This is a genomic window from Candidatus Delongbacteria bacterium (assembly GCA_041675285.1).
Taxonomy (GTDB): Bacteria; CAIWAD01; CAIWAD01; order CAIWAD01; family CAIWAD01; genus CAIWAD01.
The window spans coordinates 1-55,881 of the sequence record JBAYTZ010000010.1 but is presented as its reverse complement, the minus strand read 5'-3'; the positions used below and the strand labels follow the sequence as shown (position 1 = coordinate 55,881).

Below are 55,881 nucleotides of genomic sequence, written 5' to 3'. Positions count from 1 at the left end.
TCATGGCCGTGGAGAACGAGCAGCGCGTGGTGACCGAGCTGCCCGTGGTGCTCATCGGCAACCCCATCGGCGTCAAGCAGGGCGGCCAGGTCCGCCGGCTGATCAACAAGGTGCGGGTCTCCTGCAAGGTCTCGGACATCCCGGCCTTCTTCGAGATCGACATCACCAACCTCGAAGCCGGCGGCAACGTGTTGGTGCGGGATCTGGGCACGCCCACCCTGAAGCTGCTCAACCCCGACCACGTGGCTGTGGTGCAGATCACCAAGATGCGCACCAAGTAACGCAGGACATGCACGTCATTCTGGGTCTCGGGAATCCCGGGTTGCGCTACCGAAACACGTGGCACAACCTGGGATTCATGCTTGTCGAGCGGTTGGCCGGCGCCGCGGGATTCCGCAGCGGGCGCGGCTCCTATCTGGAGTGCCGCCTGCAGCTGGAGGGCCACGACGTGCTGCTGGTCAAGCCCACGACCTTCATGAACCTCTCGGGCCAGGCGGCGGCGGAGGTCAGCGCCTTCTACAAGGTAGACGTGGCGGATCTGCTGGTGGTCTTCGACGACATGGACCTGCCGCTGGGCGAGCTGCGCTTCCGCGAGAGCGGCAGCGGCGGCAACCACAACGGGATGAGCCACGTGGTCCAGCACCTGGGACCCCGGGTGGCCCGCCTGCGGCTGGGCTTCCGGCCCCCGCGCACGGTGGAATCCGCCCAGTGGAAGTCCTTCGTGCTGGCGCCCATCCCCGAGTCCGTCCGCGGCGCGGTGACGGACATGCTGGAAGAGGCCGAGAGCGGCGTGCGCATCCTGCTGCGCAGCGGAATCCGCGAGGCCATGAATCGCTGCAACCGCTCGGCCCGGGAACGCCTGGGCGGCGACCCCGCCGCCGACTGAAGGGCGTGGCCAGTGTCACGAACATGAGAAAGCCCGTCCGGTCGGACGGGCTTTGCGTCGCTGTCACACAGGCTGGTCAGCGCGTGGTCTTGCGGGAGGTGGCGCCCAGGATGATGCCCAGCACGACGCTCCAGAGCGCCGCCAGGCCGATCTGGTAGTCCTTGGGCAGCCAGAAGGTGATCGTGTGGGCGGGGATCCAGAACCAGATCAACGTCCACCAAGCCTTGTCCAGCCCCGTCCAGTGGCGCTGGCGCAGGATGACGTTGTCGCAGAGCCGGTGGAAGAACATCATCTGCGGACCGAAGAACAGGTTGAGCAGCACCGAGACGAGCAGGGCGTGGCCCAGCCCTTGGACGAAACCCGCCGGCAGCAGCCCGTGCGCCAGGACGGCGTCCGCCGCCCCGTTCATCAGCAGGAAGCCGAACTTGATCAGCAAACCCAGCAGGGCCCAGCCGATCACTTTTCCCACCAGCTGGGTGCGCGTGCAGGGCAGCAGGCGGATGCGTTTCAGCCACCAGGGCAGCAGCTCGCCCAGCGTTCCCAGCACGGCGAATTGCATGGCCGCGCTGCCAAAGGGGTAAGTCCGCACCCAGGCGGCGTAACTCTCCATGATCGACTCCAACATTGGGGCTGGAAGCTACCATTCAAGCAGCGTTCCCGCGGCGAGTCCCTATTTTCAGGCGTCCGGTCGCCCAGTCCGACGATGCCTTGGGGCAAGAGCTAGAGGTCGCCATGTTCACCTTGATCCGCCAGACTCCGGTGCCGGCCTTCGGCCTGCAGGTCTTCGAGTACCGCCACCAGGCCAGCGGGGCGCGCCACATCCACCTGCAGCTGCCCGGGGAGTTGCACGCCTTCGATCTGAGCTTCCGCACGCTGCCCTCCGACGAGGGCGGCGTGGCCCATATCCTGGAGCACTGCGTGCTGGAGGGCAGCCGGCGCTTCCCCGTGCCGGGCATGTTCCACAAGCGCAGCTCCAGCTCCTTCTCGGCCTTTTCCAACGCCCAGACGGGCCGGGACCAGACCAGCTACCTGTTCCACACGCCCCTGCGCAAGGACTTCGACCAGCTGCTGGAGATGTACCTGGACGCCTGCTTCTTTCCGCTGCTGGCGCCGGAGACCTTCGCCCAGGAGGGACACCGGTTGGAGCCCATCGACCCCGCGGATCCGGCCTCGCCCCTCCAGCTCACCGGCGTGGTCTTCAACGAAATGAAGGCCAACTACGCCAATCCCGTCAGCCGCGTGGTGCGCGGGCTGCTGGCCGCGCTGCATCCCGGCACGCCCTATGCGCTGGACTCCGGCGGCAATCCGGCGGCGATCCCCGGACTGGGCTATGAGGATTTCCTGGCCTTCCACCGCCGCTACTACTGCCCGGCCAACGCCCGCTTCCACTACTGCGGTCCGCTGGCGCCCGGCGAGCTGCAGGAGCGACTGGAAGAGCTGGTGCTGGGGCCGCTCTCCCGAACGCCCGGCACGCCGGCCCCGCTGCCCGGCTGGAGCGAGTGGGCGCCCAAGCCGCTGGAGGTGGAGCTGCCCTTCCCATACAGCGGGCAAGGCGCGGAGCGGATGGGCCTGGGCGTGCTGGCCTGGCGGTTGGGGCGCAACGCCGGGCTGGAGGACGAGCTGATCTGCCAGGTGCTGATGAACTGGCTGGGCGGATCCAGCGAGGCGCCGCTGGTGCGTCTGATTCTTGAGTCGGGCATGGGCGGACCGCTGACCACGCTGCTCCATGTGGGCCTGGAACCCCTGCTGCTGCTGGGAGCCCAGGGCATGGAGTGTGCCGCCATGGACGCCAACCTCGACCGTCTGCAGGCCGAGCTGGAGCGGTTGGCGGACGCGCCGCTGGACCCGGCCCTGCTGCGCGCGCTGACCGACCAGCTTTTGCTGGAGCAGCGCAGCACCGAGGACGAGGACGCCGGCCCGGGCGCCTTCCCCATGCTGCTGATCGACCGCGTGCGCGAAGCCGGCCGCTTGGAGCAGGATCCCCTGGAGCGGTTGAACCCGGCCCTGGTGCTGGAGCGGCTGCGCGGGCGCCTCTGCGATCCGGACTTCATGCGGGCCGAGTTGCGGGCCCGGGTGCTGGAGCCCAGCGGACTGGTGCGCCTGCGGGCGCGGCCCGACGAGGGCCTGGGACTGCGCGAGGCGGAGGCCGAGCGGGCCCTGCTGGCCGCACGGGAGGCGGAGCTGGATACCGCCGCGCGCGCCGGACTGGCCCAGGCGGCCCGGCGCCTGCAGTTGCACCGCGACGACCACAGCCGCGACGGGATGATTCCGCTGCTGCATCTGGAAGACGTGGATCGCGGGCTGGTGCGGGATCCCCTGGAGTCCTTCGCCGCGCCGGGCCTGCTGCTGCGGGCCCAGTCCACGGCCGCCAACGGGCTCTGCCACCTGGATCTCGAGGTGGAGCTGCCGCCCTGTTCGGCCGAGGCGGCCCGGGCCGCCCATTGGCTCGGCTATCTGCCGGAATTCGGCTACGGCAACCTGTCCCACGAGCAGGCGGACCTGCGCCGCCGCAGCCTGGGCGCGCCCCTGGAGGCTGACTATCAGCTCTTCAGCGACGCCCGCGACGCGGACCGCCTGCAGGGCAGCCTGCGCCTGCGCGGGCACTGCGCGGCGGAGCTGGCCCCCGACTACGCTGGGATGATGCGCCTGACCCTCGAGGCGCCGCGCCTGGACGACGACGCGCGCTGGCAGCAGTTCCTGCGCAGCCGGGCCACCGACTGGCGGCGGAGCGCCGCGGGTCCGCAGGTCCACAGCCACCTGTGGCAGGCCCTGGGGGCGGCCCAGAGTCGCCAAGGCTGGCTGCAAAACCAGGTGCATGGCTTTCCCGGCCTGCGCTGCCTGTGGGCCGCGCTGGAGCAGGAGGAGACGCCGGCCCTGCTGGAGCAGATCCGCACCCGCGGGCACGAGGCCGCCCGGGCGCCGCGCCAGGCCCTGCTGGCCGCCGATCCCGACGTGCTGGACGGGATGCGCGCCCGGCTCGAAGCGGACTGGAGCCGCGAGGCCGCGCCCGTGGACGCAGCGCTGCCGGAGTGGGTGGAGGAGCGGGCCCCCCGGGCCTGGTTGACGGATTCCACCGTCAGCTACGCGGGCATCTCCTGGCGCGGCCTGCCCCGGGCCCATCCGGACTGGCCCCTGCTGCGGGTGGCGGCCGGACTGTTGGAATCCCAGTACCTGCACGCGCGCATCCGCGAGCAGGGCGGGGCCTACGGCGCCTTCGCCCAGAGCGCCAACGGCTGTTTCCACTGCAGCACCTACCGGGATCCCCGGCTGCGCGAGTCGCTGGAGGACTTGCGGGGCGTCTGGGACTGGCTACAGAGCGCGGAGATCCCCGCCCGCAAGGTGGAGGAGGCCGCGCTGGCCAGCCTGAAGGGCCTGCTGCTGGCCCAGTCCCCCGTGGCCCGTGTGCGCCTGCGGCTGGAGCGCGAGCGCCAGGGGTTGGATCAGGAACTGCTGGAGCAGAACATCCGCCGCCTGCGCGCCGTGGATCTGGACGAGCTGCGGGCCGTGGCCCGCGAGGTCATCGATCCGGCCAGCGAATCCGTGGTGGTGGTCTGCGCGCGGGAGAAGCTGCGCCAGGACGGCCTGCAGGGCTTCCTCGAGGAGGAGATCTGACGCGCGCCGGTCTCCCCGGCAGCCGTTTCCGTTGAGTTGGTGCGAAAGGAGGAACACCGGGGTCGTGGACCTCATGCTCACCTTGCGTCGTGTGTGAAATTTGTCGATACTATCGACGAATTTCACAACAGGATGATTGACATGTACATCCAACGCCAAATGACACAAGTTGCCGCGGAACTGGCCGGCAACTTCCCCATCCTGACCCTCACCGGTCCGCGCCAGTCGGGCAAGACCACCCTGGCCCGCCAGGCCTTCCCCCAGTTGGCCCATGTCAATCTTGAGGAGCCACAGGTTCGAGCCCAGGCCTTGGCCGATCCCCGTGGCTTCCTCGGACGCTTCCCGGAGGGCGTGCTGCTGGACGAAATCCAGCGGGCCCCGGAGCTGCTCAGCACCGTGCAAGTGCTGGTGGATGCCGACGAGCGGCCTGGGCGCTTCGTGCTCACCGGCAGCGAGCAACTGGGGCTGCGCCAGGCCGTGTCCCAATCGCTGGCGGGCCGCACGGCCCTGTTGCACCTGCTGCCCCTCAGCATGGCCGAACTGTCCGCGGCCGGTTTGCTGCCAGAGTTCCCGGAGCTGCTCTTCAGCGGGTTCTACCCGCGCATCCATGCCGCCAAGCTGCCGCCCTACGCCGCGCATTCCGCGTACATCCAAACCTACCTGGAGCGGGATGTACGCCTGCAAGGGGAGATCCGCCTGCTGTCCCACTTCCAGCGCTTCCTGACCCTCTGTGCCGGACGGGTGGGGCAATTGCTCAATCTGAACTCCCTGGCCGGCGAGGTGGGCGTGGCGGCATCCACCCTGCGCCAGTGGTTGAGCGTGCTGGAGGCGGCCTACATCGTGTTCCTGCTGCCGCCCTGGCATGCCAACATCGGCAAGCGCCTGGTGAAGATGCCCAAGCTCTATTTCCACGATGTGGGGCTGGCGGCCTTTCTGCTGGGGGTGGAAGAGGCGCGGCAATTGGCCAACCATCCCCTGGCCGGCGCGCTGTTCGAGAACCTGGTGGTGGGCGAGTTCGTCAAGGCGCGCTTCAACTCGGGGTTGCGCAGCAACCTCAGCTTCTACCGCGACCATGGAGGCCACGAGGTGGATCTGGTGGCGGACTCCGCTGAAGGTCCCCTGCTGGTGGAGATCAAGTCCGCCCAGACCCTCCACGAAGAGTTCACCCGGGGATTCACAGCCTTCGAGAAGGCCACGGGCCGCCCTGCCCGCAACCGCTGGATCGTGTACGCCGGGGAAAGCGTGGACGCCGCCTTCGGTGCCCGGGCCATCCAGGTGCGGCAGGTGGGTCACGTGTTGGCGGATTCGCCTCGCGCTTGATGAGAGGGGGAAGCCTGCGGCCTCAGACCACCCGGTCGAGGATCAGCGCCAGCATCACGAAGAGCGCGTAACTGTTGATCGCCATGAAGCAGCGGATGAAGACGCGGCCGCCGGTCTCCCCGGCGGCCGGTTCCGTTGGGACCTTGCGGAAGCCCGCGGCCAGCCAGCGCGCCGCCAACCCGATCAGCAGCGCGGCGGAGAGGGCGATCAGCCAGCCCGTCAGGTCGTGGCGCACGGCGCGAAAGAGCGGCATCAGCAGCCCGGCGATGGCCGTGGCCGCCGTCCAGCTGAAGGTCAGCCGGAGGATCTGGCGCCGTTCGAAGCGGTCGAACAGACTGGGCAGGCCGTTTTCGCGGTAGGCGTTCTCGTGGAAGAGCAGGAGCAGCCAGAAGTGCGGCACCTGCCAGATGAAGAAGAAGAAGGCCACCTGGTGGATGGTGAGGTCCTGGGGGAAGCCCCCGCCGGCCAGCCAGCCCGCCAGCGGCGGCAGGGCGCCGATCAGGCTGCCGGGCAGTACGGCGAAGGGCGTGATGCGCTTGAGCGGCGTGTAGACGCCATTGTAGAGGACGGCGGTGGCCAGCCCGACGGCCACGGGCCACCCGCCGGAGCCCGCCCAGAGGATGGCGCTGCCCAGCGCCAGCAGGCCGGCGGCCAGACCCAGCGCGCCGCCGCGCGTGACCCGGCCGGACGGAATGGGCCGGCGGGCCGTGCGCGGCACCAGGCCGTCGATGTCCGCCTCCTGGACGTGGTTGAGTGCCGCCGCGCCGCCGGCTTGGAGGAAGAGACCCAGCAGCGGCAGCAGGATGCCCGCGTCGAAGCGCCCGCGGGCCAGCACGTAGCCCACGGCGGTGGTGAAGGTCACCGCGATGGTGATCTTCACCTTCATCAGCTCCAGCAGCGTCTTCATGGCGGCATTCCCCTGCTCGTTCGAATTGGCCGTGGTCTTGCCCTAGCGAAGGCCGGTGGTGTCGAGCATCCTGGCCAATCTGGCGTCATCCTCCAGCAATCCGACGTCATCCCCCGGCTTGACCGGGGGATCCCAAACGAATGGGTGACACACCATCACAGCCCCAGCAAGGTGCGGACGATCTCGTCCAGTTCGTCGTCCGTCAACTGGCTGCGCTGCTCGGGCATCACCGGGTCGTAGCCCTTCACCAGATCGGCCTTGGGCTCCAGGATGGAGCGCCGCACGTAGGCCTCGTCCACGCTGATCTCCTTGTCCACGCCGCCCGAGGTGACGGTCTCCCGGCGTCCCGCCAGGGCCTTGAAGGAGGGACCCACCAGGCGGCTGCCGTCCAGGCTGTGACACGAGGTGCAGCCCTTGGCGGCCAGCAGGTCCGGTCCCGTCAGCAAGGCGGGCGGGTTGGCCTGCCAGACGGCGTACTCGGCCGCCGGCAGCACGCGCACCTTGCTGAGCATGCGCGAGTGCTGGTCGCCGCAGTACTCGGCGCAAAACAGGTCGTACTCGCCGGGCTTGTCGGACTGGAACCAGGCGTGGTTCACCCGGCCCGGCATGGCGTCCTCCTTGACCCGGAAGGCCGGCACGAAGAAGGAGTGGATCACGTCCTGGCTCTCCAGCAGCACCTTCACCGGGCGCCCCGCGGGCACCACCAGTTCGGGGGACTTGCGGCCGTCGGGATACTCGAAGGACCAGCTCCACATGCGGGCCGTGACCTTGATGGGCAGGGCGTCCGCCGGGACGGTGCGCATCACGCGGAATCCCGTCCAACCGTACCAGAACATGGTCAGCACCAAGAGGGTCGGGATCACCGTCCAGAGCGTCTCCAGCAGCACGCTGCCGTGGATCTGCGAGGGGTTCGGGTTGCGCTTGCGGCTGTAGCGCACGGCGAAGCCGATCATCACCGCCGTGATGCCGACCAAGAGCAGGGCCGAGACGCCGAGGATGTACCAGAAGGCCTGATCGACCAGACCCGCGTAGCTTGAGGCTCCTTGCATGCTCGGCTCCTAGCGGTAGAGATAATCGAAGAAGGTGAGGCCCATGAAAACGGCCATGATGCCCACCGCCGACAGGAACATCCAGCGGAAGCCCACGGGCTCCCACTTCAGGTGCATGAAGACCAGCAGCACCAACGTGGCCTTGAGCGGCGTGACCGCCATGGCCACGGCCGTGCCCACGGTGCCGGGCCAGTAGATCGAGGCGCCCACCGTGACACAGGTGAGGGCCATTAGGGCCACCCAGGTCAGGATGAAGACCGAGTAGGGCTGCGGGGCGTGCGCCGCGTCGGCGTGTGCCGCGTCGGCATGTGTGACGCCGGTGTGCGCGTTCGCCACGGATGTAGGCTCGTGCATGACTCCCTCCCTCAGTTCGTCAGGTAGAACAACGGCAGCAGGAAAATCCAGACCAGGTCCACCAGGTGCCAGTAGAGGCCGGCGTTCTCCAGCAGGACGAAGTCGCCCTGGTGGACGCGGCCGCTGCGCACCCGGAGCGCCACCACGCTGAGCAGGATCATGCCCACCACGACGTGGAAACCGTGCAGGCCGGTCATCACGAAGTAGAGGCCGTAGAACAGGCCCTCGCCGGCGGGCAGCTCGCGCAGGTGCTCGGAACCGGGATAGAGGCCATGGGAGAACTTGGCCCCCCACTCGAAGGCCTTGATCACGAGGAAGGTCCCGGCCAGGAAGAGGGTCCAGAAGAGCGTGTTCAGCGTGCTCCGGCGGTCCCCGCGCTGGATGGCGGTCACGGCCAGCACCATGGTCAGGCTGCTGGTGAGCAGGACGAAGGTGTTGGTCACGCCCAGCACGCGGTTCAGGTGGGCGGCGGCCAGGTGGAATTCGTGCGTGTAGAGCAGACGGTAGACGGAGTAGACCAGGAAGAGCCCGCCGAAGAGCAGCAGCTCGGTGAACAGGAAGATCCACATCCCGGTCTTGGCGCCCTCGTAGTCCTTGTGCGGCGCGTGGCCGGCCGCGTGCGCAGTCCCGCTCTCCGCGGCCAGGACCTCGGCCGAGCGTCGTGGTTCGCCAGCGGCGGGCGTGCCGAACAGGCGCTGGAAGAAGCGGCTCATGCGGCGCCTCCGTGGTCGTAGGGATCCCGGGTCACGGTGATGGGTCGGTCGAAGTTCAGCGTGGGCGGCGGGCTGGTGGTTTGCCATTCCAGCGTGGTGCCGCCCCAGGGATTGTCGCCGGCGGGCTCGCCGTGGCGCGCGCTGCGCCAGAGGTTCCAGATCATCAGCAGGATGCCCGTGGCGATGATCCACGAACCCACCGTGGAGAGCGCGTGCAGGGGTTGGAACTCCGGCAGGTAGTCGTGGTAGCGGCGCGGCATGCCCTGGATCCCCAGGATGAGCATGGGGAAGTAGAGCGTGTTGAAACCCACCATGACCAGCGCGAAGGCCCACTTGGCCGGCTTCTCGAAGAGGCGGCGGCCAAAGATCTTGGGCAGCCAGTAGTGCAGGCCGGCGAAGAAGGCGATGCCCGCGCCGCCGAACATCGTGTAGTGGAAGTGGCCCACCACGAAGGCCGTGTCGTGGACGTGGATGTCCGTGGAGAGCGCGCCGTTCACCAGGCCCGTCAGGCCGCCGATGCTGAAGAGGAAGATGAAGCCCATCGCCCAGAGCATGGGGCTGTCCAGGGCGATGCTGCCCTTGTAGAGCGTGGCCACCCAGTTGAAGATCTTGATGCCGGTGGGAATGGCCACCAGGAAGGTCAGCAGGCTGAAGATCACGCGGCTCTCGTCGCTCATGCCCGCCGTGAACATGTGGTGGCCCCAGACCAGGTAGCCCACCGCGGCGATGGCCATGGAGCTGAGCGCGATGGCCTTGTAGCCGAAGATCGTACGCCGCGCGAAGGTGGGCAGGATCTCGCTGATGATGCCCATCCCGGGCAGGATCATCACGTACACGGCCGGGTGGCTGTAGATCCAGAACAGGTGCTGGTAGAGGATGGGATCGCCGCCGCGCGCCGGATCGAAGAAGCCGATTCCCAGCATGCGCTCCAGCACCACGAGCACCAGCGTGATGCCCACCACGGGGGTGGCGATCACCTGGATCCAGCTGGTGGCGTAGAGGCCCCAGACGAAGAGCGGCATGCGAAAGAAGCCCATCCCGGGCGCGCGCATGCGGTGGATGGTGGTGATGAAGTTCAGGCCCGTCAGGATGCTCGAGAAGCCCAGCACGAAGGCCGCCAGCACGGCGAAGCTTACGTTGGAGCCCGTGCGGATGCTGTAGGGCGCGTAGAAGGTCCAGCCCGTGTCCATCACGCCGCCGCCGAACAGGCTGAGCAGCGCCAGGCTGGCGCCCGCCATGTAGACCCACCACGAGAGCAGGTTGAGGCGCGGGAAGGCCACGTCCTCGGCGCCCAGCTGGAGGGGCAGCATGAAGTTTCCCAGCACGCCCGGAATGGCCGGGATGATGAAGAGGAAAATCATGATCACCCCGTGCAGGGTGAACAGCGAGTTGTAGACCCGCGCGCTCACCAGCTGCTCGCCCGGCATGAGCAGTTCGGCGCGCATGGTCAGCCCCAGCAGCATGGCCGCCAGGAAGAAGAAGCTGATGGCCATCAGGTAGAGCAGGCCCACGCGTTTGTGGTCCGTGGAGAAGATCCAGGACTTCAGGCCGCTCCCGCCCTCGGTCCCCAGGTAGCCGCGCGGGATCGCCGCCGCCCGTGTCGTGTCGCTCATGCCGCCTCCTGTCGTATGTCCGCGTCTGGTGCTAGTCGTGTCTCCGTCATGCCGGCCGCCGGGCCGCGCGCCCCAGCCCGCTGCGACCCCGCCGGGCCGTGAGCAGCAGGTAGAGGCCGAAGCAGCCCACCACGCTCAGCATGGCCCCGCCCACCACCTTGAGGAGGTTGAAGACGTAGGTCCGGCCCTGGGGGTCGTAGCTGAAGCAGATGGTCAGCAGGCGCGCTGTGGTGGGCAGCACTGTGCCCTTGGCCGCCTCCAGCACGCCCATCTTGAAGTCGAAGGGCAGGAATTCCGTGCCGTAGAGGTAGCGCACGATCTTGCGCTCGGGCGAGAGCAGGATCAGGCCACCGGGGTGGATGTACTCGAAGCCCGCCTTTTTGTAGCTGAAGCCCGCCGCGGCGGTGAGGCGGCGCAGCTCCTCCGCGTCGCCGGTCAGGAAGCGCCAGGTCTCGGGCGGCAGGGGCCGGCTGAGCAGGGCCAGGTAGTTGGCGCGCTTCTCCGCCGCCACCTGGGGCGTGTCCCGGGGCTCGAAACTGACGGTGAGGATCTGGAAGGGCTCGCGGCGCGGGTCCAGATCGGACTTGCCCAGCACGTCGGCCACTTCGTTCAGCAGCGGCGTGCAGACGCCCGGGCAGTCGAAGTAGACGAAGTTGAGGATGGTGGGGCGGTCAACCAGCTGGGCCAGCTGGACGGGGTTGCCGGCCTCGTCGCGCAGGACGATCTCGCCGGGGAGGATCTCGCCCAGGTGCTCGTCGAAGGCCACGCCCTGGGAGCTCTCCGGTTGGGCCAGGGCCGGCCCGGCCACCAGAACCGGCAGCAGCAGCAGAAGTCCAGCCAAGCGCTGAAGGGTCCGCCCGGCGGGGCCCGTCCGCCGAGCACTGGCGGCGGCGCGATGCCCGGGTTTCCGGGGGAGGATCCGGTTCGTGGTCATGGGCTTCACCTGTTATTTATGCAACAAACTTAGTCTTACCGAACTTGAACTCGCTGAAAAAGGCCGCTCGCGGGAGCGGCCGATTCCACTTAGGGTTGGACGGGTTCGAGAGCCGCCCGACAGGCCTGGATCAGGCGCTGCCAGTCGGCGCCACCCAGGGCCGCCACGCCGCCGGAGAAGCCGTTGGCCGGGGCTCCGGCGCTCAGCGCGCGCGCCAGTTGGGGCAGCGCCAAGTCTGCCTGGGCCGCCAGACTCTGGCCCGCCTTGCCGGCATCCTGAACCAGGGCCCGCAGATCCGCCGGCAGGGCGTCCCGGTTCAGGCGGCGGGCCACGGCGACCTCGGCCAGACGGGCCGCCGCCACGCGCACCGGCACGCGCCCCGCCTCGCGGATCCCTGCGCTCAGGCTGTGCTCCTGATCCATGGCCGCGATCTCCGCCGCCGAGGCGGCCGGCACCGGGAAGGCCATGAAGCTCTGCACCACGTGGGCCAGCGCCATCCGCTGGGCGGGCGTGTAGGTGTCGTAGGCCGGCATCTTGGGCGGCAGGCCACGGCTCAGCGTCTGATAGATCTGGGTGATTTTCGGTCCGTTCTTCCAAGCCGCGCTCTTGGTGAAATCCCGCGCCTGCAGGGCCAGCCCGGCCGGGCCGTCGCCCTTGCCCGTGGCGCCGTGGCAGGCGATGCAGATCTTGCCGTACTCCTCCTTGGCCCAGGCGAGCTGGGCGGGATCTCCCACCAGCGCCTGCTTGAGGTTCAGGCCCGGGGCGGTCTTGCCCTTCTGGGCGGGGAACTCCGTCAGGTCCCGGGGCGGCTGGTTCGGCGCGTAGCCGTGAGTGGTGGTCACGCCCTTGTGTCGCAGGGCCGGGCCCACCAGCAGCCCGAAGAAGACGACCATGAGCAGCAGCACCACCAGGCCCCAGGCCAGGGTGGAGATAAGAGAGGGCCGTTGCGCGTTCGTCATGTCCGGGTCCTACAAGTGATAGTGAAGGCTGGCGTCCAGATTCGGGTCGCCCACGGGCAGGTCCTTGCCCACCTGCATGCGCCGCTGCACCAGCCACAATCCCAACCCGACGAAGAAGAGGGCGAAGGCCAGTTCCGGCCAGCCCAGCAGCGGTCCGCGACCCAGCTCGGGGAAGATGATCCAGTAGAGGTCCAGCACCTCGCCGAACAGGATCAGCCCCGCCACCCAGGCCAGTCGCCCGGCGTCCATTTTCACTTCGCGCGAGAGCAGGGCCACGAAGGGCACGAAGAAGCGCGCCAGGGTGAGCAGGATGGTCACCGGATACCAGCCGTCCGTCAGGCGCGCTTGGAACCAGAAGGTCTCCTCGGGGAGGTTGGCGTACCAGATCAGCAGGAACTGGCTGAAGGCCGCGTAGGCCCAGAAGACGGAGAAGGCGAACTGGAAGCCGCCCAGGCTGTAGAGATGGTCGGGCTTGACCTCCTGGAGGCGGCCCTGCTTCTTCAGGAACAGGATGCCCAGGGTGGTTGCCGCCAGGCCGCTCAGGAAGATGCCCGAGAAGACGTAGACGCCGAAGATCGTGCTGAACCAGCGCGGCGACATGCCCATCAGCCAATCCACGGCCAGCACGCTGACGCTGATGGCAAAGATCCACATGAAGGGCGCGCTGAAGCGCTTGGCGAACAGGCTGAAGCGCGGGTCGCGGCTCTCGTCCTGCTTGAGCGAGCCGCCGGCCAGGAGCTTCCAGGACAGCAGCCAGAGGCCGAAGATCACCACCAGGCGCGCCAGGAAGAAGGGCGTGGAATACCAGATGGATTTGCCGTGCAGGTGCGGCTCCGCGGCCAGGGCGGCGCGGAACTCCGGCGTGGCCCAGCCGAACACCCCGCCCAGGAGACCCACGGCGGCGCCCACGGCGAAAAGCACGGCCAGCCAGGGCAGCAGGCCGGCCAGGCGCTCGGGCACGCGGCGCAGCACGATGCTCCAGTGGGCGCGGGTCAGATGCTCCAGGGCCACCAGGAAGAGCGCCCCCAGGGCCACGGCCAGCAGCAGCAGGCTCCAGACGAACCAGTTGGCGCCGAAGCGCTGGAGGTCCGTGAAGCCGCAGGCCGCCACGCCCAGGCCGCCCAGGGCCAGCATGCCCAGGATCGCGGGCTGAAGCCCAAGCTTCTCCTTGCTCATCAGTGCTGCCCTCCCTCGGCCGGATGGCCGGCGGCGTAGTCCACATCCGCGTCCGTGGCGTCCAGCGCGCGCTGCAGCACGCGCACGTAGTGCACGATGGCCCAGCGGTCCTGGGACGGGATGTCCTTGCCGTAGCCCTTCATGGTGTTCTTGCCCACCCGGATCACCTGATAGAGGTGCCCGTCGGGCACGCTCTTGAGCAGGACCGTGTGGAAGTTGGCCGGCACGCCCGTGTACTTGTCGGAGAGCAGCTTCTTGCCGTCACCCAGCTGGCCGTGACACACCAGGCAGTGGGTCTCGTAGAGCCGCTGGCCGCGCGCCAGCACGGCGGGGGTGGGGGCCAGCGGGTTGGCCAGCAGCAGGCCGGCCTCCTCGGGCGTGGCTTCCGCCAGGGGCTGGCTGCCGCGGGCCACCGTACCCATCACGGGCTGGCGCATGGACTGGCCGTCGGCGAAGTGTCCCAGATCGCGGAAGGGCACGACCTTGGTCTGCTCGTCCATGATGGCGATGAGCGGAATCTTGTTCCAGAGCCGCTGCAGGTGCCAGGTGCCCAGGCCGGCCAGCACGCAGAGCACGACCGTGGCCAGCACGGGCTTGAGCGGCAGCAGCGGTCCGCTGCCCAACTCGTCCGTGCCGCGGACCTCCTCGAGTTCCTGCGCCCCGGAGCTCCGCAGCGCGGCGCTGGCGGCGGCGGCTTCCTCCGCCGAGTCCACGCTCACGGCCAGGGCGAAGCGGTCGCGCGTGATCTTGGGCATGGACTTGCTGGCGAGGATGGGATGCGAGTAGTGCGGCAGCTTGTTCACCAGCGCCAGCATGCCGAAGACGGCCCCCACGATGCAGGCCAGCAGGACCGTCACCTCGAACACGATGGGGATGAAGCTGGCCCAGGAGAAGTAGGGCTTGCCGCCGAACTGGATCTGGTAGTCGGTGGTGAAGACCCAGGACTGGAAGCCCAGCGCCAGGGTCAGGCCGCTCAGGCCCATGGCCAGGACGATCTTCCCCACGTGCGACTTGGGCAGGCCCAGGGCCTTTTCGATGCCGTGAACGGGGTAGGGCGTGTAGGCTTCCAGCTTCTCCCCGTAAGTGGGACGAAGCTTGTGGATGGCGTCCACCAGCTGCTGGGCGTCCCCGTAGAGGCCGAGGACCAGGAAGTGGCGATCAGTCATGGTGGCCTCCGGAGCGCGGCTGGGCGCCGGGCAGGACGGCCTTCAGTTCGGCCGTGGCGATCACCGGCAGGGTGCGGGAGAACAGCAGGACCATGGTGAAGAACAGGCCGAAGGTGCCGGCGAAGATGCCCATGTCCACCAGCGTGGGCCGGAAGTAGCCCCACGAGCTGGGCAGGTAGTCGCGGTGCAGGCTGGTGGCGATGATCACGAAGCGCTCGAACCACATCCCGATGTTCACGAGAATCGAGACCACGAACATGAAGGGAATGGAGCGGCGCAGTTTCCGGATCCAGAAGAACTGGGGCACGATGACGTTGCAGCTGACCATGGTCCAGTAGGCCCAGGCGTAGGGGCCGGTGGCCCGGTTCATGAACACGTAGTGCTCGGCGGGCACGCCGCCGTACCAGGCGATGAAGAACTCCATCCCGTAAGCGTAGCCCACGATGGAGCCCGTGGTGAGGATCACCTTGTTCATCACCTCCATGTGGTCCAGGGTAATGAGGTGGTCCAGGCGCATGATCCGCCGCACGAAGACCAGCACGGTGACCACCATGGCGAAGCCGCTGAACACGGCGCCGGCCACGAAGTAGGGCGGGAAGATGGTGGTGTGCCAGCCGGGGATGACGCTGGTGGCGAAGTCGAAGGACACGATGCTGTGCACGGAGAGCACCAGCGGCGTGGCCAGGCCCGCCAAGATCATGTAGGCCTTCTCGTAGTGGTTCCAGTGCCGGGCGGCGCCGCGCCAACCGAGGCTGAGGGCGCTGAACACGGCCTTCTGGATCTTGTTGGTGGCGCGGTCCCGGGCACTGGCCAGATCGGGGATCAGGCCCACGTACCAGAAGAAGAGCGAGACCGTGAAGTAGGTGCTGACGGCGAAGACGTCCCAGGCCAGCGGGCTGTTGAAGTTGATCCACATGCCGCGCTGGTTGGGGTAGGGGAAGAGCCAGAAGGCCAGCCAGGGCCGGCCCACGTGGATGGCCGGGTAGATGGCCGCGCACATCACGGCGAAAATGGTCATGGCCTCCGCCAGGCGGGCGATGGCGTTGCGCCAGCGCTGCCGGAACAGGAAGAGCACGGCGGAGATCAGCGTGCCGGCGTGGCCGATGCCCACCCAGAAGACGAAGTTGGTGATGTCCCAACCCCAGAAGACCGGGTCGTTGTTGCCCCAGACGCCGATGCCCTTGTAGAAGGTCCAGCCGATCAGGGCGAAGCCCATCAGCATCAGCAGGGACGTGCAGCTCACCGCCACCCACCAGAGCAGCGGGGGCTTGGTCTCCATGGGACGGTAGACGGCGTCGTCCACGGCTCCCAGGCTCACCTCGCCCACCACCAGCGGTCGCGGGCGGACTTCGCTGAGAATGGCGTCAGGACTCATGGGCGCCTCCTGCGGCGACGGGGTTGCGGACTTCGGCCAGGTAGGTCACCGCGGGCCGGACGCCCAACTCTTCCAGGACCTTGTAGCGGCGATCCAGATTGGACAGACGGGCCACCTCGCTCTCGGCGTTGAGGTCGCCGAACACGATGGCGCCGGCGGCGCAGGCCACGGCGCAGGCGGGCTTCACGTCGCCGTCCTGCAGGACGCGCTCCTCGCTCTTGGCGCGGTTCTTGGCCTCGTTGATGCGCTGCACGCAGAACGTGCACTTTTCCATCACGCCGCGCGGGCGGATGGAGACCTCGGGGTTGGCGGCCATCTGCAGGATGGCGGACAGCTCCGAGGTGTAGTCGAAGTAATTGAAGTGGCGCACCTTGTAGGGGCAGTTGTTGGCGCAGTAGCGCGTGCCCACGCAGCGGTTGTAGGTCATCTGGTTGAGGCCTTCCTCGTTGTGGGTCGTGGCCGCAACGGGGCAGACGTTCTCGCAGGGCGCGTTGTCGCAGTGCTGGCAGAGCATGGGCTGGAAGACCAGGTCCGGATTCTCCAGGTCACCTTCGTAATAGCGGTCGATGCGCATCCACTGCATCTCGCGGCCTTCGTCGATGCGCTCCGGCCCCACCACGGGGATGTTGTTCTCGGCCTGGCAGGCCAGCACGCAGCCCGCGCAGCCCACGCAGGCGCTCAGGTCGATGCTCATGCCCCACTTGTGACCCTTGTACTGGTGGTCGGGGTAGAGACTGAGCGGCTGCTCGGCGGCGGGCTTGAGTCCGTGGTCGTGGCCGGTGGGCACGGCCTGTTCGCCCGCTTCGTGGGCGCCGTGGGAGGGCGCGCCGGTGGCGCCGGCGGCGTAGGCCGAGGCGCTCAGGCTGCGCACCAGGTCGCGGCCTTCCATCAGGTGGTGTTCCTGGGTGGTGTGGACGGGCAGCTTGGCGCCCACCCGGCTGAGCTGGACGCCGGTGAGCAGGGAGCGACCGTCCGCCAGCAGGGGGAAGGCGTTCACGCCGACGCCCTCGGCCACGGCCAGGCCGCTGCGGCCGTAGCCCAGCGCCAGGGACAGGCTGCCGGTCCTCTGGCCGGGCTGCACCAGGGCGCTCAGCAGCAGGCTCTGCCCGGCGGCCTCCAGCTTGACCTGGTCCCCGTCCTCGATGCCCAGGCGGGCGGCGTCGGCGGGGGAGACCGTCAGGGGATTGCCCCACGTGCACTTGGTGACGGGATCCGGCAGCTCCTGCAGCCAGCCGATGTTGCCGCCGCGGCCGTCCAGCAGCCGGCGGTCGGCGTGCAGAGCCAGTTCGAAGCCCTCGCCCGCGGCGGGGGAAGCCAGGCCGGCTAGTGCGCCGCCGTTCAGCGCCGGCGCGGCCGCCGGGGCGGTCAGCCCGCGCACGTAGCCGTCGTGCAGGGCGCCGTGCCAGAACAGGTCGAAGGTCAGCGGGCTGCCTAGACGCGCGTGCACGGCTGTCCACTGCAGTTTGAGCCAGTCTTCCATGCCGGCCGGGACATCCTGTCCCAGGCCGCGCAGCACGCCCAGCAGCAGATCCTCCGGCTGGCGCGTGTTGAAAAGCGGGGCCACCACGGGCTGCTGCAGCAGTCCGCCCACCTGATCGCCCCAGCTCTCCAGCCAGTGGTGCGCGGCGAGGTTCCATTCGCAGACCGCCGCCGTCTCGTCGGGCAGCCGGCCGATGCGGATGCGCGTCTTGCAGGCAGCTAGGGCGGCCTTCCAGTCCAGGCCGGCGGGGCCGTCGTAGACCGGATTGGCGTCCCAGAGGACGACGGTGTCGATCTTGCCCTGGCTCAGCTCCTGGCCCAGGGCCAGCATCTCCGCCGGGGTGGTCAGGGCGGCCAGGGCCGCAGGGCGGTACTCCAGCGTGCTGCCTTCGGCGCCCAACTGGCGGTTGAGCAGCAGGGCCGCCGCGTGCGCGTCCGGCGGAGCGCCGGAACCCGCCACCACCAGGGCCGCGGCACCGGCGCGGTCCAGATCCTTCACCAATTGGTTCAGCAGGGCGGGATCGAGACCCTCCGCCTGGGCGAAGGCGGCCAGATCCCCGTCCGGCAGGGCTCCGGCGGGCAGCGGCCGGCCGGATTGCTGCAGGGCCTTGGCCAGGGCGAATCCCAGCGCACCCAGGCGCGAGCCGCGCACGGGCAGGCGGACGTCGGATTTGCCACCAGTCAGAGTCATGCGGGATTCGGCCGACCAGAGGCGACTCAGCTGGTCCGGCATGACCTCGCCGGAGGCGTTGGGGCGGCGGCCCGCGGCGAAGCCGCGGATCTGGCGCACCACGTCGCCATCCCCGGCGAACAGGTCGGCTTCAAGGGTCAGGATGACCCGGGCCTTGTCCAAGTACAGGCGCGGCAGCAGCTGCGCGCCCTGGATCTGCCGGGAGGCCTCCAGCGCGCCGTGGGGCGCGGCGGCTTCCCAGCTGGCGGTGCGCAGCCCGGGCAGGGCCTGGCGCAGGCGCTCCAGCAGCGCCTGGCGGGCCGGGGAGAGGACGGCCTGGGTGATCAGCAGGGCGGAACCGGACTTCAGCCCGGCCAGCAGGGCCGCCTCGGCAGTGGCCCAGTCCACCTCGGCGTCGCCCTGACGCGGCCCCTGCAGGCGCTCGGGATCGTAGAGCCCCAGCAGTTCGGCCTGCTGGCGCACGGGCAGGGCGCCCTGGGTGTCCTCGTGTTCGTCGTTGCCCTCGATGAGCACCGGGCGCGCCTCGCGCGTCTTCACCAGCACAGGGAAGGCGTGGCAGCCCTCGGAGGTGCTGGAGGCGTACCAGACGGCGCGGCCGGGCAACCCGTCCTCCGGGCGCCGCGTGTAAGGCACGATGCTGCCGCGGTCGATGTTGCGGCTGCAGCCCGTCGAGACGGCCAGGGCCGCCGAAGCGCCCAGCAATCCCAGAAAGCGGCGCCGGGAGAGGGTGGAGTCCGGGGCGGCCGGGGGCGTGTCGGCGCCGCCGACGAACTCGCCGCGTGTGCGGATCCGGGTGGCCTCGGCATCCGCACGCTCTGCCGGGGAGCGCCAGAATCGGGGTGTCTTGTTCATATCAGCCATGACGTTTCACCGCGTGCTGGGGAGGCCTTGCCACCAGCGTGGCCGGGCGGGTCGGGGGCGGGATCGCGGGGGGATCCGGCTTGCGGACCACCGCGAGGACGACGCCGGGAACCAGGGTCAGCGCCAGGCCGGCCAACAGGCCGCCCAGCCGTCCCAGCATTTCCCGGCGCGTGGAAGGCTCCATCTGCATGGTTCCTCCTGCAGGTGCGTGCGTGATCATCGATGACAAGCGTTGCAACTGGTGGGACCTGTGGGGTGCCCCGAGGCCACCTGCACCATGTCGGGCCGGGCCGCGGGAACGGGCGTGGACCACTCGCGCTCCCCGCGGTGGCAGCTCAGGCAGGCGCCCATGCGCATGTTGAGGACCTGCTCCACCACTTCCATGGTCTCCACCGGGCCGTGGCATTCCTGGCAGGCGATGCCCAGAACCACGTGGGGCCGATGGTCGAAATAGACGTGGTCGGGGAGGTCGTGCACGCGCTTCCAGGGGAAGGACTGGCCCGCGTCGTAGGCCGTCTTGAGCTGCTGGATGTAGGGGCTGTCCGTCCGTGCCAGTTCGTGGCACTTGAAACAGGCCTCTACGGCCGGCACCATGGCGTAACGGCCCTGACGCGCCCCTGTGTGGCAGTACTCGCAAGGGATTTGGTTGTCCCCGGCGTGCAGCTTGTGTGAATAGGGGATCGGCTGCTGGGGAGCAAAGCCGATCTGGTAGCGGTCAGGTTGGGTGTTCCAGCCCACCAGGATGACGGTTATCAGAACACTGAATACCGTCAACGGCAGACCAACGCGTAGGAAGCGATCAACTGCCTGCATGGTCTCTTGTCTGCCTTCGGTTTTCGGCCGTCCGGTGGAGCCGGAGGGCGGCTGAGTCCTTGTGACATCAAAAGGGAAAGGCAGATGATAATGGTTGGACGCTGATTCTTCCATGACTTTGGTCAAGGCTGATGGTCTGGAAGGGGCGGTGAAGCCGGAGGGCGGGAGCGGAACGGGCGGGGGAGTCATCCGGGTCCGCCCAGCGGCGGACCCGGATGAAGACTGGACTTAGATGCCGGCCTTCTTGTCGGCGGCCTTGGAGGCGGCCTTCTTGTCGCCGCAGGCAGGCTTGTCGCCGCAGGCGGACTTGGGGCCCTGGCAGGCGGCGTTGGCGCCGGCCATCGTGCAGGAACCGTCGGCGTTCACCGTGCAGGTGACGGTCTTGCCGTCCACCACGCAGGTCTTCGTCGTGGCGCCTGCGGCATTCTGCACCGTGCCGGCGGGCATCGTGCAGGAACCGTCGGCATTCACCGTGCAGGTGACGGTCTTGCCGTCCACCACACAGGTCTTGGTCATGGCCTGATCCGTGCTGGCACAAGCCTTGGGGCTGCAGGAGGCCTTCTCGGCCTTCTCAACCTTGGCGCCCTTGGGACAGCAACCCGCACCGGCCTGGGCCGTGCCGGCCGCAACCAGGGACAGGGTCAGCAGACAGCAGCTCAGGAGGATGATGGTCTTCTTCATGGGTGTTCCTTTCGGTGTCAGACGAATGATTGGTCAGGTAGTCTTCGGACGGCAAAAGAAACTTCTTCAATCGAATCTTCAGCCGAAGAGTGGCGCACATACTCGCACATGGGATGCACAGTTCCACGACCGACCATGGTTTTTCTCCTAACAGGCCGGTTGGCGGATGGCTCGAGTTCAGCGTCCACTTGCTATCATTTCGGCCAAGTAGTTGAGGAGAGACTGATGAGCAACCGGGACATCGACTTCAAGACCGTCGAAGACGTCTTCAAGTACGCCATTCTGGTGGAAAGCCGCGGCTATGAATTCTACCGCGCCACCGCCGACAAGACCGCCAACGAGACCGCGCGCAAGTTCTTCGAGGAATTCGCCGAGGACGAACTGGACCACAAGCGGATCCTGGCCGACCTCTACAAGACCTGGCGCGATGAGTCCACCTGGGACGAGAGCATCCTGAAGAGCGGGCGCGAGCACGGCTTCGACATCCACGATCCCATCCTGAGCGAGGCCTTCAAGAAGAGCCTCAGCACCAGCACCTTCGACACCACCGCCCTGGACATCGCCATCGTCCTGGAGAAGGAGGCGCGCGACTTCTACGCCAAGGCGGCGCAGAAGGTGGAGGACGCGGAGCTGAAGAAGATCCTGATCTGGCTGTCGCAGTTCGAGGACGAGCACTACGACACCATGGTGAAGCTCCATGAAAGCCTGCGCGAGGAGTACTGGCACGACAACAGCTTCTGGCCTTTCTAGGTGCTCGAGCGAATTGTCTTCCCCAGGGGCCGGTCACGGCCCCTTTTTCATGCCCGGCGTGACGGCGGCGCCGGCCCGGCTTGTGAAAAAATTACGAGCTGAATGACTGTTCGCTATCAAAATGGTTCGAAGATGATGACTGATAGGGATCTGCCCTTTATGAATGTTGACAATTGAATATCAATTAGCTGCAAAAATGATCACGGTTTGATTGACATGCACGTGACAAAGGCGCGACATTTACCCCGTTCGCTGAGCAAGGCTACCTGTTTCATTTGGAGGTGTAGACATGAAGAAATTCCTTCAGCCCCTGCCCTTCCTCGTGCTCGCCGGCGTGTTGCTGGTCGGTTGCGCGGGTGAGGATGGGGAGGCTGGTCCCCAGGGGCCGGCCGGCACGAACGGAACGAATGGCTCGAACGGTGCCGACGGTGCCCAGGGACCCCAGGGTCCCGCGGGTCCCCAGGGTCCTGCCGGCCAGGATGGCCAGGACGGCCAGAACTATCAGGCGTGGGCCTGGGTGGGTTCCAACAACACGGCGTGCGCCACGTGTCACGGCGAGACCGTGGGCGAGTGGCTGGGCTCGGGTCACCCCAACGCCTTCGAGACGTTGGTGAACGCCGGCTCCAGCAACAACCCCTACTGTCTGCAGTGCCACACCCTGGGCTGGGATGCGCCGGTTGCCTATGGCGACACGACCATCACGGACCACGGTCTGGACCATGGCGGTTATGACGATTTCTGGGGCTCCACCGACACGGACGACATCGCCCGTGCGCACGCCCTGGAAGGCGTCCAGTGCGAGTCCTGCCACGGCTCCATGGGCCCCAGCATGTACAACCACGATCCGGAAGTCTCGCTGGCGACCCGCTTCGAGGGTGGCGAGTCCTTGGCCCCCTGCGCCTCCTGCCACGGCGAGCAGATGGAGCAGTGGCATGAGGGTGCCCACGGTTCCTGGTACGAGCGCACCGGTGAGACGGTGGAAGACTACTCGGCCGAGTGGAACCGCACGGCGTGCTGGAAGTGCCACGGCGCCGAAGGCTTCATCGCCAACTACGATCCGGACTATGCCGGCATGCTGCCGGGCGCGACCCTTGACCTCGTGGGCTGCGTGGCCTGCCACGACCCGCACAACGCCGCCAACCCGGCCCAGGTGCGGACGCTGGCCGACGCCACGGTGCTCTACGCCGTCAATCAGCCGGCCACCTTCACGGGTCAGGGCACCAGCCAGCTGTGTGCCCAGTGCCATCAGGCCCGTCGCGACGCGGCCAACGTGGAGTCCCAGGTGCACGGCAACGGCACCACCTTCGGCACCCTGCGTGGACCGCACGAGAGCCCCCAGATGGACATGTTCCTGGGCACCGGCTCCTTCGAGATCCCGGGCTTCACGTACAACCGCGGCATGGACGGCTTTGCCCACAAGGCCATCGGCAGCGCGTGCGTGACCTGCCACATGGAAGCTTCGGCCCCGCACGGCTACCCGCTGCATGACCACACCTTCGAGGCCACCCTGACGGCTTGCACCGGTTGCCACGGCGCCGGCGTGACGAGCTTCGACATCGATGCCTTCGACGGGAACGGCACGGGCGGCCAGACGGAGATCATGAACCTCATGACCTCCATCGAAAACTTCTTCGGCGTCCCCGGTGACTCGCTGTCCTCGACCACGTACACGGCGACCATCACCAACCCGGCCCATCGTGAAGCCATCTACGGCTACCTGTTCGTCAAGAACGACGGCAGCCACGGCGTTCACAACCCGGCCTATGCGACCTCCCTGCTGACCAGCGCGCTGCAGCACCTGCAGAACAACTAGTCGCAGTCCTTCGCACCCATGACAAGGGGCCGGCATCGCCGGCCCCTTGTTTGTTTTCAGCGGACGGGCTGCCGCTCACTCGCAGAACACGCGCACCGTGTCGCCGTCCTTGTCCACGTTGACGCTGGTCTCCGCCAGGGCCTGGACGATCTCTTCCAGCGCCTTTCCATCCAGCTCGTCCAAGTTGAACTTCAGGCCCTTCTCTTTCATGGCCACGTCCACCTGGGCGTGGGCCTGGGCCGGCAGCAGGCCCTTGAGCTTGAGGCCCGCCCGCAGCAGCGCCAGCGGCACGCGGACGTTGACCACCTCGCCCGAGGTCTTGGTCACCAGCACGCGAAGCAGCCGGGGCTTGCCGCGAGCACCGTCCGCGGCGGGCGGCTCCGTCTCTGGCCCGGGCGGCATGGCCGCCGGCGCGCGCTCCTCGGCCTTGACGGCCTCCAGCAGGCGCTCGGCCTCGTCCACGTTGATGCGGCCTTCCGCCAGCAATTCCAGGATTCGAGTCCGCTCCGTCATCTCACTGCTCCTCGTCTTGGGCTTGGGTGCGCGCCGGATCCGTGCCCGGACGCCCCAACCGGTCCAACACTTCCTTCACCGACAACTCGCCGGACTCCAGTCCGTCCAGCAGTTTCCCCACCCCGGCAGCCGCCCGTTCCGCCGCCGGGGCTGCCACCTGCTGGACCTGGATGTCCAGGAAGGTGAGTTCCTCCGACAGGCGCCGCAGGCGATTCTTGATGGTCGGGTAGCTGATTCCGAAGGATTCCTCCATCTGCTTCAGCGACCCGTGGGCCCGGATGAAGGCCGCCACGAAAACCTGGTCGTCGGCTTTCAGGCGCGCCAGGGGCGGCAGCTCGAAGCGGCCTTCAATGGCCACGTCCTCCTCGTCCAGCCGCACGCGCTCCACATGACAGGCCCGGCCCTGGGTCCAGTGCGTCAAACGCTCCCATGAGTCCATATCGCCTCCTTTCTCAAGAAATCAACATGATTCGTAAGAAATAGTCAAGAAAATTGATGTTGGAATCAAAATAATTGAGGCGATCAAGTTGCCGATACTCATTGAACAGACAGCGAGGAACGAAAAATAGTCGGAAATCGAACATCTGACAAGAATTGTGTTGAAACTCGCATGTATGAATGCGATTCTTGTCGTCAAGTTGGCTGACGGGAAGATTGAGTTCGATTGACTGCCGACTTAGCTGAGAAATGAAAAATCTTTCACGGGAGGGTTCATGCCGAACCAGCACGACAAGGCACAGGTGGAACGCGTCGCGGAATTGATCAAGAAGGCGGGCATCCGCTTCATCAACCTGCAGTTCACGGACATCAGCGGCATCGTCAAGAGCGTGGGTGTGCCGGTGACCATGTGGCAGGACATCCTGGCGCACGGCCAGTGGTTTGACGGCAGCTCGATCCAGGGCTTCGCACGCATCGCCGAGAGCGACATGCTGCTGGTGCCGGATCTGGACACCTTCCTGCAGATTCCCTGGGACGAGGATGTGCCCACGGCGCGCGTGATCTGCGACGTCTTCCACCCGGACGGCTCGCCCTTCGAGGGGGATCCGCGCCGCGTGCTGCGCCGCACCCTGCTGGAGGCCGAGGCCCAGGGCATCACCTACTACACGGGCACGGAGCTGGAGTTCTTCCTGTTCCGGCCGCACCCGGACGGCAGCCTGCTCCCGCTGGTGCCTCAGGACCAGGCGGGCTACTTCGACGTCTCGACGGACCTGGCCCACACGGTGCGCCGGCACATGGTGGACAACCTGGTCAAGATGGGGCTGGAGATCGAGGCCCTGCACCACGAGGTGGCCATCGGCCAGCACGAGATCAACTTCAAGTACGACAAGGCGCTGGCCACCGCGGACAACGCCATCACCCTGCGCCTGACCGTCAAGGCCGTAGCCCAGAAGCACGGACTCTACGCCACGTTCATGCCCAAGCCCATCTACGGCGAGAACGGCTCGGGCATGCACACCAACCAGAGCCTGTGGAAGGACGGCAAGAACGACTTCATCGACCGCAAGGACCCCCACGGCCTGAGCGGCCTGGCCAAGCACTTCATCGCCGGCCAACTGACCCACGCCCGCTCCATGAGCGCCGTGATCGCCCCGCTGGTGAACAGCTACAAGCGGCTGGTGCCGGGCTACGAGGCGCCGGTCTACGTGAGCTGGGCCAGCCAGAACCGCTCGGCGTTGATCCGCGTGCCGCGCATCAGCCCGGGCCGGGAGAACGGCACGCGCATCGAACTACGCTGCCCGGATCCGTCCTCCAATCCCTACCTGGCCTTCGCCGTCATGCTGGCGGCGGGCATGGACGGGGTGAAGAAGAAGCTGCCCGCGCCCAAGGCGGCGGAGGAGGATCTCTTCCACGTCTCCGAGGCCAAGCGCCAGCGCATGACCTCCATGCCCGGCTCGCTGGGCGAGGCCATCCGCGAGTACAAGAAGAGCCGGCTGATCCGGCAGGTCTTCGGCGACGACTTGTTCCAGTCCTACCTGACGGCCAAGAACAAGGAATGGGACGCCTACCGCGTGCAGGTCTCGCGCTGGGAGCTGGACCGCTACCTGGCCATCTACTAGGACAGGGGTCAAGACAATCTCCGGGGGACGCGAGCGGTCGCGTCCCCTTTTCTTTGGGGTGCAGGCGCAGGTGCTGGATTGGGAGAAAAGTTCAGACCGCCCGCGTCAGCGCCCGGGGCAGGCCCAACGTGAAGACGGCGCCGCGGCCCAGGCCCTCCGAGGCGCCCTCCAAGGTGCCGCCGTGCAGTTCGGCCAGGCGGCGGCTGATGCAGAGCCCCAAGCCGCTGCCTTCGCCCCAGCTGCTGTGGGGCCGGTGGTAGCGGTCGAAGAGCTGGGCCAGGTCCGCCGGCCGGATTCCCGGCCCGTTGTCCAGCACACGCAGTTCGACCCGCTCGCCGAAGTTCTCCAGCGTCACGAGCAGGGTGGGGCCCTCCAGCTGGGGGTTGTCCAACTGGCGCACCGAGTTGCGCAGCAGATTGCGCAGGATCTGGGCCAGCCGGGCTTCGTCCCCGAGCACGCGGACCGGCTCCGCCGGCCGCTGCCAGTCCAGCTGGATGCCGCGATCCAGACAGGCCAGCTCGATGGCCGCCACCTCCTGGTCCACCGTGTCACGCAGATCCAGCTCCACGTGCCGCAGGCGCAGCCCGGCGTCATCCAGGCGCGCCAGGTCCAGCAGGTCCGAGACCAGGTGGTCCAGGCGTTTGGCCTGGCTGGAGCAGAGGCGCAGGGTGGCGCGCGGCTCCGGGGCCAGGGAACCCTCGCGCTGGAGCAGATCCAGGTAGCCGATGAGATTGGTGAGCGGCGCGCCCAGCTCGTGGCTGACTTCGCTGAGCAGCTGGCGGCGCTCCCGGTCGCTGCGGGCCAGATCCGCAGTCAACCGCTCCACCTGGGCGGCCATCTGGTCGAACTCGCGGGCCAGCTGCCCCAGCTCGTCCGGGTGCGGATCCGCCAGCCGATGCGAGAAGCCACCCTCCCCCAGGGTGGAGAAGGCCCGGCTGAGGGCGCGGAAACGCCGCAGTAGGGGACGGGCCAGCCACCAGCCCGCCAGTCCGGCGATGCCGGCGGATCCGGCCAACACGGCCACCAGCAGGCCGCGACCGCCCTTCGTCCACAGGTGGGCGGCGGAGTCCCCGGCCAGGATCAGCCAACCGCCAGGAGCGGCGCGGGCCACCAGCGCCAGGTCCAGGCGACTGGCGCCGGACTCCAACTCGCGCTGGGAGAGGCCCGCCTGGATCATGCGCTTCAGTTCCGGCAGCCGCGGATCCAGTTCCAGGAAGCCCACCGCGGCCATGTTGCCCGCCTGATCCACCCAGACCAGACTCATGGCCTGGGGCCGGCCCAGGCTGCGGCGCATCTGGTGGCGCAGGCTGGATTGGCGCGTGAGCGCCGGGCCGGAGCCCGACCAGCGCGACAGGCTGTCCGCCAGGGCCGGCAGGATCAGCCCCGCCTGTTCGCCCAGTTCCACCTTGTGCAGGGCCAGATCCCGGGCGCGGATCCAGGAGAAGACCGCCACGCCGGTCAGTCCGGCCTGCAGGGCCAGCAGCAGCAGCAGGAGCAGACCGAAGCGGCCCGCCAGATTGTGGAAGAAGCGGGGCCTGGGAATCACGCGTCCTCTTCCAGACTGAGGGAGTAGCCCTGGCCCCGCACGGTGCGGACCTGGGGCATGCCCGGCCCGGTCAGCTTGCGACGCAGACGCACCACCAGCGTGTCCACGGCCCGGTCGTAGCCCTCGTACTCCACGCCCCAGGCCAGGCCGATCAGCTCGTCGCGGCGCAACACGCGCTCCTGATTCAGCAGGAGGGTCTTCAGCACCCGGACCTCCAGCGGGCTCAGGTCCAGCGGCTGCTCGCCGCGGAAGGCCTGCCGGCCCTCGGAGTCCAGCGAGAGGGCGCCCAGCCGCAGGCTGACGCCCGCGGGAATCCGGCTGCGCCGCAGCAGGGCGTTGACCCGCGCGCTCAGTTCACGCAGGGAGAAGGGCTTGCCCAGATAGTCGTCGGCCCCGGCCTCCAGCCCCTCGACCTTGTGGTCCTCGCTGCGCAGGCTGGTCAGCAGCAGCACGGGCAGGTTGCTCACCTCCCGCACCTTCTGCAGGATGCGCAGGCCGTCCCCGCCAGGCAGCACGCGATCCAGGATCAGCAGGTCGGGCAACCCCAGATGCAGTCGCTGCAGGGCGGACTTCAGGTCCGCGCAGGTCTCGCACTGGCGGGATCCGTCCTCTAGGGCGCGGCAGATCAACTCCCGGATGTGGGGATCATCCTCGACGATCAGGATCCGCGGGAGGGTCGACATGCAATAAAACCTGGCTGACTGGGTTTGGATGGAGGCGGCTGTCACAGGTTTGCCACACTGGCGCCGGGACAAGATGACAGATTCTCATCACCGGTGGAATGGAGTGGGCCTGTGCTGTTGTTGCTGATCGTGCTGTTGACCCGCTGCGCCGGGGCCGAAGGCCTGGAGGCCCGCTGGCAGTCGCTGGGCGCCGGAGCCGAGTGGACGCGCTATGCGGACCAGGATCCCGCGCTGTTCCAGGACGCGGAAGGTTGGACGCGCTCGCTGTTCGGCAGCGCCGGAGCCGGCTCGCGCTGGCTGGCGGCCGCGGGGTTCAGCGATCAGCGCATCCGGCAGGCGAGTTGGAGCTTCCGGTCCCTCAAGCGCAGCCTGTGGCTGAGTCGGGCCCTCACCCCGAACTGGGGCGTGGAGGCGCTGGGGGCCTCCCTTTCCACCAGCATGGAGTGGCCCGTGCTGGGAGGCCGGCGCGTGGGCACGGAGGAGGGCTGGAATCTGGGCGGCGGCCTGACCTGGTGTCCGCGGCCGACGGACGCTCCGCTGACCCTGAACGTGCGCCTGCAGAAGATGGAGCAGGCCTACCCCAGCGTTCCGGCCAGGGCGACGGCGGCGGAGCTGAACCTGGCGCGCCAGACGGGGTCCGGCCGGCAGCGCCTGGGTCTGCTGGCCAGCCGCGCGGGCGGCGACCTCAAACTGGCGGGACTGGCCCGCGCCGCGGCCAGTCGCGGACGGCTGGATCTGCAGGCCAGCGCGCTCGTAGGACACCAGACCAACTGGTTCGACGTGGAGCGGCTGGTGCTTCACGACGGAGTGATGGAATTGAAGACCTCGTTGTCCGCCGGTCTGGGCTGGCGGGCGTGGCGGGGTTTGAGTCTGGAGGCGTCGGCGGGCTGGGAGAAGGTAACCGGCTCTGAGAGCCGCTGGCTCTTCCTGGGTGCCCGCTGGACGCGCCGGAGCTGGGCCACGGCTCCGTGATCAGTGACGGAATTGAGGAGGCGAGGATGAAGCACTTCGTGGTGGGCCTGCTGCTGGTGCTGGCCCAGGTGGCCGGCGCCCAGGAATTGAACCTGGGTCTCAAGCTCGACGCCAAGGGCAAGCGCCCTGAAAAGGTGATGGTGCAGGGCCGGGTGGACCGCACGGCCTGGCTGGGCGTCTCTTTCTATCCCTACGGCACGAAGAACGTGCTGCTCGAGGGCACGCACCAGGTGATCCAAGTGCCGGCCGGCCGCTTCGAGCACGGCTTCCAGGTGGCGGACCGCCTGCTGGGCGGCGGCGTGGAGGTGGCCCTCTGGGAGAAGAAGGTGCCCGCCGCGCAGTGCTCGGGCCCTTGCGAGTGGTGCCAGAAGAACGGCTACCACCTGGAGAACCAAATCCTCTACATCTACGGCAGCCTGGCCCAGTCCGCCGGGCGCGCCGGCAAGTAGGAGCCCGCATGGCAACCCTGAACCACCTGCATCTGAGTCCCCAGGGCTTTCTGTTCGACCACCACAGCGGGCTGAGCTTCAGCACCAACAGCACCGGCGCCTGGATCCTGGACCGGATGATCAAGGGCGCGGCCCAGCAGGAGATCCTCAACGGGCTGGTGGAGGACTTCGACGTGAGTCCGGACCAGGCCGCGCTGGACCTGGAGGAGTTCCTGACGGTCCTGCGCCAGCACCGCGTGCTGCCCCGCGAGCGCAAGGTCGAGCTGTCATGACGGCGCCCATCCCGCTGGGAGACTGGCGCGACGCCGGCATCGCCGTGAGCGGCCTGAACGCCGCCGACAACCCGGCCCCGGGCGTGGCCGTGGCCCGCAGCCTGCGCGAGGCCGGGCACCGCGGACGGCTGGTGGGGCTGGCCTACGACGCCATGGACGCCGGGATCTACAACCGCCAGCTCTTCGACGAAGTCTATCTGATCCCCTTTCCCTCCCGCGGCAGCGACGCCCTGCTGCACCACCTGCGGCTGGTCCGGCAGCAGGGGCGGCTGGACCTGGTCATCCCCACCCTGGACAGCGAGCTGGAGCTCTACCTGACCCTGCAACCCGAACTCGAGGAGGCGGGCATCCACAGCTTCCTGCCCGACGAGGGCGGCCTGGCCATGCGGGCCAAGTCGCGCCTGGCCGAGTTCTGCCACAAGCACGATTTCCAGGTGCCGCCCACGGAGGTGGTCCACTCCCTGGAGGGGTTGCGCGATGTCTGGGAGGACATCTGCGATCCCGATGGCCGGGAGCCGGTCTACGTGAAGGGGATCTTCTACGACGCCCGCAAGGCCTGGACCGTGGAGCAGGCCATGAACTCCTTCGTGGAGATCAGCGCGCGCTGGGGTCTGCCCATCATTCTGCAGCGCGGCCTGGCCGGCTTCGAGTACAACATCTGCTGCCTGGGTGACGGGGAGGGCGGCCTGGTGGGCGCCGTTCCCATGCGCAAACTGGGCGTGACGGAGAAGGGCAAGGCCTGGTCCGGCGTGACGGTGGGCGATCCGCGCCTGCTGGAGCTGGCCCGGGAGATGATCGCCGCCCTCAAGTGGCGCGGACCCTGTGAGCTGGAGATCCTCTGCGAGGAGGAGACGGAGCGCCTGCACCTGATCGAGATCAACCCGCGCTTTCCGGCCTGGTGCTACCTGTGCGCCGGCGCGGGCCAGAACCTGCCGGCGGCCCTGGCCCGGCGGGCCCTGGGGGGGGCGCCGGAAGTCCTGCCGCCGGCCCGCAGCGGCGTGATCTACAGCCGGGCGGCCGTGGACATCATCTGTGACCTGGGAGTGCTGGAGGACCTGAGCGTGTCCGGCCGAGCCGTCCATCCATCCTCCGGGGAGGCCCCGCGTGAGTGCTGAGAGCCGTCGGATCTATGAGAAGCCCGTGCTGCTGCGGCATCAGGCCGGGCTGCAGAACAAGTTTGGCAAGCTGCCCGGGCTGCGCCTGATGGAGGACCTGGACGGCGTGCCCCTCAAGGAGCTGGCCGCCCAGTTCGGCAGCCCGCTCTACCTGCTCTCGGAGAGCACGCTGCGCCGCAAGGTGCAGCAGTTTCGCCGCGCCTTCGAGTCGCGCTATCCCCGCGTCCGGCTGGGCTGGTCCTACAAGACCAACTACCTGAGCGCCGTCTGCCGGATCATGCACCAGGAGGGCTCCTGGGCCGAGGTGGTCTCCGGGCACGAGTTTCGGCTGGCCCGCGACCTGGGCGTGCCCGCCGCACGGATCATCTTCAACGGCCCGCACAAAGACGACGCCAGCCTGCGGGAGGCCATCCGCGGCGGCACGCGCATCCACCTGGACCACCTGGAGGAGATCCCCCGGCTGGAGGCCCTGGTGCGCGAGACGGGCCTGCCCGAGGGCCAGTCGCGCCTGCCCGTGGCATTGCGCATCAACATGCAGCTGGACGCCAACCACTGGGACCGCTTCGGCTTCAATCTGGAATCGGGCCGCGCCCACGAGGCTGCCCGGCGCCTGTCCGAGAGCGCGGAGCTGGAACTGGCCGGCCTGCACACGCACATCGGCACCTACGTGGACAACGTGGACAACTACCGGCGGGCCGCCGGCCGACTGGTGGAGCTGGCCGTCTGGGTGCGCCGCTTCACGGGGGCGCGGATCCGCTGGTGGGACATGGGCGGCGGCTTCGCCACCCGCAACACGCTGCACTGGGCCTACCAGAGCGGCGAGGTGACCTGTCCCTCCCTGCAGCAGTACGCCGAGGCCATCTGCCCCGTGCTGGCCACGCTGCCGCTGGAACCGGGGGAGGAGCTGCCCGAGCTCTTCTTCGAGACCGGCCGCGCCCTGGTGGACGAGTCCATGCACCTGCTCTTGAGCGTGGTCTCGGAGCGCCGGCTGAACGACGGCAGCCGGGCGCTGGTGGTGGACGGCGGCGTGAACCTGCTCTCCAGCACGGCCTGGTACCGCTACGACATCCTGCCCGTGCAAAACCCGGGCACCCAGATCCTTGAGGACACCACCTTGCTGGGCAACCTGTGCATGCAGATCGACGTGCTGCGCAAGGGCGTGCCCCTGCCCTCGCTGCGTCCCGGCGACCTGCTGGTGGTGCGGCACATCGGCGCCTACAACCTCAGCCAAAGCACGCAGTTCATCCACGGCCGGCCGGCCGTGGCGTTGGTGGACGCCCAGGGCGGGCGCCACCTGGTGCGCGAGGCCGAGACGCCGGCCTACTGGCGCGAGCTGGACCGCCTGCCCGACCACCTGCAGGACGCGGGTCCGCGCGGATGAGTGAGGCGGTGGAGGTCCGGGAATCCAGCGGCCTGGGGAGCCGATGGGCCAGCGAGGCGCTCACCGCGCTGGGCGGCGTGCTGTTCACGTCCCGCCGGCGCAGCGGACTGTTCTTCCTGCTGGCCCTGCTGAGCAGCCCGCGCCACGCCTGGTTCGGACTGGCCGGCCTGGTCTTCGCCCGGCTGGCGGGCCGCCTGCTCAGTCCCAACGGGCTCTGCGTGCGGCTGGGGCTGGCCCAGGGCGCCGGCCTGCTCACCGGCGCGGCGCTGGCGACTTACCTGCCGCCGGGCTGGACGGCCCTCTTCCTGCTCCCCGCCGGCGCTGCCCTGGCCGCCCTGCTGGTGGCCGTGCTGCAGCCCCAGTTCGCCGCGCGCGGACTGCCCGTGCTGGCCCTGCCCTTCGTGCTGGCTACGCTGATCACGCTGTCCTCGGCGGCCATTCTGTTCCACGGTCCGCTGCCCCTGCCCGAACTGCTGCCCCTGCTGCCCGGGCTGGACGGGCTGGAGATCCGGCTGGGACGCGGCCTGCCGCTGCTGGCCCAGGAGTACCTGCGCAGTTTCGGCTCCCTGCTCTTCCTGCCCTCGCTGACCGGCGGCCTGCTGGTGCTGGCCGGCCTGCTGCTGGGTTCGCGGATCACGGCACTGGCCATGGTGCTGGGCGGAGCCCTGGGGACGGGCCTGCTCAGCCTGTTGACCGGCGGCGCCTTTCAGCACGAGGCCTTCGGCCTGGTGGCCTTCAACTCCATCCTCACCGCCGCCGCGCTCAGCGGGATCTTTTTGGCCCTGAGCGCCCGCAGCCTGCTTTACGCCACGCTGGCGGTGGCCACCAGCATGTTGATGGCCACGGCCCTGGTGCCCGTGCTGCAGGTGCTGGGCCTGCCCGTGCTGGCCCTGCCCTTCACGCTGACGGTCTGGCTCTTCCTGCTGCCCATCCGCCTGGGCACGCTGGATTCCGAGCGGCTGGGAATCTGGGCCCCGCCCCTGGAGCTGGTGGGTCGCGCGGAGGACAACCTGCGCGCGTTCGAACGCTGGCAACGGGGCCGGCTGGTGCCGGCGCCCATCCTGAGCCTGCCGCTGCGCGGCCCCTGGACCGTGACCCAGGGTCCGGGCGGACTGCTGACCCACAACACGGAGCTGGGCGGCGAAGCCTGGGATTTCATGCTGCTGGACGAGGACGGCCGCGGAGCGGAGTGGCCCGGCGACGAACTGGAGCAGTTCCACGGCTGGGCCTGTCCCGTGCAGGCTCCGGCCGATGGCCTGGTGGTCGCCGTGGAGGGTTCAGTGCAGGACAACCCCGTCCACGCGGCGGACACGCGCAATCCGTGGGGCAATTGGGTTTTATTGGCCCACGAGGGCGGCGCCTGCAGCCTGCTGGCCCACCTGCGCGCCGGCAGCCTGGGCGTGCTGCCCGGCCAACACGTGGCCCGCGGCCAGGTGGTGGCCCAGGTGGGCAACAGCGGGCGCAGCCCCGAGCCGCATCTGCACATCCAGCTCAATGCCGGCCCCTGGCTGGCCGCGCGTAGTCTGCCCGCCCGTTTCGGATCCTGGGTGGAACTGCCCGCCGGCGGTCCGCCCGTCCTGCACACCCTGGGCCGGCCGGAGACCGGCATGCGCGTCTGCGGCCTGACGGAGCTGGACTGGCCGGACTGGAGCGCCTTTTTTCCCTACGCCGTGCCCGGCCGCGAGTGGCGGGGCAGCTGCCGGAAGGAGGGCCGCGAGTCGCCGTTCACGCTGACCCTGCGCGCCGGTCTGGCTGGCCGGTTGATCCTGGACGACGGGCTGAGCAGCGCCCAGGTGCAGTGGTGGCCGGGCTGGGTGCAGCTGCTGCCCCTGGCCGAGGGCGATCCCGACCGCCGGCGTCTGACGGGAACGGACAGTCTGGTGGACTGGCTGCTGCTGCTGGGCTGCGTGCTGCCCTGCCGGGGCCTCAGCGGGCTGGAGAGCCGGGCCGAGCTGCGCTCCTTCGGCCTGGCCCGCGGCTGGCGCCGGCTGCTGACCCTGGAGGGCGACGGCCGCCTGAGCACGGTTTGCGAGGCGCTCGAGGATCCCCTCCCCGTCCTGCGGGGCCGCTCCGTGCTGCAGGTGGCCGGCAAGCCGCTGTGGCAGGGCGAGTTCCGCGCCGAGGCCCACCGGGGCCTGACCCGCCTGCTGGTCCGAGACGCCCGGGACAGGGTGCTGGCGGATTTTCAATTGACAACCCCTGAAGCGAGGACCTGACATGCGCAACACGCTCTGCCTGCTGGCCTTGTCCCTGATCGGTTTGGCCGGCGCGCCCCGGGCCCAGCTGTCCGAACTCTGGTCGGTGTCGGAAAGCGAACTGGTGGTGAGCTGGCTCTGGCCCGACCTGAACGGCGACGGCGTCCAGGAGCTGATCATGGAGGACGGCGTGGGCAGCTGGTTCTTCGACGGCACCAGCGAGTACGAGCAGGTCTGGTACGTGGCGGACCCCAACAGTTCGGCCAACACCATTTTCGGCCTCTGGCTGCAACAGGACGGCTGGTGCGTCTTCCGGCAGCAGAACAGCACGGACCAGCAGGCCCGCCTGCACGTCTACGCGGCGGGCGCGGCCACGGAATCCTGGAACACGGGCCTCCTGCCGGGCAACGTCACCGAGGGCGGGATCGGGGATTTCGACGGCGACGGCCAATTGGAATTGGCCTGGTCCTGGCATTCCTGGGACGGCAGCGCCTGGACCAGTCAGTGGACCGTGCGCAACCTGGCCACGGGGGCAGTGGAGCTGGCCGTCCAGACGGGCGCGGGCTACCTGTCCGGCCCCTGGACGGGCAACGTGGAGGGTGACGCCAGCGAAGAGCTGCTGCTGAACTGGTACTGGAATACTGGCCTTTCCCAGGTGTTCTGTTGGGGCCGCGTCGACACGGCCCTGGCGCCCCAGTCCCCGACCTCGCCGGGCCTGCGGACCTGGCCCAATCCCTTCAATCCGCTCTGCCACATCGACGTGGCCGCGGAAGCGGGCGTGGGCAGCGTGGGGATCTTCAACCTGGCAGGAGAGGAGGTCCGCCGCCTGCCCCTGACCACGCCGGGACGCGCGAACCTGATCTGGGACGGGCTGGACCAGCGGGGCCGCCCGGCGGCCAGCGGCACCTACCTGGTGCGCGCGGGGGACCGCACCCGGCCGATCACCCTGCTGCGCTAGCGGGCAAGCCGGCCGGGCGGCCGGTCAGCAGGCGGGCGGCGGCCGCAGGCGATGGCGCCGCTCCACGGCCTGCAGGAAGTGCGTGCGCCGCGCCGGATCAAGCAGCTCCTCGTCGTTGATCAGCGGAAAGGTCGGCTCGCAGGCCTTCAACGCCCGCACCCAGAAGCCGTCCCCCTGGGAATGGGCCGCCCGGCCCGGCGCGCCGGGCCAGGCCAGCGCGGCGCGCTGCCCGAAGACCTCCACGTCGCCGACCCCGCAGCTGGGGGAGCGCGCCTTCAGCACGGCTCCGGCCGCGCCGTCCTTCAGCAGGATGCGCGCGAAGTCGCGGCACCAACTCTCCATCTCATGGGTCCAGTCCCGGCCGCTGACCCGGTCCACCAGACGCAGGCGCTCCTCCTGCAGCAGGGCGATGGGCGGCCGCGGCACGCCCATGCCCACGTCCTCCTCGGGACAAACGTCCAGCAGGATCCAGCCGGCGGGCAACAGGCCAAGCCCTGGACAGGGTCGGCTGGCGCCGTCGTAGCGGCAAGCCACGCCCCGCAGGCAGCGGCTGACCAACAGGGTGGGGGGAGACAGGCTGGGCATGGGCCATCCTTTGATTCCAGGGGCGGAAACAAAGAACGCCGGCGGGGGCCGGCGTTCTTCTTGAAGTCCTGCGGCAGGGCCAGGGTCAGCCGGCGGCCTTCTCAAGCCGGACCAGGTAGACGTCGAACTCGTCGCGGGTCATGTCCTGGGCGGCGCCCAAGGCGAAGGCCACAGCGTCGAAGCTCTGGATCTTGTGACACAGGCGCTGGATGCGCAGGATGTCATCCTGGGTGAGCTTGAAATTCAGCCGGTTGTTGGCCAGCCAGGTGTTGACCTCGTCCTCGTACTCCAGCCCGCGGACCAGGGTCCAGACCCCGTTCAGCTTGAAGTACTTGGACAGCCGGTCCAGCACACGCAGGCTGGGGCTGTGGTCCGGGTCGTTGAGGATGGATTGGACGCTGCCCACGCCGATGCCGGCCTGCTTGGCGAGGCGGATGATGCCGATCCCCTTGCCGTCGCTGTTGTCGTTCATCAGCTTGCGCAGCGTTTTCCCGACCTGGGTGTGGATCACCCGGGCTTGTGGATCAATTCGCTTTCGTTGCATAGTCGTCCCCATTACTTATTCCAGGTGCGATAAGGCGAACCCGCCAGCACGTGCCCGCTAGCCAGCGCTGACAGCAGTCATGGATGCATCAAAACCTGTCGATGTGCCCGTTTCAGGTGTCCTGATAAGGCTCCGGAATATACGGATGCAATCAAGGAGTAGCGAGGGTTCCCGGTGAGGTTTTTCTACCTTCTCCGCGCGGAAAAACCCTCTTGGCATGCGGCCCGGAGGGGAAGATTCGCCCCGGACGGCCGGTTCCGCCCAGACTGGGCGTGCACGGCGGGCTTCCGGTGCCGGGTCGGGCCGGGCGGTCCGGCCGCACAGCCATCCAGCTCCAAGGAGAGACCAGCATGTTCGAGCAGATCCTGTCCCAGCTTGGCCCGGAAGCGTCCTGGCTGCTGGAGCACAAGTGCGCCACCGTGGATCGCAGCCGCCTGATCCTGCCGGGTCCCGAGCACGTGGACCGGGTCTTCTCCCAGAGCAACCGCAGCAACCGCGTCCTGCGCCAATTGCAGTGGCTGCACTCCACGGGCCGGTTGGGCGGCACGGGCTACCTATCCATCCTGCCGGTGGACCAGGGCATCGAGCACAGCGCGGGCGCCAGTTTCTCCCGCAACCCCGACTACTTCGACCCCGAGAACATCGTCCACCTGGCCATCGAGGCCGGCTGCAACGGCGTCACCTCGACGCTGGGCGTGCTGGGCATCGTCAGCCGCAAGTACGCGCACCGCATCCCGTTCGTGGTCAAGCTGAACCACAACCAGCTGCTGACCTACCCCAACACCTTCGACCAGATCATGTTCGCCCAGGTGGACCAGGCCGTGGACATGGGCGCCGTGGGCGTGGGCGCCACGGTCTACTTCGGCAGCGAGGAGAGCAACCGCCAGATCCTGGAAGTGGCCGAGGCCTTCGCCTACGCCCACCAGCGCGGGCTGTTCACCATCCTCTGGTGCTACATGCGCAATCCGGCCTTCGTCCAGCCGGACAAGGACCTGCACGTGGCGGCGGACCTGACGGGCCAGGCCAACCACCTGGGCGTCACCATCGAGGCCGACATCATCAAGCAGAAGCAGCCCGAGTGCAACGGCGGTTTCCCGGCCCTCAAGTTCGGCAAGAGCGATCCGCGCATGTACGGCGAGTTGATCACCGACCACCCGGTGGACATGGTCCGCTGGCAGGTGGTGAACTGCTACATGGGCCGGGCAGGAATGATCAACTCCGGCGGCGCCTCGGGCCAGAACGACCAGGCCCAGGCCGTGCGCACGGCCGTGATCAACAAGCGCGGCGGCGGAATGGGCCTGATCCTCGGCCGCAAGGCCTTCCAGAAGCCGCTGAAGGAGGGCGTGGAGATCATCCACGCCGTTCAGGACGTCTACCTCTGTCCGGAGATCAGCGTGGCCTGAGGGCCGCCTCACATCGACCCCACCCACTCCCCCGGTCTCCCGCCGGGGGAGTTCTTTTTTCCTGCCCCCTAAATCCGCGCCGCGGCTTTGTCGATAGCCAGTTTCACGGATTCCCAGCTTGACGTCGCCGGGATCCGACCCCCTCACGTTGACCAGATCGCGAGACGTACATGACCCTGAACCCCATGTATGACCCCGGACCGGCCACCAGCCAGTTTCTGGTGCAGAACCAGGCGCGCCTGCTGACCCTGCTGGAACATCTGTCCACCGGCGTCCTCACCGCGGATGCCAACGGACTGATCCGGATGGTCAACGGGGCCTTCCGCCAGATCCTGGGCTGCTGGAGCGGTGGACCGGGCCAGCCGCTGCGGCAGTGCGCGCCGCTGGTGATGGGCGGCGTGGGCCACGAGCTGGATGAACTGGTGCGGCTGGGCAAGGAATTCGACCGGGAGCTGGTCCTCCACCAGCCCGGCGGCGTGCGCCGCACGCGCCTGCAGGGGCGGCTGGTGCCCAACATCGCCAACCAGGTGACCGAGTACCTGCTGCTGCTGGAGCCGCCCACCGTGGAGCGGCTGGACGACCTGGAGCGCGCGCGCCTGGAGCGCCTGCTGCGGCGCAGCCAGCGGATGGAGAGTTTCGGCCTGCTGGCCGCGGGCATCGTGCACGACCTGAACAACGTGCTGGCCTGCATCCTGGGGGCCTCGGAGCTGCTGGATTCGCTGGTGGACCCGCACGCGGCCGAGGCGCCGCTGGTGCGCCAGATCGGCGAGGCCACCCAGCGCGGCGCCCTGATGACGCGCAAGGTGCTCTCGCTGGCCCGGCTGGAGGAGGGCGGGCGCGAGGCCATCAACTTCAACCACGTGATCCACGACGTTATGGTCCTGCTCAGGCGCAGCGTGGACCCGCGCATCGAGATCCGCATGAACCTCCACCCGGCGGCCATGACGGTCCACTCCGACACCACCACGCTGCATCAATTGCTGATGAATCTCTGCGTCAACGCCCGGGACGCCATGCCCGACGGCGGCGAGCTGCACGTGTCCTCCGGCTGGTCCACCCTGCGCGAGCTGCGCGAGGAGGCCAGCGAGCCCGGGGAGTGCGGACTGAGCCTGGGCTCCACCTCCCTGCTGGACGGCCGGGCGGACAAGGTTCTGGTGCGCGTGGAAGTGCGGGACACGGGCACGGGCATGGACGCCGACCTGTTGCCGCGGATCTTCGACCCCTTCTTCACCACCAAGGATGACAGCAGCGGCACGGGGCTGGGGCTGGCCATGGTGCAGAAGACCGTGGAAGAATTGGGCGGACGCCTGCAGATCAAGACGCGCCGCGACTGGGGCACCAGCATCCGGCTCTTCTTCCCCTGGTACGATCAGGCCCTGCCCAAGGCACCGACGGCGGAAGGCAGCCAGCGGGAAGTGGTGACGGGCCGCGGGCGGATCATGGTGGTGGACGACGACGAGGTGGTGCGCACCACCATGTGCGACCTGATCCGCACGCTGGGCTACGAGGTCCAGGCCATGCCCGACGGCCTGGCGGCGGTGGAGGCCTTCCTGGAGTCGCCCAACGCTTGGGATCTCGTGCTGCTGGACCTGATGATGCCGCGAATGGACGGCGTGGAGGCCCTGCGCCGGATCCGCGCCGTGCGCGGGGACCAGCCCGTGCTGGTGGTGACGGGCTTCGCCGGGCCGCAGAACGTGCAGAAGCTGGAGCAGATCGCCCGGGTGCCGCTGCTGATGAAACCGATCCAGATCCGCGAGCTGAGTCGCCACATCGCGCAACTGGTCAACTGATCCACCCCTGGTTCAGGCAGAGCAAGAGGGACGGGCTGAGGCTCGTCCCTCTTGTTTGCATCCGGGCAGTCTCACCACAGAGACACAGAGAGTTTTATGGATGGAATAGGTCGGGCACGATGGCGGAAGACAGGATCCAACGAAAGGCGTGACTTCTTCCTCTCTATCCGTGTCTCTGTGCCTCTGTGTCTCTGTGTTGAGTCTTCGCTCAGCCGCGGGAGGCCGCCACGCGCCGGCCCAGCTCGCGCGTGCGCCGGGCCGCCTGGCCAGGCCAGTCCGCGCCCAGGAAGAGCAGGAGCATGCCCGTGCCTTTGAGGGCGCAGGAGATGAGGATCGCCGCCCAGACCGCGTTGATGCCCCAGTCGGTGTGGGCGACCAGGAAGTAGGCCAGGGGAATGCGGGCCAGGTTGCCCGGCACGGTGATCCAGAGCGGGTAGCTGGAGATGCCCGCGCCGGTCATGCCTTCGGAGAGGATCAGCTCGAGGATTTGGAACAGGTTGGCCACGGCCGCCAGCCGCAGGTACATGGCGGAGAGGCGGATCAGCTCCGGATCGTCGGTGTAGATGGAGCAGAGGTGTTCGGGGACCAGGGTCCAGAGCAGGGAGAAGGCCAGGGCCAGGGGCAGGGCGGCCAGCAGCACGCGCAGCACCGAGGCCCGCAGGTGGCGGCCCAGCAGGCTGGGTTGCAGGGCTTCGCTGCGCAGGCTGTCGCGACCCATGGCCTCGCCGGTCAGGGCGCTGGCCGCGGCCCCGAAGCCCACCAGCACCATGAAGCCGATGGACTCGTTGCCCCGGATGCCGATGCCGATCACGCCGAAAGCCTGCTGGCCGAACTGCGAGAGCACGCGGTTCAGGGCCATGAAGATGCCGGAGTAGAAGCTGACCGAGGCGGCCACCGGCAGGCCCACGCGCAGGATCTCGGCCCACAGGCCGGGCTCCAGCCGCCACTGGCCGCGGCCGGGCAGCCGGCGCCGCAGGCGGGCCACCCAGCGGTCGTCCACTCCCGCCGGACGGGGATTGAGGCGTCCACCCAGGAGGAACATGCCCGTACTGCCTACCACGCCGCGGGTGAGCACGCTGGCCAGGGCGATGCCCCGGATGCCCGCGCCGAAGACCAGGATGGAGAGGGCGCTCAGGCTGGCGTTGAGGAACACGCCGCCCAGCTGCAGGCGAAAGGGCGTGCGCGTGTCGCCCATCCCGATGAAGATGCCGTCGCTGACCATGGCCAGGCTCATCAGGGGGAAGCCGGCGTAGATGCGGCGCAGGTACTCGCTGCCCAGCCGCAGGGTCTCGCCTTCGCCACCCATGGCCGCCAGCAGACGCGGGCTGAAGAGCATGCCCAGGCCGCCCATCAGCAGGCCCAGGCCCAGGCTGAGCAAAACGCCCTGCAGCGCGGCCCGGCGCAGGCCCTGCCGGTCCTCCATCCCGCGCAGACGGGCCACGAGGCTCAGCGTGCCCTTCTGCACCAGGGCCATCAGGCCGGCGTTGAAGATGGTGACCATCACCACCAGGCCCAGGGCCGAGGTGGCCTCGGGACCGATGAGCCGGGCCCAGAGGAAATCGTTGATGCTGAAGAGGGTGTTGAACAACGCGCTGCCGGCGGCGGGAAGCGCGAGCCCGTAGACGCGCCGCCACGAGGGTACGGCGAAGTCAGCGGGGGGACGGATGGCCTCCGTCAGGCTGCGGACGAGGATCAAGCGGAACTCCTGACGGAACCTGTCGGCGGTCCTGGACGTTGACGGCGTTCGCAATATGGAAATGCGGGCTCGAAGTCGCCCCGCGGCCAAGACGGATAGGCCGCCAGCTTGGAGCCCGTGGCGTCCATCGTATATTGGCGCCATGTGGATGCTGATCGTACTCGTGCCCTTCAGTCTGTTGGGCCTGGCCAGTTGCGTGGTCCTGGGCGGGCCGCGCCGCTACAACCTGCTGGCCGGCGTGTTCGGGCTGGTGCTGCTCTGGGGCTGGCTGGTCCTGGGCTGGTGGCTGGGGCTGGGCTGGCTGCTGCTCTACGGCGGCCTGCGGCTGGGACTGATCGTGGACTACTCCCGGCGCCGCAAGGCGACGGAACAAGGCGTGTCGGGCGCGGCCCGCTACCTGAGTTTCCTGCCGCATGAGAAGGGCCGCCAGGGACTGGTGCTCTGGCTGCCGCCGCTCAAGGTGCCGCTCTACTGGGCGGTCAAGCGCTTCAAGGGTCCGCTGCCCGCCATGGGCGTGGCGGGAACGGGCCGCGGATCCGGCGGGCAGATGCTGCTGCCGGTGCTCAACCAGATCTTCGGCCAGAGCCGGGGATTCCGAATCGACACGCGGCACCTGCCCGGCCAGACGGGGCCGGCCATGGAAATCCGCTGCGACTGACCTGAAAGGACTCTCATGACCACGTGGAAGCAAGTGGCCCTGATCGGGGTCATCGGACTGGCCCTGGCCTTCTGTGTGAACACGTTGCGCGGCGCCACCAAACTGCCGCTCAAGCCGGCGGCCCAGCTGACGGCCAAGGCGGGCGGGGCGGACACCCTGGCGGTGGCGGCGGCCAAGCTGGCCGTGATCGGCTTCGAGGAGGCCGACGCCCTGCACCGCAAGGAACTGGCCACCTTCGTGGACGCCCGCGAGCTGGAAGACTTCGACAAGGGCCACATTCCCGGCGCCGTCTGCCTGCCCGTGGACCAGTTCCGCGCCGGCAAGCAGAAGCTGATGGCTCCCAAGGGCAGCCTCGTGGTGGTCTACTGCAGCGGCGGGGAATGCGAATCCTCCCACGACCTGGCCCGCCTGTTGGGCAAGGCCGGGTTCAAGAAGGTCCGCGTCTACAGCGGCGGCTACGACGAGTGGGAAGCCCTGGGTCAACCGGTGGAGAAATGAGTCGTCGTCCCTCCACGTCCGCGCTGATTCTGGTCTGGGCCTGCCGGCTGGTGCTGGGCGGGCTCTTTCTCTTCGCCGCCTACGGCAAGATCCTCAACCCGGCGGAGTTCGCCGCCGCCATCCGCAAATTCCATGTGCTGCCCTACGACTGGAGCAACCTGCCGGCCATCGTCCTGCCCTGGATCGAGGGGCTGGCGGCGCTGCTGTTGATCACGGGTCCCTGGCGGCGCGGCGCCGTGGTCTGGCTGGGCGGCCTGCTGGTGGGCTTCCTGGGACTGTTTGCCTGGGTGCTGATCATGGGCCTGGACGTGGACTGCGGCTGCTTCGGCAAACTGGGCGTCTACATGAGCGTGCTGGCCGGAGACGTGGGCTGGAAGTCCATCCTGCGCAATCTGGTCCTGCTGGGCATGGCGGGCTGGATCTGGCGGCACGATCTGCGCCACGCGCGGCGCTGACCCCCGATGGAAGCCCGCTGTCACTGGATCGCCACGCCGGCCGGCCGCCTGCACGTGGAGGAATGGGGTCCGCCTGACGGCCGGGTGCTGCTCCTGCTGCACCACGGCGGGGACGGCTTCGCCCACGGACCCTGGCCCGCGCCCTTTCCCGACCTGATCACGGCTGCGCCTCCCTGGCGCCTGCTGCGCGTGGACCGGCTGGGCTACGGACTCAGCGACCCGCGTCCGGCCGGCTTTCCCGCCGGCTTCTTCCAAACCGATCTGGAGCAGCTGGAACTCGTGCTGCAGGCCCTGGCGCCGGCGGGTCCGCTGACCCTGGCGGGCACCAGCGACGGCGGCACCCTGGCTCTGCTGGCCGCCGCCCGCTGGCCGGAGCGCGTGGCGGGCGTGGCCGTGGAAGGGGCCCACTACCGCACGGAACCGGCCAGCATGATCCCCACCCTGCTGGACATGCAGCGCCGCTTTCAGGAGAAGCACGGCCCTCCGCACGCCGCCGAACCGCCCCAGCACGCCACCCTGCGCGCCTGGTTCTCGGGCTGGCTGGAGATCTGCGCGCAGGGCTGGAGCATCGCGGCGGAACTGGCCGCCGTGCGCTGCCCCGTGACCGTGCTCCAGGGTGAGTTGGACGGCGTGGTGGAGGATCGGCACGCGTTCGAGCTGGCCGCCCTGCTGGGTGGACCGACCCGTGTGCGCATCCTGCCGGGCGGCGCGCACCTCAGCCAGCGCAGCCACCCGGAGGCCTGGGCGGACTGGTTGCTGGAGTTCCTGGGCGACCCGCCCGGCGCGGATTCCCGCGCATGACCCCGCGCTTCAAGGCGGAACTCAACCTGGCGCTGATGTGCGTGATCTGGGGCAGCACCTTCTCGCTGGTGCGCGAGAGCCTCTCCGGCACGGATCCCTGGCTCTTCCTCAGTCTGCGCTTCGGGCTGGCGATTCCCGCCTGTCTGCTGATCTTCGGCCGCCAGCTCGACCTGCGCGACGCCGTCACCCGGCGCCGCGGCCTGGGCCTGGGCGTCGTGCTCTTCCTGGCTTTCCTCACCCAGACCCTGGGGCTGCAGACCATCAGCGCCTCGCGCTCGGGCTTCCTCACGGCGCTCTACATCGTGCTGGTCCCGCTGCTGCTGGCCGCCTGGAATCTGCGCCGGCCCTCGGCGCGCTCGCTGGGCGCGGCGGGCGTTTCCCTGGCGGGCGTGGCCCTGCTCAGCGGCCTGAGCCTGGGGGGCGAGCCGCTGGTCCTGGGCCCGGGCGAATTCTTGACCCTGCTCTGCGCCCTGCTGTTTGCGCTGCAGATCCTGCTGGCCGACCGGCTGCCCGTGGCGGGCAAGGTCTGGAGCCTGCACTTCTGGCAGATCGCCACCGTGGCCGCGCTCTCGCTGGCGGGCTGGCTGCTGCTGGGCGAGGCGCGGATGCGCCTGGACAGCCAGCTGGCGGTCTCGCTCTTCATCAACAGCGTGTTCGGCACGGTGGTGGCGCTGGGCCTGCAGCTGCGCTACCAGCCGGACACCACGCCGGAGCGGGCCGCCCTGGTCTACTCCTTCGAGCCGGTCTTCGCCGCGCTGATGGCCGTCTGGATCCTGGGGGAGAAGCTGGGCCCGCTGGAGTGGCTGGGCGGCGGCCTGATCCTGCTGGCCCTGCGCCTGGCTGATCCCGGGCCGGCGGAGACTCATCCTGGTCCGGTCTGAGGCCAGGGATCGGGATTCCACCACAGAGACACAGAGGCACAGAGTTCAGACTGGACCTGGCCGGGGTTGGAATTGGATCGTCCGAGAATCCAGTTGCGCACGCAGCCTCCAAGGCTCGAAGACGATTTGTGTCACACGAGGGGAAGGTCTTTGGAGCTTTTTCCACAGAGACACAAAGACACAGAGACGGAGTTGGATCTCGCTGTGTCTCTGCGTCGAGTTTGAGTTTCGCGCACTCAGTCATTGATCATTCGAAGCACTCGCATCCTCATCCTTCGGCTGGCGTGCGCTACACACTCGCCTCCGCCTTCTACCCTCCAATCTTGTCTCTGTGCCTCTGTGTCTCTGTGTTGATGGGCATTGGTGGTTGGTTCTGGTGATAGACCCCGCCCGGGCGAGTCTTGACAAAGGTCATAGGCTCTGCTAGGATGAAGCACACGCCTTGACCCAGCCACTCCGTCGGCGCCGGCCTCTTGCCGGCTCTTTTTGTGCGGACTCCGGCCGGTGCGGCGCAACCCGGAGATGGCTGGATGTGGTGGGACCGCGACAACGAGACGGAGGCCCAGGCGGGCGCGCTGCCCACCTGGGGCATGCTCCGCCGCGTCCATCCCTACGTGCGGCCGCACCTGCCCCGCTTCGGGCTGGCCCTGCTGCTGGCGCTGGCCGGCGTGGGCCTGATGCTGCTCCAGCCGGTGATCTTCAAGCGCATCGTGGACGTGGACTACCCGGCCAAGGACATGGGCGGGCTGCTGACCAGCGTGGGCGTCTACACGGCCTTGCTGGCGCTGGGCACGCTGTTCTCCGGGTTGGCCACGGTGCTGCTGGGGCGGGGCGGCGTGGAAGTCGTGAACGTGATCAAGCGCGACCTCTTCGCCAAGGCGCTGGCGCTGGGCCTGCCCTGGCTTGAGTCCAAGCCCGTGGGCACGCTGGTCTCGCGCATCGAGTCCGACAGCCAGCGGCTGGTCAACCTCACCTCCACCATGGCCGTACGCATCCTCAGCGCCACGGTGATGATCTTCGGCAGCGTGCTCGTCGTCTCCCGCGTGGACCACCGGCTCTTCCTGATCTGCGCCGCCGTTCTGCCCGTGATGGTGGGCGGCACCTGGTTCATCTTCGGCCGGATGCGCGCGCGCTTCCGCGAGGAGCGCCGCCAGTACGCCAAGATCACGGGCGAGGTGGCGGAGTTGGCCCCCGCGGCGCGGCTGATCCAGGCCTTGGGCGTGGAGGCCTGGGCCGAGGAGCGCCTGGCCGGGCACAACCGCGGCTACAAGCGCTTCGTGGTCCGGCTCAACCTGCTGGAGTACTCGCTCTGGGGCGGGATGGGCCTGATGCAGATCCTGATGACCTGCCTGGCCCTCTGGCTGGGCAGCGCCTGGATCGCCGACGGGAGCATGAGCGCGGGCACGCTGGTGATGTTCGCCCAGTACGCGGGCATGATCTACTGGCCGATCATCGAGCTCTCCGAGCAACTGGCCGAGATCCAGCGCGCCGGCGGCGCGGCGGACCGCATCTTCACCATGCTGGACACGCCGCCCACGGTGCCAGCGCCGGCCGATCCCAAGCCGCTGCCCGCGCGGGCCGGGCGGGCCGGGCGGCTGGAGTTCCAGTCCGTCTCCTTCGAGTACGAGGCCGGCAAGCCCGTGCTGACGGACTTCAACCTGGTGGTGGAACCCGGCGAGACCGTGGCCCTGGTGGGGCCCACCGGCGGCGGCAAGAGCACGATCCTCAATCTGGTGACCCGTCTGCGGGACGTGAGCGCGGGACGCATCCTGCTGGACGGGACGGACATCCGCGAGTTCGATCCGCGCGAGTACCGGCGGCTCTTCGGCCTGGTGCTGCAGGACCTCTACCTCTTCCCGGCCAGCGTGGAGGACAACCTGCGCGCCTTCCGGCCCGAGGTGCCCGCCGAGCGCGTGCGCGAGGCTGCGCGGGTGGCGGGAATCGAGGAGGAGATCCTGCGCCGGCCCCAGGGCTACGCCGCCGTGCTGGCAGAGCGCGGCGCCGACCTGTCCTACGGCCAGCGTCAGCTGCTGGCCCTGGCCCGCGCGCTGGCGGTGGATCCGCCGATCCTGGTGCTGGACGAGGCCACCAGCAGCGTGGATCCGCGCACGGAGCGCCACATCCAACGCACGCTGGAGCTGCTGACCCGGGGCCGCACGACGCTGGTGGTGGCGCACCGACTCTCCACCGTACGGCACGCCGACCGCATCCTGGTGGTGCGCGGCGGCACGGTGGCCGAGCAGGGGCGGCACGCCGAGCTGCTGGCCCTGGACGGCCTCTACGCCGAGTTGCTGCGCACCCAGCAGGCGCATCACGGCGCGGCGGCCATCCTGCCCGGACCCGACGAGGGCGAGACGGAGGCGGCGGCATGAGCGCGCTGCGCAAAGTGCTGCGCTGGTTCGCCCCCTACTGGCGCAAACAGCGGCGCGGGATGGGCCTGGTGCTGCTGCTGACCGCCCTGGGCGTGGCGGCCAGCACGACCTATCCGCTGATTTTCAAGTTCGTGCTGGACGAGCTGGTGCAGCAGGGCGACCCGCTCAGCGCGCGCCAGTGGGTGCTGGCCCTGCTGGGCGCCGGGCTGCTCCAGCAGATCCTCCAGTGGCTGCTGCCCGTCTCACGCGCGGCGCAGAACCTCGAAAACGCGATGGAGATCCGGCTGGGCCTGTTCCGCCGAATCCTGCGCAAGACGGCGGCCTTCTTCTCCCGCTTCCGCTCCGGCGATCTGGTCACGCGCCTCACGGACGACATCGACGTGGAGGACAAGCTGGCCTGGTACTCGTGCTCGGGCGTGTTCCGTCCCATCGAGGCCATCCTGCGGCTGGTGTTCTCGCTGATCGTGATGATGAGCCTGGACTGGCGCCTGACCCTGTTCAGCGTGGCGCCGCTGCCGCTGGTGGTCTGGCTGATGACGCGCACCGAGCACCTTCAGGAGAAGCATTACGGCGAGCGCCAGAAGCGCACCAGCGAGACCGTGGACGTGCTGGAGTCGGCCTTCAGCGGCGTGCGCATCGTGCTCTCCTACGCGGCCGAGAAGGCCCAGGACGCCCTGTTCCAGACGGCCCTGGAGCGGCGGATGAAGAGCGAGAAGAACGTGCTGACCCTGCGCGCCGTGCTCGAGGGGCTGGGCTCGCTGCTCAACCAGAGCGGCGTGGTCATCGTGCTCTTCGTGGGCGGCGGCTACCTGATCAGCGGGCGGATCTCGCTGGGCGATTTCTACGCGTTCGTGGCCTACCTGGGCAGCCTGACGGGGCCGCTCTGGACCATCTCGTGGTTCTTCGTCTCCACCAACGTGGTCTCCAGCAGCGTGGACCGCATGTCCCAGGTGGAGGCGCTGCCCGAGCGCGAGCCGGGCCGCGCGGCGCCGGACGACGCGCAATGCCTGCATCTGAGCGGCCTGAGCTTCGCCTGGACGCCCGAGGGTCCGCCGCTGCTGGACAACCTGAGCCTGGTGCTGGCGCGCGGCGAGACCGTGGCCGTGGTGGGTCCGGTGGGCTGCGGCAAGACCACGCTGCTCGAACTGGCAGCGGGGATCCAGGAGCCGGGGGCGGGCGAGGTGCGGCTGGACGGGACCCCCGTGCAGCAGCTGACCTCCGCCGTGCGCAGCCGTCGGCTGGGCTGGGTGCCCCAGGAGAGCCTGCTCTTCTCGGGCGAGGTCGCGGACAACGTGAGCCTGGGCCGGGCCGGGCTGGAGCAGGCCCAGGTGGAGGCCGCCCTGGCCGTGGCCTGCGTGGAGACGGAGTTCCCTCCCGGCCGGCGCATCGAACAAGGCGGCGTGGGACTCTCCGGCGGCCAGCGTGGCCGGGTGGCCCTGGCGCGGGCCGTGGCTGCGCGGCCGGACTTCCTCCTGCTGGACGACGCCACAAGCGCCCTGGACGCCACCACCGAGCGCCGCTTCTGGGAACGCCTGCGCGACCAGCTGCCCGAGACCGGCGTGCTGGTGGCCACCCATCGCGAGGCCACCGCCCGGGTGGCCGACCGCGTGCTCTGGCTGGAGCAGGGCCGGATCCTGCACCAGGGCCGCCACGACGAACTGCTGTCCCGTGAGCCGGGCTACCGCGAGCTCTTCGCCAAGGAGTAGCGGCAGTCATCACGTCCCGCCACGTCACCCACGACGCAGCCTGACACATCCTCCCGGATCGACTTGCCGCTCTGCTGTCCCTAACGCATGTGGTGCTGCAGCATGCGCGGCGCCGATCCCGCCTAGGGCAGGAAGAGCCGTCCCTGCGCCAGGCAGTCCGCCAATTCCCCCCACACCTCCCGCAGGCGCGGCCGGTCCGGCTCGGGCCCCAGCGCCTCCAGCAGCCGGCGGGCCAGCGGGCCGCGCTCGAGGATGAGATCCAGGTTGCCCGATTGCTCGTCATCCAGCCGCGGGCGTTCGGCCAGGATCCGGCGCCAGAGTTCGCCCGCCTCCAGCGGGTGTGACACACCGAAACAGGCCAACAGGGCGGGATCGGTGACTCGGGCGCGCTCACCGTCGCGCGCGCAGACCCAGAGCTGCGCCGCCAGGGTCTCGGTGTCCAGGGCCTGCTGCGCGGCCAGCGGCGCCCAGCGCTCCTGGATCAACCAGTCCAGCCCCTGCACGATGGCCGCGGCCACGGCCTCGTCCGCCGCCGGGCACTCCTGCACGTCCACCACGCGGATCTCCAGCGCCATCCGGTCGTAGCGGGCGATGGCCCCGCGGGAGTTCAGCCACTCATGCTGGAGGAGACCCTCCGGGTCCAGCGGTGCGATGTCGGCCCAGATCCGTCGGAAGATGCGCTCCTCGTAGTCCCGGCGGTTCCAGACGGGCTCGGGCACGACCAGGCCGGCGATGGACGGGATGCGGGCCTGGTTGCCGCGGTAGACGTCCAGGCGGCGGTCCAGCCAGCCCGTGAGACGTCCATCGAGCACGGGCGAGCTGGCGGCCAAGGCGGGAATCAGCGGCAGCAGCAGGCGCACGGCGGCGTGCAGGCGCGCAAACTCGGCGTCGCCCGAGAAGGCCAGATTCAGGTGCGCGCTCTGCAGGTTGCTCCAGCCGTGGCCCCGGCAGCCAAAGATGCGGTCGTAGGCGGCGTAGATCTCGCGGTGGCCGTGGGGCCAGAGTCGCGTGTCCCGCTCCGGGTCCAGCCAGGGGTGCATGGCGCCGGGCAGGAGGCGCGCCCCCAACGGCTCCAGCAACCGATTGGCCAGCGACACCTGCTGTTGGAAGCCCGCCGCCAGCCCGCTCAGCGCGGGGACGGGGCCGACGGTCTTGAATTCCACCACGTGCAGCACCAGCTCGTTGGACCAGCCGAAGACGCCCGCCTCATCCGCTCCGGGAGCGGCGAACTCCACGTCGTCCACGGCCGCGCCGGGCTCGCCATCCGTCCGCGCGCCGGGTTCGGCGGCGGCGGCGGCCAGCAGCCGGTCCGCCAGGGGCAACGGATCCAGCGAGCGGGCGTCCACGATGATGTGCTCCAGCTCCAGGCCGAAGCCCGTCAGCAGGCCCGGGGTCATGCGCTCCAGCCTCCCGTCTTGCTCTGTTCGATGCGGCGCAGGAAGACGCGCATGATCCGCAGGTAAAGTTCGTCCTTGAGGATCTCGTCCTCGAAGCCGGCGTCGATGTTGGGATTGTCGTTGACCTCGATGACCACGAACTGGTCGCCGATCTGTTTGATGTCCACGCCGTAAAGCCCGTCGCCGATCAGATTGGCCGCCTTGAGGGCGATCTTCATCAGCGGCGTGGGCGCGTGCTCGACAGGGATCGAGTCCACCCGGCCGTAGGTGGGATCGCCGGTCTCGTCGTCGTGGCGCACGATCTGCCAGTGCTTGTCCGCCATGTGGTAGCGGCAGACGAAGATCGGCTGGCGGTCGAAGATCCCCACCCGCCAGTCGAAGGTGGTGGGCAGGTAGGACTGGGCGATGAGCAAGTCGCTCTTGGCGAACATGCGTTGTGCCTCGACCTGGAGCTCCTCCAGGCTCTCCGCCTTCACCACGCCTTGGGAGAAACTCGAGTCGGGCTGCTTGAGGATGATGGGCAGGCCCAGTTCGCGCTCCACGTCCGGGCCGATTTCCTTGTAGCAGATCAGCGTGCGCGGCGTGGCCAGCCGGTGCTTCTGCAGCAGCTCGGCCAGGAAGACCTTGTTGGAGCACTTGAGGATGGAGACCGGGTCGTCCACCACCACCAGACCCTGGGCCACGGCCCGGCGCGCCCAGCGGTAGGTGTAGTGGTGGACGTTGGTTGTGTCACGGATGAACAGCGCGTCGAACTCCGCCAGCCGGCCGCCATCGTCACGCGAGATCACCTCGGTGGCCAGGTCGAGGGACTCCGCCGCGCGGACGAAGTGGCGGATGGCCCGGGCGTTGGAGGGCCGCTGGACGGCCTGCTCGTCCCAAAGGATGGCCAGGTCGTAGCGCCAGCGGTGGCGGGGCCGTGTCACACGCTGGCTGCCGGCGAAGAAGTCCAGGATGCGTTCGTGCACGAAGCTCAGGTGCTCGGCGGGAATCTCGCTGGCGGCCAGGGGCCGGATGCTCTGCAGGTGCCATCGCTGCTCGGCCTCGTGCCAGGAGAACTGCGCCTGCAGGAAGGGCGCCTGGAAGGACTTGAAGAGTTGCTGGCAGAGCCGGTCGTACTTGCGTGCCAGGTTGCGGCCGAAGTAGATGCTGAGCGTGAATTCCTTGGAGCGCAGCCCGGCCAGGGCGCGCTGGATGTCCTCGTCCAGCTCCTCCGAGTGCAGGCGCAGCATGGCGCTGCTCTTCAGGTCCTGGATGGTGGTCAGGTCCGGGAAGGGCCGGTGGCCGCGGGCCTCCGCCAGCAGGCTGACGTAGTAGCCCGTGCTCTGGTAGCGGTAGGAGCGGCAGAGGTTGAAGATCCGCAGGTTCTTGCGCTCGATGGCCGCCGGACTGGTGAGGTAGTCGCGGGCGGCCATCAGCTCCACCTTGGCGGTGGAGAGCGGCCAGTCGGCCGGGTTGTTCACGACGATCAGGACATCCATGGCTTACTCGTTTCTGTGACGCGGACGGATGATCAGGAAGTTGGCGTCATGGGTCAGCACGCCCAGCAGGATGGCGCCCTGCACGCGATCCATCGGCACGTGGTAGTAGGGGTTGTCGGCCAGCGGATGGTGCTGGTAGGGGTCGGCCACCTGGACCAGCCCGCCGGGCTTGGTGCCGCTGAGCAGCACGAAGTGTCCGGTGGGCGTGCCGCAGAGGTCGTCCTCTTCCTCATCCTCCTCGCGTTCGCGCATGGAGTGGTAGAGGTAGGTGGAGCTCAGCCCGGTGAGGATCGGCTGGCCGCGGTGCAGAAAGCCGCGCAGCAGGTGCTTGGTCAGGTCCTCGAAGCGCAGCTCGCCGCCCAGCTGCAGGAAGCGCAGGTAGGCCTCGGTGGCCACGCTGAGCCGACTCTTGTTCTTGAACAGCGCCTGCTCGCGCAGCCGGCGCGGCAGGTCGGGCACCGGCGGATGGAACCAGGTGGGGTCGAAGAGGTGCAGGTTGTAGGTGTAGAGCGTGGCCTTGTAGCCGCGCTCCAGCGCGTGGTTGGCCAGGAAGACGGCCAGCGTGCCGCCGCCCCGCACGCGCGTGATCTCCTTCACCAGGCGGGGCAGCGGGATCTCGTCGCCGAAGTAGTGATAGATCGCCTGCAGGCAGGTGGGGCCGCAGGCCGTGTCGTCGGGCTGGAGCTGGATCTCAAGGCGTCGTTCCATCGACACACCGTTTCGGGGTTGTGGAAAGACCAGCGGACCCGGGGCGAAGTGCGGCCGGATCCCGAACCGGAGGCGGCCCCTACCAGGCCTTGAGCGCCTCGCCGAACTCCTCGATCTCCGCGGGCAGGCCGGTGGAGACGCGGATGCAGTGCGGCAGCCGGAAGGCGCCCAGCGGCCGGACGATCACGCCGCGCAGCAGGCAGTGGCGCGCGAAGTCGTCGGCCTGTTCGGGGTCGGCCAGCGGGAACATGACGAAGTTGGCCTGGCTGGGCGCGCAGTTCAGGCCCTTGGCGTGGAGCAGCTCTTCCAGCCGCGCGCGGCCCGCGGCGTTCAGGCGGACGGTTTCGTGGAGGAAGGCCGTGTCGGCCAGCGCGGCCACGCCCGCCGCCTGGGCCGGGACGCTGGGTTCGAAGGGCAGCTTGACCTTCATCAGGTTGGTGATCAGGTCGCCGTGGGCCAGTCCGTAGCCCAGCCGCAGGCCGGCCAGGCCGTGGCTCTTGGAGAAGGTGCGCAGGGTGAGCACGTTGTCGAAGCGGTAGAGCAGGCTGTCCGGGTAATCGGCCTCCGGGGCCACGTAGTCGATGTAGGCCTCGTCCAGCACCACCAGCGTGTGCTCGGGCACGCGCTGCATGAAGCGGCCGAACTCCGCCCGCGTAAAGATGGTCCCGGTGGGGTTGTTGGGGTTGGCCAGGTAGACCAGCCGCGTGTGCGGGCCGATGGCCTCGGCCAGCGCCTCCAGGTCGAAGGCGTAGTCGCGCAGCGGCACCGTGCGCAGGGTGACGCCCCGGCTCTGGGCCAGCACGTAGAAGCCCACGAAGGTGCCCTCGCTGGTGAGCAGCTCGTCGTCGTCCTCCAGGAAGGTGCGCAGGATGGTGGCCAGGATGCTCTCCGAACCCGCCCCGCAGACGATGTTCTCGCGCCGCACCTGGTGGTGCTCGGCCAGCGCGTCGCGCAGCTCCAGCGCGCCTACGTCCGGGTAGCGCGCCAGCTCGGCCAGACTGCGGCGCACGGCCTCCAGCGCCAGCGGACTGGCGCCGCGTGGGTTCTCGTTGGAGGCCAGTTTCACCACGTGTTCCAGCCCCAATTCCTGCTGCACCTCGCGGATGGGCTTGCCGGGTTTATAGGGCATCAGGTCGCGGATGTGGGCGGGGACAAGCGGGCGGGACATGGCGACTCCGGTTTTGCTGGGGGCAAGATGGCATCCGGCGGGCGCTGGCGGTACGGAGGGGGTGGGGAATTCGACACGGGCGCGGGCGATCCACCCGTGAGCCCTGGGCTGTCAGGTCCGCTGGACGAACCGCAGTACGTGCTCTGGCACCGGCCTGGCACTGACCTGGCACCGGCCTGGCACCGACCTGGCACCGGCTTGGCACCGACCTGGCACCGACCTGGCACCGGCTTGGCACTGGCCTGGCACCGGCCTGGCACTGGTCTGGCACGGGCCTGGCACGGGCCTGGCACGGGCCTGGCACCGCTTGATCCCGGCTTGGCCGGGACCCGTGATTTCCACCTTTCTGCTTGCGCCAGAAAGGTGGAGCCAAAGAGGCGCTTTTTCTCAGCGGCCGTAACTAGGCGGCCTCACGGCCGCCGTCAGACAGACGGCCGAGCGGTGTGATTCCTGGTGCCGTGTAGTTGGTTCGCGCTTCGCGCTTCACCCAGGTTCTGGTTCAGCCATGCGGGCTTCACCTCACGCAACCTTCTCGTCATCCCCCGGCTTGACCGGGGGATCCCATCACAAGGCTGTCATTTCGGCCGCGGATGCGCAGCTGTTAATGCTGCTTGACAGTGCTCTGGCACCGGCCTGGCACCGACCGGATCAGGGATGCAGGGGCGGATCCGCCGGCAGCCAACGCCCGAACATGGTTAGATGCAGCATGCGATAGATGTCCGTGTTGTCCGTGTTGGTGGGTAGCCGGTCCGCATGCAGGCCGTGGGCCCGCGCCACCACGCCGCCGCCCAAATCCTCGGCACTGGCCCAGCAAATGCCGAAGCGATGGCGGGTGCCGAAGCGGTCCGGGGCGGAGAGGAAGGGCGCCGTGCCCCGGCCGTCCACGCCGTCCCAAGGCGCTCCGTTGCCGTCCCACGGCTTGAGTTGATCGGACAGGCTGGACTCCGACACCGGCACCACGTCCATGCCGCCCGCCTCGCTGTCCGCCGCGGTGAGCAGCAAGGTGTCCGGGTGACGGTGGATATGCTCCAGCGCCACGCCGATGGCCGCATCCGCCCGGCGCAGGGCCTCCAAGGTGCCGGCCGCGTTGTTGGCGTTGGCGAAGTTGTCCGTGCCCTCTTCTTCCAGCACGACCAGGAAGGGCCGCCCCCGCGCGGTCAGCAGGGCCAGGGCCTTGGCCAACATTTCTGCCACCGTGGGGGCGTCGTCCCGGTAGAGGGGCAGCCCCTTCACCTGCAGGCTTTCCTCGGGTTGGTCGTGGAAGGTGTGGAAGGGGGCGAAAATGCCCAGCACCCGTCGGGTGCTGTCGGGCAGTGCCAGCAGCTCGGCGCGTGTGAACACCACGGAATAGCCCAACTCCCGGGCCAGTGCGATGACATCTAGTCCGTCCTTGCGCACCCCCGGTTCGCCAAAGTGGCCGGTCATGCCCTCGGGCAACAGCAGGGTCTCGCCGCCGGAGAACAGGATGTCCACCCCGCTGCGCACCACCTGCACGGCGATGGTGTCCGTGTCCGTGCGCAGGCGGCTGTTGGCCACGAAGGCCGCCGTGCCGGGCTCCCCGATGTGGCCGCTGTTGATGAGGGCTGTTCCCATGCCCGCGTCCCGCGCCTCCAGCAACACACTTCGATCGCTGCCGGAGAGAGCGGTGAGCGGCCGCGCCGGATGGCTACCGAAAGCCTTGTGGCGGGCCTTGACCCCGAACGCGTGTGCCGTGGCGCCACCGTTGGAACTGGAAACGGCGCTGTTGGCCAGGTGGCCCCGGTACAGGCCCATGCGCTCCAACTGGTCCCAATTCAGCTGGCCGTCCGGTCCCTGATCCAGCAGACGCAGGGCTGCCCAACTGGACAGGCCGCTGCCGTCGGGGTGGATGAAGATGGCGCTGCCGGTGCTGTCGCTGTCCATTGGCTCACCGGCATAAGCCAATGCGGCCATGCCCAGCCAAGCCAATGACCTTAGGATGACTCTCACTTCCAGACGCAGATGGCGGGCCATGGCGGACTCCAGGATTGTGGACGCGGCCCCAGCGCCACGACGGCGGGCAAGGTGCGCCGGGCGTGTGAGGGCACCATGAGTGGCAGGGGACGATGGGCTTTGGTCAGGCGCATGGACCGCTTATGGCCAGATTGCCAAGTCCGGTGGACATTTTGCGGAATGTGCTCTGGCACCGGCCTGGCACCGCTTGATCCCGGCTTGGCCGGGACCCGTGTTTTCCACCTTTCTGCTTGCGCCAGAAAGGTGGAGCCAAAGAGGCGCTTTTTCTCACTCGGCCTGACCGGCCGTCCAGACTCAGCCCGCCTCCCGGCGGGCTTCCGCTGGCGGCAGATTGGCCTTCCTGCAACCGTGTAGCTGGTTCGCGCTTTGCGCTTCACCCAGGTTCTGGTTCAGCCCTGCGGGCTTCACCTCACGCAACCTTCTCGTCATCCCCCGGCTTGACCGGGGGATCCCATC

50 protein-coding genes (1 of these 50 only partly in view) are annotated in these 55,881 nt (G+C 68.7%); 23 read left to right on the top strand and 27 right to left on the bottom strand.

Translation table 11 applies throughout. The annotated features are described in order from the left end of the window. A protein-coding gene (locus WC326_10930) for a 50S ribosomal protein L25 (GenBank protein ID MFA7331572.1) crosses the window boundary here: on the top strand, window positions 1–281 show its 3' portion. 271 nt of this gene lie to the left of the window's left edge; the window shows 281 of its 552 coding nt (coding positions 272–552); the start codon falls outside the window, past its left edge; it ends in the stop codon at window positions 279–281. An 8-nt stretch (window positions 282–289) separates the two neighbouring features. After that, a complete protein-coding gene (gene pth, locus WC326_10925; protein MFA7331571.1) occupies window positions 290–886 on the top strand; it encodes an aminoacyl-tRNA hydrolase in 597 nt (198 codons plus the stop codon). Window positions 887–962: 76 nt separating this feature from the next. Here pth and WC326_10920 read toward each other — a convergent pair whose 3' ends face one another. Further along, on the bottom strand, window positions 963–1,496 hold the full coding sequence (locus WC326_10920; protein MFA7331570.1) for a hypothetical protein: 534 nt from the start codon (window positions 1,494–1,496) through the stop codon (window positions 963–965). 122 nt (window positions 1,497–1,618) lie between these two features. Between WC326_10920 and WC326_10915 the strand changes: the two genes are divergently transcribed. Both WC326_10915 and WC326_10910 read left to right on the top strand, forming a co-directional pair. After that, a complete protein-coding gene (locus WC326_10915; GenBank protein MFA7331569.1) occupies window positions 1,619–4,498 on the top strand; it encodes an insulinase family protein in 2,880 nt (959 codons plus the stop codon). Window positions 4,499–4,639: 141 nt separating this feature from the next. Continuing rightward, a complete protein-coding gene (locus WC326_10910; protein MFA7331568.1) occupies window positions 4,640–5,818 on the top strand; it encodes an ATP-binding protein in 1,179 nt (392 codons plus the stop codon). A 22-nt stretch (window positions 5,819–5,840) separates the two neighbouring features. Here WC326_10910 and WC326_10905 read toward each other — a convergent pair whose 3' ends face one another. The 14 genes from WC326_10905 to WC326_10840 all read right to left on the bottom strand — a co-directional run bounded on the left by WC326_10905 (window position 5,841) and on the right by WC326_10840 (window position 20,589). Further along, window positions 5,841–6,725, bottom strand: a complete 885-nt coding sequence (locus WC326_10905; protein ID MFA7331567.1) for a UbiA family prenyltransferase — start codon at window positions 6,723–6,725, stop codon at window positions 5,841–5,843. A gap of 155 nt (window positions 6,726–6,880) precedes the next feature. Further along, window positions 6,881–7,774 carry a cytochrome c oxidase subunit II gene (gene coxB, locus WC326_10900; protein ID MFA7331566.1) on the bottom strand — a complete coding sequence of 298 codons (894 nt, stop codon included), beginning with the start codon at window positions 7,772–7,774 and terminating at the stop codon, window positions 6,881–6,883. Window positions 7,775–7,783: 9 nt separating this feature from the next. Beyond that, the gene (locus tag WC326_10895) at window positions 7,784–8,128 is read right to left on the bottom strand and encodes a cytochrome C oxidase subunit IV family protein (GenBank protein MFA7331565.1); all 345 of its coding nucleotides are present in this window, start codon (window positions 8,126–8,128) and stop codon (window positions 7,784–7,786) included. Window positions 8,129–8,139: 11 nt separating this feature from the next. Further along, the gene (locus tag WC326_10890; GenBank protein ID MFA7331564.1) at window positions 8,140–8,841 is read right to left on the bottom strand and encodes a cytochrome c oxidase subunit 3 family protein; all 702 of its coding nucleotides are present in this window, start codon (window positions 8,839–8,841) and stop codon (window positions 8,140–8,142) included. Beyond that, window positions 8,838–10,454: a cytochrome c oxidase subunit I gene (ctaD, locus tag WC326_10885; GenBank protein ID MFA7331563.1), complete on the bottom strand. Its 1,617-nt coding sequence runs from the start codon at window positions 10,452–10,454 to the stop codon at window positions 8,838–8,840. The genes WC326_10890 and ctaD overlap by 4 nt, the downstream gene beginning before the upstream one ends. A gap of 46 nt (window positions 10,455–10,500) precedes the next feature. After that, a complete protein-coding gene (locus tag WC326_10880) occupies window positions 10,501–11,295 on the bottom strand; it encodes an SCO family protein (GenBank protein ID MFA7331562.1) in 795 nt (264 codons plus the stop codon). Window positions 11,296–11,477: 182 nt separating this feature from the next. Further along, window positions 11,478–12,347: a c-type cytochrome gene (locus WC326_10875; protein ID MFA7331561.1), complete on the bottom strand. Its 870-nt coding sequence runs from the start codon at window positions 12,345–12,347 to the stop codon at window positions 11,478–11,480. Window positions 12,348–12,356: 9 nt separating this feature from the next. Beyond that, window positions 12,357–13,523, bottom strand: a complete 1,167-nt coding sequence (locus tag WC326_10870) for a quinol:cytochrome C oxidoreductase (GenBank protein ID MFA7331560.1) — start codon at window positions 13,521–13,523, stop codon at window positions 12,357–12,359. Beyond that, window positions 13,523–14,689 (bottom strand): quinol:electron acceptor oxidoreductase subunit ActD, encoded by a 1,167-nt coding sequence (locus tag WC326_10865; protein MFA7331559.1) that lies wholly within the window; start codon window positions 14,687–14,689, stop codon window positions 13,523–13,525. The genes WC326_10870 and WC326_10865 overlap by 1 nt, the downstream gene beginning before the upstream one ends. Further along, on the bottom strand, window positions 14,682–16,064 hold the full coding sequence (gene nrfD / locus WC326_10860; GenBank protein ID MFA7331558.1) for an NrfD/PsrC family molybdoenzyme membrane anchor subunit: 1,383 nt from the start codon (window positions 16,062–16,064) through the stop codon (window positions 14,682–14,684). The genes WC326_10865 and nrfD overlap by 8 nt, the downstream gene beginning before the upstream one ends. Beyond that, window positions 16,054–19,095 (bottom strand): TAT-variant-translocated molybdopterin oxidoreductase, encoded by a 3,042-nt coding sequence (locus tag WC326_10855; GenBank protein MFA7331557.1) that lies wholly within the window; start codon window positions 19,093–19,095, stop codon window positions 16,054–16,056. The genes nrfD and WC326_10855 overlap by 11 nt, the downstream gene beginning before the upstream one ends. Beyond that, complete coding sequence (locus WC326_10850) at window positions 19,088–19,285, bottom strand: hypothetical protein (protein MFA7331556.1); 198 nt, start codon at window positions 19,283–19,285, stop codon at window positions 19,088–19,090. Before WC326_10850 ends, WC326_10855 begins: the two co-directional genes overlap by 8 nt. A gap of 26 nt (window positions 19,286–19,311) precedes the next feature. Next, window positions 19,312–19,689 carry a cytochrome c3 family protein gene (locus WC326_10845; protein ID MFA7331555.1) on the bottom strand — a complete coding sequence of 126 codons (378 nt, stop codon included), beginning with the start codon at window positions 19,687–19,689 and terminating at the stop codon, window positions 19,312–19,314. Between the two features lie 447 nt (window positions 19,690–20,136). Then, the gene (locus tag WC326_10840; GenBank protein MFA7331554.1) at window positions 20,137–20,589 is read right to left on the bottom strand and encodes a hypothetical protein; all 453 of its coding nucleotides are present in this window, start codon (window positions 20,587–20,589) and stop codon (window positions 20,137–20,139) included. 225 nt (window positions 20,590–20,814) lie between these two features. Here WC326_10840 and WC326_10835 point away from each other — a divergent pair, with 225 nt between their 5' ends. After that, window positions 20,815–21,339: a ferritin family protein gene (locus WC326_10835; GenBank protein ID MFA7331553.1), complete on the top strand. Its 525-nt coding sequence runs from the start codon at window positions 20,815–20,817 to the stop codon at window positions 21,337–21,339. A 289-nt stretch (window positions 21,340–21,628) separates the two neighbouring features. After that, on the top strand, window positions 21,629–23,152 hold the full coding sequence (locus WC326_10830) for a multiheme c-type cytochrome (protein ID MFA7331552.1): 1,524 nt from the start codon (window positions 21,629–21,631) through the stop codon (window positions 23,150–23,152). A 75-nt stretch (window positions 23,153–23,227) separates the two neighbouring features. Here the strand turns inward: WC326_10830 and WC326_10825 are convergent, their stop codons facing one another. Both WC326_10825 and WC326_10820 read right to left on the bottom strand, forming a co-directional pair. After that, a complete protein-coding gene (locus WC326_10825) occupies window positions 23,228–23,665 on the bottom strand; it encodes a hypothetical protein (protein MFA7331551.1) in 438 nt (145 codons plus the stop codon). Between the two features lies 1 nt (window position 23,666). Further along, the gene (locus tag WC326_10820; GenBank protein ID MFA7331550.1) at window positions 23,667–24,104 is read right to left on the bottom strand and encodes a DUF2089 family protein; all 438 of its coding nucleotides are present in this window, start codon (window positions 24,102–24,104) and stop codon (window positions 23,667–23,669) included. A gap of 274 nt (window positions 24,105–24,378) precedes the next feature. On the opposite strand from WC326_10820, the gene WC326_10815 reads away from it, so the two are divergent. Then, window positions 24,379–25,722 carry a glutamine synthetase family protein gene (locus WC326_10815; GenBank protein ID MFA7331549.1) on the top strand — a complete coding sequence of 448 codons (1,344 nt, stop codon included), beginning with the start codon at window positions 24,379–24,381 and terminating at the stop codon, window positions 25,720–25,722. Between the two features lie 91 nt (window positions 25,723–25,813). On the opposite strand, the gene WC326_10810 is transcribed toward WC326_10815, so the two are convergent. Both WC326_10810 and WC326_10805 read right to left on the bottom strand, forming a co-directional pair. Next, a complete protein-coding gene (locus WC326_10810; GenBank protein ID MFA7331548.1) occupies window positions 25,814–27,268 on the bottom strand; it encodes a HAMP domain-containing sensor histidine kinase in 1,455 nt (484 codons plus the stop codon). Next, window positions 27,265–27,951 carry a response regulator transcription factor gene (locus tag WC326_10805; protein MFA7331547.1) on the bottom strand — a complete coding sequence of 229 codons (687 nt, stop codon included), beginning with the start codon at window positions 27,949–27,951 and terminating at the stop codon, window positions 27,265–27,267. Before WC326_10805 ends, WC326_10810 begins: the two co-directional genes overlap by 4 nt. A 111-nt stretch (window positions 27,952–28,062) precedes the next feature. Here WC326_10805 and WC326_10800 point away from each other — a divergent pair, with 111 nt between their 5' ends. From WC326_10800 to WC326_10770, 7 genes are read left to right on the top strand one after another with little or no spacing between them, the layout of a single operon-like run. Beyond that, window positions 28,063–28,923, top strand: a complete 861-nt coding sequence (locus tag WC326_10800; protein ID MFA7331546.1) for a hypothetical protein — start codon at window positions 28,063–28,065, stop codon at window positions 28,921–28,923. A 26-nt stretch (window positions 28,924–28,949) separates the two neighbouring features. Further along, window positions 28,950–29,372, top strand: coding sequence for a hypothetical protein (locus WC326_10795; GenBank protein ID MFA7331545.1), 423 nt, complete (start codon window positions 28,950–28,952; stop codon window positions 29,370–29,372). 8 nt (window positions 29,373–29,380) lie between these two features. After that, window positions 29,381–29,644 carry a PqqD family protein gene (locus tag WC326_10790; protein ID MFA7331544.1) on the top strand — a complete coding sequence of 88 codons (264 nt, stop codon included), beginning with the start codon at window positions 29,381–29,383 and terminating at the stop codon, window positions 29,642–29,644. Continuing rightward, window positions 29,641–30,759 carry an ATP-grasp domain-containing protein gene (locus tag WC326_10785; protein MFA7331543.1) on the top strand — a complete coding sequence of 373 codons (1,119 nt, stop codon included), beginning with the start codon at window positions 29,641–29,643 and terminating at the stop codon, window positions 30,757–30,759. Before WC326_10790 ends, WC326_10785 begins: the two co-directional genes overlap by 4 nt. After that, entirely contained in the window at window positions 30,749–32,140 is a 1,392-nt protein-coding gene (locus tag WC326_10780; GenBank protein MFA7331542.1) for an alanine racemase, read from the top strand. The genes WC326_10785 and WC326_10780 overlap by 11 nt, the downstream gene beginning before the upstream one ends. Further along, a complete protein-coding gene (locus tag WC326_10775; GenBank protein MFA7331541.1) occupies window positions 32,137–34,356 on the top strand; it encodes an urea transporter in 2,220 nt (739 codons plus the stop codon). Before WC326_10780 ends, WC326_10775 begins: the two co-directional genes overlap by 4 nt. Before the next feature lies 1 nt (window position 34,357). Further along, complete coding sequence (locus WC326_10770) at window positions 34,358–35,293, top strand: FlgD immunoglobulin-like domain containing protein (protein ID MFA7331540.1); 936 nt, start codon at window positions 34,358–34,360, stop codon at window positions 35,291–35,293. Window positions 35,294–35,317: 24 nt separating this feature from the next. Here the strand turns inward: WC326_10770 and WC326_10765 are convergent, their stop codons facing one another. Next, on the bottom strand, window positions 35,318–35,878 hold the full coding sequence (locus WC326_10765; protein MFA7331539.1) for a DUF523 domain-containing protein: 561 nt from the start codon (window positions 35,876–35,878) through the stop codon (window positions 35,318–35,320). An 85-nt stretch (window positions 35,879–35,963) separates the two neighbouring features. Continuing rightward, window positions 35,964–36,422, bottom strand: coding sequence for a helix-turn-helix transcriptional regulator (locus tag WC326_10760; protein ID MFA7331538.1), 459 nt, complete (start codon window positions 36,420–36,422; stop codon window positions 35,964–35,966). A gap of 350 nt (window positions 36,423–36,772) precedes the next feature. On the opposite strand from WC326_10760, the gene WC326_10755 reads away from it, so the two are divergent. Together WC326_10755 and WC326_10750 are read left to right on the top strand one after the other, a co-directional pair. Beyond that, the gene (locus WC326_10755; GenBank protein MFA7331537.1) at window positions 36,773–37,825 is read left to right on the top strand and encodes a class I fructose-bisphosphate aldolase; all 1,053 of its coding nucleotides are present in this window, start codon (window positions 36,773–36,775) and stop codon (window positions 37,823–37,825) included. Between the two features lie 170 nt (window positions 37,826–37,995). Beyond that, window positions 37,996–39,615, top strand: coding sequence for an ATP-binding protein (locus tag WC326_10750; GenBank protein MFA7331536.1), 1,620 nt, complete (start codon window positions 37,996–37,998; stop codon window positions 39,613–39,615). 208 nt (window positions 39,616–39,823) lie between these two features. On the opposite strand, the gene WC326_10745 is transcribed toward WC326_10750, so the two are convergent. Beyond that, on the bottom strand, window positions 39,824–41,311 hold the full coding sequence (locus WC326_10745) for an MATE family efflux transporter (GenBank protein MFA7331535.1): 1,488 nt from the start codon (window positions 41,309–41,311) through the stop codon (window positions 39,824–39,826). 148 nt (window positions 41,312–41,459) lie between these two features. Between WC326_10745 and WC326_10740 the strand changes: the two genes are divergently transcribed. The 7 genes from WC326_10740 to WC326_10710 all read left to right on the top strand — a co-directional run bounded on the left by WC326_10740 (window position 41,460) and on the right by WC326_10710 (window position 48,682). Further along, on the top strand, window positions 41,460–41,969 hold the full coding sequence (locus WC326_10740) for a hypothetical protein (GenBank protein MFA7331534.1): 510 nt from the start codon (window positions 41,460–41,462) through the stop codon (window positions 41,967–41,969). Window positions 41,970–41,984: 15 nt separating this feature from the next. Continuing rightward, on the top strand, window positions 41,985–42,467 hold the full coding sequence (locus WC326_10735) for a rhodanese-like domain-containing protein (protein MFA7331533.1): 483 nt from the start codon (window positions 41,985–41,987) through the stop codon (window positions 42,465–42,467). Next, a complete protein-coding gene (locus WC326_10730) occupies window positions 42,464–42,922 on the top strand; it encodes a MauE/DoxX family redox-associated membrane protein (protein MFA7331532.1) in 459 nt (152 codons plus the stop codon). The genes WC326_10735 and WC326_10730 overlap by 4 nt, the downstream gene beginning before the upstream one ends. Before the next feature lie 6 nt (window positions 42,923–42,928). Continuing rightward, entirely contained in the window at window positions 42,929–43,723 is a 795-nt protein-coding gene (locus WC326_10725; GenBank protein ID MFA7331531.1) for an alpha/beta hydrolase, read from the top strand. After that, complete coding sequence (locus tag WC326_10720) at window positions 43,720–44,604, top strand: DMT family transporter (protein ID MFA7331530.1); 885 nt, start codon at window positions 43,720–43,722, stop codon at window positions 44,602–44,604. The genes WC326_10725 and WC326_10720 overlap by 4 nt, the downstream gene beginning before the upstream one ends. A 530-nt stretch (window positions 44,605–45,134) precedes the next feature. Beyond that, entirely contained in the window at window positions 45,135–46,976 is a 1,842-nt protein-coding gene (locus WC326_10715; GenBank protein MFA7331529.1) for an ABC transporter ATP-binding protein, read from the top strand. Beyond that, window positions 46,973–48,682, top strand: a complete 1,710-nt coding sequence (locus WC326_10710; protein MFA7331528.1) for an ABC transporter ATP-binding protein — start codon at window positions 46,973–46,975, stop codon at window positions 48,680–48,682. Before WC326_10715 ends, WC326_10710 begins: the two co-directional genes overlap by 4 nt. A 122-nt stretch (window positions 48,683–48,804) precedes the next feature. Here WC326_10710 and WC326_10705 read toward each other — a convergent pair whose 3' ends face one another. From WC326_10705 to WC326_10685, 5 genes are all read right to left on the bottom strand, one after another. Beyond that, window positions 48,805–50,079 (bottom strand): glutamate-cysteine ligase family protein, encoded by a 1,275-nt coding sequence (locus WC326_10705; protein MFA7331527.1) that lies wholly within the window; start codon window positions 50,077–50,079, stop codon window positions 48,805–48,807. Next, the gene (locus WC326_10700; GenBank protein ID MFA7331526.1) at window positions 50,076–51,557 is read right to left on the bottom strand and encodes a RimK family protein; all 1,482 of its coding nucleotides are present in this window, start codon (window positions 51,555–51,557) and stop codon (window positions 50,076–50,078) included. The genes WC326_10705 and WC326_10700 overlap by 4 nt, the downstream gene beginning before the upstream one ends. A 3-nt stretch (window positions 51,558–51,560) precedes the next feature. Then, complete coding sequence (locus WC326_10695) at window positions 51,561–52,265, bottom strand: hypothetical protein (GenBank protein MFA7331525.1); 705 nt, start codon at window positions 52,263–52,265, stop codon at window positions 51,561–51,563. Between the two features lie 79 nt (window positions 52,266–52,344). Next, window positions 52,345–53,433: a histidinol-phosphate transaminase gene (gene hisC / locus WC326_10690; GenBank protein MFA7331524.1), complete on the bottom strand. Its 1,089-nt coding sequence runs from the start codon at window positions 53,431–53,433 to the stop codon at window positions 52,345–52,347. 648 nt (window positions 53,434–54,081) lie between these two features. After that, window positions 54,082–55,425: an alkaline phosphatase gene (locus WC326_10685; GenBank protein MFA7331523.1), complete on the bottom strand. Its 1,344-nt coding sequence runs from the start codon at window positions 55,423–55,425 to the stop codon at window positions 54,082–54,084. Between the last annotated feature and the right edge of the window lie 456 nt (window positions 55,426–55,881).

What these genes read in the sequence shown, in the direction of transcription:
- pth (MFA7331571.1), top strand. Translation starts at nt 290, where the DNA reads ATGCACGTCATTCTGGGTCTCGGGAATCCCGGGTTGCGCTACCGAAAC.
- WC326_10920 (MFA7331570.1), bottom strand. Translation starts at nt 1,496, where the DNA reads ATGGAGAGTTACGCCGCCTGGGTGCGGACTTACCCCTTTGGCAGCGCG.
- WC326_10915 (MFA7331569.1), top strand. Translation starts at nt 1,619, where the DNA reads ATGTTCACCTTGATCCGCCAGACTCCGGTGCCGGCCTTCGGCCTGCAG.
- WC326_10910 (MFA7331568.1), top strand. Translation starts at nt 4,640, where the DNA reads ATGTACATCCAACGCCAAATGACACAAGTTGCCGCGGAACTGGCCGGC.
- WC326_10905 (MFA7331567.1), bottom strand. Translation starts at nt 6,725, where the DNA reads ATGAAGACGCTGCTGGAGCTGATGAAGGTGAAGATCACCATCGCGGTG.
- coxB (MFA7331566.1), bottom strand. Translation starts at nt 7,774, where the DNA reads ATGCAAGGAGCCTCAAGCTACGCGGGTCTGGTCGATCAGGCCTTCTGG.
- WC326_10895 (MFA7331565.1), bottom strand. Translation starts at nt 8,128, where the DNA reads ATGCACGAGCCTACATCCGTGGCGAACGCGCACACCGGCGTCACACAT.
- WC326_10890 (MFA7331564.1), bottom strand. Translation starts at nt 8,841, where the DNA reads ATGAGCCGCTTCTTCCAGCGCCTGTTCGGCACGCCCGCCGCTGGCGAA.
- ctaD (MFA7331563.1), bottom strand. Translation starts at nt 10,454, where the DNA reads ATGAGCGACACGACACGGGCGGCGGCGATCCCGCGCGGCTACCTGGGG.
- WC326_10875 (MFA7331561.1), bottom strand. Translation starts at nt 12,347, where the DNA reads ATGACGAACGCGCAACGGCCCTCTCTTATCTCCACCCTGGCCTGGGGC.
- WC326_10870 (MFA7331560.1), bottom strand. Translation starts at nt 13,523, where the DNA reads ATGAGCAAGGAGAAGCTTGGGCTTCAGCCCGCGATCCTGGGCATGCTG.
- WC326_10865 (MFA7331559.1), bottom strand. Translation starts at nt 14,689, where the DNA reads ATGACTGATCGCCACTTCCTGGTCCTCGGCCTCTACGGGGACGCCCAG.
- nrfD (MFA7331558.1), bottom strand. Translation starts at nt 16,064, where the DNA reads ATGAGTCCTGACGCCATTCTCAGCGAAGTCCGCCCGCGACCGCTGGTG.
- WC326_10855 (MFA7331557.1), bottom strand. Translation starts at nt 19,095, where the DNA reads ATGGCTGATATGAACAAGACACCCCGATTCTGGCGCTCCCCGGCAGAG.
- WC326_10850 (MFA7331556.1), bottom strand. Translation starts at nt 19,285, where the DNA reads ATGCAGATGGAGCCTTCCACGCGCCGGGAAATGCTGGGACGGCTGGGC.
- WC326_10845 (MFA7331555.1), bottom strand. Translation starts at nt 19,689, where the DNA reads ATGGTGCCGGCCGTAGAGGCCTGTTTCAAGTGCCACGAACTGGCACGG.
- WC326_10840 (MFA7331554.1), bottom strand. Translation starts at nt 20,589, where the DNA reads ATGAAGAAGACCATCATCCTCCTGAGCTGCTGTCTGCTGACCCTGTCC.
- WC326_10835 (MFA7331553.1), top strand. Translation starts at nt 20,815, where the DNA reads ATGAGCAACCGGGACATCGACTTCAAGACCGTCGAAGACGTCTTCAAG.
- WC326_10830 (MFA7331552.1), top strand. Translation starts at nt 21,629, where the DNA reads ATGAAGAAATTCCTTCAGCCCCTGCCCTTCCTCGTGCTCGCCGGCGTG.
- WC326_10825 (MFA7331551.1), bottom strand. Translation starts at nt 23,665, where the DNA reads ATGACGGAGCGGACTCGAATCCTGGAATTGCTGGCGGAAGGCCGCATC.
- WC326_10820 (MFA7331550.1), bottom strand. Translation starts at nt 24,104, where the DNA reads ATGGACTCATGGGAGCGTTTGACGCACTGGACCCAGGGCCGGGCCTGT.
- WC326_10815 (MFA7331549.1), top strand. Translation starts at nt 24,379, where the DNA reads ATGCCGAACCAGCACGACAAGGCACAGGTGGAACGCGTCGCGGAATTG.
- WC326_10805 (MFA7331547.1), bottom strand. Translation starts at nt 27,951, where the DNA reads ATGTCGACCCTCCCGCGGATCCTGATCGTCGAGGATGATCCCCACATC.
- WC326_10795 (MFA7331545.1), top strand. Translation starts at nt 28,950, where the DNA reads ATGAAGCACTTCGTGGTGGGCCTGCTGCTGGTGCTGGCCCAGGTGGCC.
- WC326_10790 (MFA7331544.1), top strand. Translation starts at nt 29,381, where the DNA reads ATGGCAACCCTGAACCACCTGCATCTGAGTCCCCAGGGCTTTCTGTTC.
- WC326_10785 (MFA7331543.1), top strand. Translation starts at nt 29,641, where the DNA reads ATGACGGCGCCCATCCCGCTGGGAGACTGGCGCGACGCCGGCATCGCC.
- WC326_10775 (MFA7331541.1), top strand. Translation starts at nt 32,137, where the DNA reads ATGAGTGAGGCGGTGGAGGTCCGGGAATCCAGCGGCCTGGGGAGCCGA.
- WC326_10770 (MFA7331540.1), top strand. Translation starts at nt 34,358, where the DNA reads ATGCGCAACACGCTCTGCCTGCTGGCCTTGTCCCTGATCGGTTTGGCC.
- WC326_10765 (MFA7331539.1), bottom strand. Translation starts at nt 35,878, where the DNA reads ATGCCCAGCCTGTCTCCCCCCACCCTGTTGGTCAGCCGCTGCCTGCGG.
- WC326_10760 (MFA7331538.1), bottom strand. Translation starts at nt 36,422, where the DNA reads ATGCAACGAAAGCGAATTGATCCACAAGCCCGGGTGATCCACACCCAG.
- WC326_10755 (MFA7331537.1), top strand. Translation starts at nt 36,773, where the DNA reads ATGTTCGAGCAGATCCTGTCCCAGCTTGGCCCGGAAGCGTCCTGGCTG.
- WC326_10750 (MFA7331536.1), top strand. Translation starts at nt 37,996, where the DNA reads ATGACCCTGAACCCCATGTATGACCCCGGACCGGCCACCAGCCAGTTT.
- WC326_10740 (MFA7331534.1), top strand. Translation starts at nt 41,460, where the DNA reads ATGCTGATCGTACTCGTGCCCTTCAGTCTGTTGGGCCTGGCCAGTTGC.
- WC326_10735 (MFA7331533.1), top strand. Translation starts at nt 41,985, where the DNA reads ATGACCACGTGGAAGCAAGTGGCCCTGATCGGGGTCATCGGACTGGCC.
- WC326_10730 (MFA7331532.1), top strand. Translation starts at nt 42,464, where the DNA reads ATGAGTCGTCGTCCCTCCACGTCCGCGCTGATTCTGGTCTGGGCCTGC.
- WC326_10725 (MFA7331531.1), top strand. Translation starts at nt 42,929, where the DNA reads ATGGAAGCCCGCTGTCACTGGATCGCCACGCCGGCCGGCCGCCTGCAC.
- WC326_10720 (MFA7331530.1), top strand. Translation starts at nt 43,720, where the DNA reads ATGACCCCGCGCTTCAAGGCGGAACTCAACCTGGCGCTGATGTGCGTG.
- WC326_10715 (MFA7331529.1), top strand. Translation starts at nt 45,135, where the DNA reads ATGTGGTGGGACCGCGACAACGAGACGGAGGCCCAGGCGGGCGCGCTG.
- WC326_10710 (MFA7331528.1), top strand. Translation starts at nt 46,973, where the DNA reads ATGAGCGCGCTGCGCAAAGTGCTGCGCTGGTTCGCCCCCTACTGGCGC.
- WC326_10705 (MFA7331527.1), bottom strand. Translation starts at nt 50,079, where the DNA reads ATGACCCCGGGCCTGCTGACGGGCTTCGGCCTGGAGCTGGAGCACATC.
- WC326_10700 (MFA7331526.1), bottom strand. Translation starts at nt 51,557, where the DNA reads ATGGATGTCCTGATCGTCGTGAACAACCCGGCCGACTGGCCGCTCTCC.
- WC326_10695 (MFA7331525.1), bottom strand. Translation starts at nt 52,265, where the DNA reads ATGGAACGACGCCTTGAGATCCAGCTCCAGCCCGACGACACGGCCTGC.
- hisC (MFA7331524.1), bottom strand. Translation starts at nt 53,433, where the DNA reads ATGTCCCGCCCGCTTGTCCCCGCCCACATCCGCGACCTGATGCCCTAT.
- WC326_10685 (MFA7331523.1), bottom strand. Translation starts at nt 55,425, where the DNA reads ATGGCCCGCCATCTGCGTCTGGAAGTGAGAGTCATCCTAAGGTCATTG.